This is a genomic window from Actinoplanes sp. NPDC019969, from assembly GCF_055562375.1.
On record NZ_JBVHFK010000008.1, the window covers coordinates 57,672 to 114,332 of the forward strand.

48 protein-coding genes (2 of these 48 running past the window's edge) are annotated in these 56,661 nt (G+C 72.2%); 19 read left to right on the plus strand and 29 right to left on the minus strand.

Translation table 11 applies throughout. The features are described from left to right. From ACZ3II_RS23895 to ACZ3II_RS23910, 4 genes are all read right to left on the minus strand, one after another. On the minus strand, positions 1-1,632 hold the 5' portion of the coding sequence (locus ACZ3II_RS23895; RefSeq protein WP_465519934.1) for a DUF5682 family protein. It extends 705 nt beyond the left edge of the window; only the first 1,632 of its 2,337 coding nucleotides appear in the window; it begins with the start codon at positions 1,630-1,632; the stop codon falls past the left edge of the window. After that, the gene (locus ACZ3II_RS23900) at positions 1,625-2,686 is read right to left on the minus strand and encodes an ATP-binding protein (RefSeq protein ID WP_465519935.1); all 1,062 of its coding nucleotides are present in this window, start codon (positions 2,684-2,686) and stop codon (positions 1,625-1,627) included. Before ACZ3II_RS23900 ends, ACZ3II_RS23895 begins: the two co-directional genes overlap by 8 nt. Further along, the gene (locus ACZ3II_RS23905) at positions 2,683-5,916 is read right to left on the minus strand and encodes an SWIM zinc finger family protein (protein WP_465519936.1); all 3,234 of its coding nucleotides are present in this window, start codon (positions 5,914-5,916) and stop codon (positions 2,683-2,685) included. Before ACZ3II_RS23905 ends, ACZ3II_RS23900 begins: the two co-directional genes overlap by 4 nt. A gap of 283 nt (positions 5,917-6,199) precedes the next feature. Continuing rightward, on the minus strand, positions 6,200-7,447 hold the full coding sequence (locus ACZ3II_RS23910; RefSeq protein ID WP_465519937.1) for an EamA family transporter: 1,248 nt from the start codon (positions 7,445-7,447) through the stop codon (positions 6,200-6,202). A 74-nt stretch (positions 7,448-7,521) separates the two neighbouring features. Between ACZ3II_RS23910 and ACZ3II_RS23915 the strand changes: the two genes are divergently transcribed. After that, positions 7,522-8,013 (plus strand): MarR family winged helix-turn-helix transcriptional regulator, encoded by a 492-nt coding sequence (locus ACZ3II_RS23915; RefSeq protein ID WP_465519938.1) that lies wholly within the window; start codon positions 7,522-7,524, stop codon positions 8,011-8,013. On the opposite strand, the gene ACZ3II_RS23920 is transcribed toward ACZ3II_RS23915, so the two are convergent. Beyond that, a complete protein-coding gene (locus ACZ3II_RS23920; protein WP_465519939.1) occupies positions 8,010-8,978 on the minus strand; it encodes a glutathione S-transferase family protein in 969 nt (322 codons plus the stop codon). The two genes, ACZ3II_RS23915 and ACZ3II_RS23920, sit on opposite strands and share 4 nt — an antisense overlap. Before the next feature lie 451 nt (positions 8,979-9,429). Here ACZ3II_RS23920 and ACZ3II_RS23925 point away from each other — a divergent pair, with 451 nt between their 5' ends. The 3 genes from ACZ3II_RS23925 to ACZ3II_RS23935 are packed head-to-tail and all read left to right on the plus strand — an operon-like array spanning position 9,430 to position 11,973. Further along, entirely contained in the window at positions 9,430-10,119 is a 690-nt protein-coding gene (locus tag ACZ3II_RS23925; protein ID WP_465519940.1) for a response regulator transcription factor, read from the plus strand. Further along, the gene (locus tag ACZ3II_RS23930; RefSeq protein WP_465519941.1) at positions 10,112-11,467 is read left to right on the plus strand and encodes a HAMP domain-containing sensor histidine kinase; all 1,356 of its coding nucleotides are present in this window, start codon (positions 10,112-10,114) and stop codon (positions 11,465-11,467) included. Before ACZ3II_RS23925 ends, ACZ3II_RS23930 begins: the two co-directional genes overlap by 8 nt. A 35-nt stretch (positions 11,468-11,502) precedes the next feature. Beyond that, entirely contained in the window at positions 11,503-11,973 is a 471-nt protein-coding gene (locus tag ACZ3II_RS23935) for a hypothetical protein (protein ID WP_465519942.1), read from the plus strand. 14 nt (positions 11,974-11,987) lie between these two features. Here ACZ3II_RS23935 and ACZ3II_RS23940 read toward each other — a convergent pair whose 3' ends face one another. Further along, positions 11,988-12,758, minus strand: coding sequence for a DUF5995 family protein (locus ACZ3II_RS23940; RefSeq protein WP_465519943.1), 771 nt, complete (start codon positions 12,756-12,758; stop codon positions 11,988-11,990). A 175-nt stretch (positions 12,759-12,933) separates the two neighbouring features. Continuing rightward, positions 12,934-15,741: a helix-turn-helix transcriptional regulator gene (locus ACZ3II_RS23945; RefSeq protein WP_465519944.1), complete on the minus strand. Its 2,808-nt coding sequence runs from the start codon at positions 15,739-15,741 to the stop codon at positions 12,934-12,936. Positions 15,742-15,916: 175 nt separating this feature from the next. Here ACZ3II_RS23945 and ACZ3II_RS23950 point away from each other — a divergent pair, with 175 nt between their 5' ends. From ACZ3II_RS23950 to ACZ3II_RS23960, 3 genes are all read left to right on the plus strand, one after another. After that, the gene (locus tag ACZ3II_RS23950; protein ID WP_465519945.1) at positions 15,917-16,525 is read left to right on the plus strand and encodes an adenylate/guanylate cyclase domain-containing protein; all 609 of its coding nucleotides are present in this window, start codon (positions 15,917-15,919) and stop codon (positions 16,523-16,525) included. A 113-nt stretch (positions 16,526-16,638) separates the two neighbouring features. Continuing rightward, a complete protein-coding gene (locus tag ACZ3II_RS23955) occupies positions 16,639-18,720 on the plus strand; it encodes a DNA gyrase/topoisomerase IV subunit B (RefSeq protein ID WP_465520260.1) in 2,082 nt (693 codons plus the stop codon). A gap of 14 nt (positions 18,721-18,734) precedes the next feature. Then, positions 18,735-21,254: a DNA gyrase/topoisomerase IV subunit A gene (locus ACZ3II_RS23960; protein ID WP_465519946.1), complete on the plus strand. Its 2,520-nt coding sequence runs from the start codon at positions 18,735-18,737 to the stop codon at positions 21,252-21,254. A 643-nt stretch (positions 21,255-21,897) separates the two neighbouring features. Here ACZ3II_RS23960 and ACZ3II_RS23965 read toward each other — a convergent pair. The 11 genes from ACZ3II_RS23965 to ACZ3II_RS24015 form a co-directional block, all read right to left on the minus strand. Beyond that, positions 21,898-22,842, minus strand: a complete 945-nt coding sequence (locus ACZ3II_RS23965; protein WP_465519947.1) for an aldo/keto reductase — start codon at positions 22,840-22,842, stop codon at positions 21,898-21,900. A gap of 142 nt (positions 22,843-22,984) precedes the next feature. Further along, on the minus strand, positions 22,985-23,185 hold the full coding sequence (locus ACZ3II_RS23970; protein WP_465519948.1) for a hypothetical protein: 201 nt from the start codon (positions 23,183-23,185) through the stop codon (positions 22,985-22,987). Positions 23,186-23,236: 51 nt separating this feature from the next. Further along, positions 23,237-24,061, minus strand: a complete 825-nt coding sequence (locus ACZ3II_RS23975; RefSeq protein WP_465519949.1) for a class I SAM-dependent methyltransferase — start codon at positions 24,059-24,061, stop codon at positions 23,237-23,239. Next, positions 24,058-25,374 (minus strand): GH1 family beta-glucosidase, encoded by a 1,317-nt coding sequence (locus ACZ3II_RS23980; RefSeq protein WP_465519950.1) that lies wholly within the window; start codon positions 25,372-25,374, stop codon positions 24,058-24,060. Before ACZ3II_RS23980 ends, ACZ3II_RS23975 begins: the two co-directional genes overlap by 4 nt. After that, a complete protein-coding gene (locus ACZ3II_RS23985) occupies positions 25,374-26,381 on the minus strand; it encodes an ABC transporter ATP-binding protein (protein ID WP_465519951.1) in 1,008 nt (335 codons plus the stop codon). The genes ACZ3II_RS23980 and ACZ3II_RS23985 overlap by 1 nt, the downstream gene beginning before the upstream one ends. Continuing rightward, positions 26,378-27,463 carry an ABC transporter permease gene (locus tag ACZ3II_RS23990; RefSeq protein ID WP_465519952.1) on the minus strand — a complete coding sequence of 362 codons (1,086 nt, stop codon included), beginning with the start codon at positions 27,461-27,463 and terminating at the stop codon, positions 26,378-26,380. The genes ACZ3II_RS23985 and ACZ3II_RS23990 overlap by 4 nt, the downstream gene beginning before the upstream one ends. 4 nt (positions 27,464-27,467) lie before the next feature. Further along, on the minus strand, positions 27,468-28,448 hold the full coding sequence (locus ACZ3II_RS23995; protein ID WP_465519953.1) for an ABC transporter permease: 981 nt from the start codon (positions 28,446-28,448) through the stop codon (positions 27,468-27,470). Next, complete coding sequence (locus ACZ3II_RS24000; RefSeq protein ID WP_465519954.1) at positions 28,445-29,515, minus strand: ABC transporter ATP-binding protein; 1,071 nt, start codon at positions 29,513-29,515, stop codon at positions 28,445-28,447. The genes ACZ3II_RS23995 and ACZ3II_RS24000 overlap by 4 nt, the downstream gene beginning before the upstream one ends. Before the next feature lie 61 nt (positions 29,516-29,576). Further along, a complete protein-coding gene (locus ACZ3II_RS24005) occupies positions 29,577-31,274 on the minus strand; it encodes an ABC transporter substrate-binding protein (RefSeq protein ID WP_465519955.1) in 1,698 nt (565 codons plus the stop codon). Between the two features lie 155 nt (positions 31,275-31,429). Beyond that, complete coding sequence (locus ACZ3II_RS24010; protein ID WP_465519956.1) at positions 31,430-32,440, minus strand: LacI family DNA-binding transcriptional regulator; 1,011 nt, start codon at positions 32,438-32,440, stop codon at positions 31,430-31,432. A 95-nt stretch (positions 32,441-32,535) separates the two neighbouring features. Beyond that, positions 32,536-33,390, minus strand: coding sequence for an NAD-dependent protein deacetylase (locus ACZ3II_RS24015; protein ID WP_465519957.1), 855 nt, complete (start codon positions 33,388-33,390; stop codon positions 32,536-32,538). A 105-nt stretch (positions 33,391-33,495) separates the two neighbouring features. Here ACZ3II_RS24015 and ACZ3II_RS24020 point away from each other — a divergent pair, with 105 nt between their 5' ends. The 3 genes from ACZ3II_RS24020 (at position 33,496) to ACZ3II_RS24030 (ending at position 35,703) form a co-directional block, all read left to right on the plus strand. Continuing rightward, the gene (locus ACZ3II_RS24020) at positions 33,496-33,798 is read left to right on the plus strand and encodes a hypothetical protein (RefSeq protein ID WP_465519958.1); all 303 of its coding nucleotides are present in this window, start codon (positions 33,496-33,498) and stop codon (positions 33,796-33,798) included. A gap of 46 nt (positions 33,799-33,844) precedes the next feature. Further along, positions 33,845-34,549, plus strand: coding sequence for a hypothetical protein (locus ACZ3II_RS24025; RefSeq protein ID WP_465519959.1), 705 nt, complete (start codon positions 33,845-33,847; stop codon positions 34,547-34,549). A 98-nt stretch (positions 34,550-34,647) separates the two neighbouring features. Beyond that, positions 34,648-35,703, plus strand: a complete 1,056-nt coding sequence (locus ACZ3II_RS24030; protein ID WP_465519960.1) for an App1 family protein — start codon at positions 34,648-34,650, stop codon at positions 35,701-35,703. Here the strand turns inward: ACZ3II_RS24030 and ACZ3II_RS24035 are convergent. Then, entirely contained in the window at positions 35,700-35,873 is a 174-nt protein-coding gene (locus tag ACZ3II_RS24035; protein ID WP_465519961.1) for a hypothetical protein, read from the minus strand. The genes ACZ3II_RS24030 and ACZ3II_RS24035 overlap by 4 nt on opposite strands. 17 nt (positions 35,874-35,890) lie before the next feature. Between ACZ3II_RS24035 and ACZ3II_RS24040 the strand changes: the two genes are divergently transcribed. The 3 genes from ACZ3II_RS24040 (at position 35,891) to ACZ3II_RS24050 (ending at position 39,927) form a co-directional block, all read left to right on the plus strand. Continuing rightward, positions 35,891-36,541, plus strand: coding sequence for a hypothetical protein (locus tag ACZ3II_RS24040; protein WP_465519962.1), 651 nt, complete (start codon positions 35,891-35,893; stop codon positions 36,539-36,541). Positions 36,542-36,616: 75 nt separating this feature from the next. After that, on the plus strand, positions 36,617-39,364 hold the full coding sequence (locus ACZ3II_RS24045; protein WP_465519963.1) for an ATP-binding protein: 2,748 nt from the start codon (positions 36,617-36,619) through the stop codon (positions 39,362-39,364). 35 nt (positions 39,365-39,399) lie between these two features. Continuing rightward, complete coding sequence (locus tag ACZ3II_RS24050) at positions 39,400-39,927, plus strand: YceI family protein (protein WP_465519964.1); 528 nt, start codon at positions 39,400-39,402, stop codon at positions 39,925-39,927. A gap of 67 nt (positions 39,928-39,994) precedes the next feature. Here ACZ3II_RS24050 and ACZ3II_RS24055 read toward each other — a convergent pair whose 3' ends face one another. Then, positions 39,995-41,563, minus strand: coding sequence for a DEAD/DEAH box helicase (locus ACZ3II_RS24055; RefSeq protein ID WP_465519965.1), 1,569 nt, complete (start codon positions 41,561-41,563; stop codon positions 39,995-39,997). A 195-nt stretch (positions 41,564-41,758) separates the two neighbouring features. On the opposite strand from ACZ3II_RS24055, the gene ACZ3II_RS24060 reads away from it, so the two are divergent. Next, positions 41,759-42,613 (plus strand): sigma-70 family RNA polymerase sigma factor, encoded by an 855-nt coding sequence (locus tag ACZ3II_RS24060; RefSeq protein WP_465519966.1) that lies wholly within the window; start codon positions 41,759-41,761, stop codon positions 42,611-42,613. Positions 42,614-42,665: 52 nt separating this feature from the next. Here the strand turns inward: ACZ3II_RS24060 and ACZ3II_RS24065 are convergent, their stop codons facing one another. Then, positions 42,666-43,178 (minus strand): hypothetical protein, encoded by a 513-nt coding sequence (locus ACZ3II_RS24065; protein WP_465519967.1) that lies wholly within the window; start codon positions 43,176-43,178, stop codon positions 42,666-42,668. A 173-nt stretch (positions 43,179-43,351) separates the two neighbouring features. Here ACZ3II_RS24065 and ACZ3II_RS24070 point away from each other — a divergent pair, with 173 nt between their 5' ends. After that, a complete protein-coding gene (locus ACZ3II_RS24070; protein WP_465519968.1) occupies positions 43,352-45,658 on the plus strand; it encodes a HelD family protein in 2,307 nt (768 codons plus the stop codon). A gap of 65 nt (positions 45,659-45,723) precedes the next feature. On the opposite strand, the gene ACZ3II_RS24075 is transcribed toward ACZ3II_RS24070, so the two are convergent. After that, complete coding sequence (locus ACZ3II_RS24075) at positions 45,724-46,647, minus strand: sigma-70 family RNA polymerase sigma factor (RefSeq protein WP_465519969.1); 924 nt, start codon at positions 46,645-46,647, stop codon at positions 45,724-45,726. A gap of 203 nt (positions 46,648-46,850) precedes the next feature. On the opposite strand from ACZ3II_RS24075, the gene ACZ3II_RS24080 reads away from it, so the two are divergent. Further along, complete coding sequence (locus ACZ3II_RS24080) at positions 46,851-47,348, plus strand: DUF456 family protein (protein WP_465519970.1); 498 nt, start codon at positions 46,851-46,853, stop codon at positions 47,346-47,348. A 140-nt stretch (positions 47,349-47,488) separates the two neighbouring features. Here ACZ3II_RS24080 and ACZ3II_RS24085 read toward each other — a convergent pair whose 3' ends face one another. Both ACZ3II_RS24085 and ACZ3II_RS24090 read right to left on the minus strand, forming a co-directional pair. After that, entirely contained in the window at positions 47,489-48,742 is a 1,254-nt protein-coding gene (locus ACZ3II_RS24085; RefSeq protein WP_465520261.1) for a D-alanyl-D-alanine carboxypeptidase family protein, read from the minus strand. Between the two features lie 17 nt (positions 48,743-48,759). Next, positions 48,760-49,191 (minus strand): hypothetical protein, encoded by a 432-nt coding sequence (locus tag ACZ3II_RS24090; protein ID WP_465519971.1) that lies wholly within the window; start codon positions 49,189-49,191, stop codon positions 48,760-48,762. 248 nt (positions 49,192-49,439) lie between these two features. Here ACZ3II_RS24090 and ACZ3II_RS24095 point away from each other — a divergent pair, with 248 nt between their 5' ends. Further along, positions 49,440-49,790 carry a histone-like nucleoid-structuring protein Lsr2 gene (locus ACZ3II_RS24095; protein ID WP_465519972.1) on the plus strand — a complete coding sequence of 117 codons (351 nt, stop codon included), beginning with the start codon at positions 49,440-49,442 and terminating at the stop codon, positions 49,788-49,790. 109 nt (positions 49,791-49,899) lie between these two features. Here the strand turns inward: ACZ3II_RS24095 and ACZ3II_RS24100 are convergent, their stop codons facing one another. The 4 genes from ACZ3II_RS24100 to ACZ3II_RS24115 form a co-directional block, all read right to left on the minus strand. Next, positions 49,900-50,772, minus strand: a complete 873-nt coding sequence (locus ACZ3II_RS24100; RefSeq protein WP_465519973.1) for an LLM class flavin-dependent oxidoreductase — start codon at positions 50,770-50,772, stop codon at positions 49,900-49,902. Between the two features lie 13 nt (positions 50,773-50,785). After that, positions 50,786-51,247 (minus strand): MarR family winged helix-turn-helix transcriptional regulator, encoded by a 462-nt coding sequence (locus tag ACZ3II_RS24105; protein ID WP_465519974.1) that lies wholly within the window; start codon positions 51,245-51,247, stop codon positions 50,786-50,788. A gap of 88 nt (positions 51,248-51,335) precedes the next feature. After that, complete coding sequence (locus tag ACZ3II_RS24110; RefSeq protein WP_465519975.1) at positions 51,336-52,478, minus strand: PP2C family protein-serine/threonine phosphatase; 1,143 nt, start codon at positions 52,476-52,478, stop codon at positions 51,336-51,338. A 103-nt stretch (positions 52,479-52,581) separates the two neighbouring features. Further along, on the minus strand, positions 52,582-52,974 hold the full coding sequence (locus ACZ3II_RS24115; protein WP_465519976.1) for an ATP-binding protein: 393 nt from the start codon (positions 52,972-52,974) through the stop codon (positions 52,582-52,584). A gap of 134 nt (positions 52,975-53,108) precedes the next feature. On the opposite strand from ACZ3II_RS24115, the gene ACZ3II_RS24120 reads away from it, so the two are divergent. Next, complete coding sequence (locus tag ACZ3II_RS24120; RefSeq protein ID WP_465519977.1) at positions 53,109-54,932, plus strand: sigma-70 family RNA polymerase sigma factor; 1,824 nt, start codon at positions 53,109-53,111, stop codon at positions 54,930-54,932. Between the two features lie 9 nt (positions 54,933-54,941). Then, positions 54,942-55,940, plus strand: coding sequence for a glucose-6-phosphate dehydrogenase (coenzyme-F420) (gene fgd / locus ACZ3II_RS24125; protein WP_465519978.1), 999 nt, complete (start codon positions 54,942-54,944; stop codon positions 55,938-55,940). A gap of 65 nt (positions 55,941-56,005) precedes the next feature. Here the strand turns inward: fgd and ACZ3II_RS24130 are convergent, their stop codons facing one another. Further along, positions 56,006-56,661, minus strand: partial view of a glycosyltransferase family 2 protein gene (locus ACZ3II_RS24130; protein ID WP_465519979.1) — the 3' portion only. It continues 361 nt past the right edge of the window; 656 of the gene's 1,017 nt are visible here — the last part of the coding sequence; its start codon lies beyond the right edge, outside the window; it ends in the stop codon at positions 56,006-56,008.

Genomic DNA, 56,661 nt, shown 5'->3' on the forward strand with positions numbered 1-56,661 from the left:
CAGGTGATGCACGTCGGCGTCGAGCGCCGCCCGGGCGTCCAGCGCGGCGAGAACCGGGGGATGCGCGTCCGCCAGATCCGCCAGCAGACAGATCTCCACCAGCTCGGTGACCTCGGCGAGAGTGCCCGCCTCCGCGGCCCGCCGGGTGACCCGGGCGGTCGCGGCGGACGCCACCGTCGTGCCCCACATGCCGCCCTCGACCAGCCGGATCGCGAACTCGGGCTGCCAGGCCAGCCGCCACTCCTCCCGGAACGTGCCGGTGCCGCGCCGGGCCAGCCGCTCGCCCCACGGCACGTCCAGCACCCGCAGCCGGTGCAGCAGCCGGCTGCGCCGCAGGTCGTTCTCCTGCCGCAGGTCCAGGTCGGCGGTCTTCTCCTCGGCCGACGGCCTGAGCCGCAGCGACCGCTGCTGGGCGGTCAGGTCCCGGACCAGCGGAACCGACGGCATCTCGTCCGGCACCGCCCCGAGCCGCTCCCCGACGACCAGCCGCCGGGCGATCAGCTCGGCCCGCAGCGGCTCGCCGTCGCACATCACCGCCTCGGCCGCCTCGGTGACCTCGGCCAGCCCGGCGAGCGGGCGGCCGCGCAGCGTGGCCAGGGCCTCCGCCAGGCGGGCGGCTTCGATCACATGAGCTGACGACGTGGGTACGCCCTCGGCGCGCAACACCCCCGCCGCGTCCACCAGCCAGCGCGCCACCACGTCGTCGCCGGTGGTGAACAGATGGTGGTACCAGCCGGGCGACCGGACCCCGGCGCCGTACCCGGACCAGGAGGCGAGCCGCCCGTACGTCCACGGCACCCAGGTGAACGCCACCTTTCCCTTACGCCTGCCCTTGAACAGCGCGGTGTCGTCCTTGAGCGACGTCTTCCGGGTCAACGCCGGCACGTGCCACGCCCCGCAGACGACCGCGATGTCCTCGTGCCGCCGCCGTTCCTCGCGGAGGACCGACCGCATGTACGCCTCGCGGAGCAGATCGTCCGGGTCCTCCGGCGCGCTCTCCCGGATCGCCGTCATCGCTTCCGCGATCGCCTCGAAGACGGGCGCCCCTCGGTGCTCGACGACGTCCTCCCACCAGCGCTCCGGATCGTCGTAGCCGGCCGCCGCCGCGAGCTCCCCGATCGGATCCACCGGCCGCACCGGCTCCGTGCCGTCCGGTTCCCCGTGGATCTTGTGCGGCTGGTCGTCAGGGCTGTCTCCGGGCGGTTGAGACAGCCCTGACGACCAGCCGAGGTTTCCCGACCGTCGAGCCGCCGGGGCGCTGACGGCCCGCGCCGACCCGGCAGGCGACGGGGATTCGGAGGGCGCGGGAGAGCCGGGGGCGACGCGGAACGCGTACGGGAGGTCGAAGAAACGGACGCGGACGCCGTGCCGGACCGCCCACCGGATGGCCTGCCATTCCGGTGAGAACACCGCGAACGGCCAGAACGCCGCCCGCCCCGGGTCGTCCACCGCGTATCCCAGCAGCGCCACCGGTGGTTCCAGCCCACCATCGGCCACCCAGCGGACGAGGTCGTCGGCCTCCGGTGGCCCTTCGACGAGCAGCACCTCCGGTGGGTGCGCGGTGAGTTCGCGCAGCAGCGCCCGGGCCGAACCCGGCCCGTGATGCCGAACCCCGTAGATCCGCTCAGGCATCGCGGGCGGCCCGGTAGAAGTCGAGCCACCCGGACCGCTCCCGGACGACAGTCTCCAGGTATTCCCGCCAGACGACGCCGTCGGACACCGGGTCCTTGATCACCGCGCCGACGATGCCGGCGGCCACGTCACCGGGATGCAGGGTGCCGTCCCCGAAGTGGGCGGCGAGCGCCATCCCGTTCGTCACCACCGAGATGGCCTCGGCCGGCGAGAGGGTTCCGGTGGGCGATTTCAATTTGGTACGCCCGTCCTCGGTCATGCCGGACCGCAGCTCCCGGAAGACCGTCACCACCCGGCGGATCTCCTCCAGCGCCGCCGGCACCTCCGGCAGCTCCAGCGCCCGGCCCAGCTGCGCCACCCGGCGGGCGACGATCTCGACCTCGTCGTCGGCGCTGGCCGGCACCGGCAGCACCACCGTGTTGAACCGGCGGCGCAACGCGCTGGACAGCTCGTTGACCCCGCGGTCCCGGTCGTTGGCGGTGGCGATCAGGTTGAACCCGCGTTCCGCCTGCACCTCCGTGTTCAGCTCCGGCACCGGCAGCGTCTTCTCGGACAGAATGGTGATCAGCGCGTCCTGCACGTCCGACGGGACCCGGGTCAGCTCCTCCAGGCGGGCGATCGAGCCGGTCCGCATGGCCCGCATGATCGGGCTCGGGACCAGGGCGGCGTCGGTCGGGCCCTCGGCGAGCAGGCGGGCGTAGTTCCACCCGTACCGGATGGACTCCTCCGCCGTGCCCGCGGTGCCCTGCACCAGCAGCGTCGAGTCACCGGAGACGGCGGCCGCGAGATGCTCCGACACCCAGGTCTTGGCGGTGCCGGGAACACCGAGCAGCAGCAGCGCCCGGTCGGTGGCCAGGGTCGAGACGGCCACCTCCATGAGACGGCGGGGACCCACGTACTTCGGGGTGATCTTCGCTCCGTCGCCGAGCAGGTAGGTGACCACGGCCTGTGGCGACAGCCGCCACCCGGGCGGCCGGGGCCGGTCGTCGGAGGCGGCGAGCAGGGCGAGTTCCTCGGCGTACTGGTCCTCGGCGTGCGGTCGCAGAGCGGTCACAGAAACTCCTGAAACATCTCGTGTCGGAAGGTGAGAGTGCGGGCCAGCTCGGTCACCGGCCGCACCCGGGTCGGATCGACGGTCTGGTCCAGCCGGACGGCGAGACGCCCGGCCAGGTCGGCGTAACCCGGTGGCATGGCCAGGCCGGCCGCCCGGCACAGTTCGCCCAGCTGCCAGGTGTGCCGGTCGGTGTGGGCCCGCTGCTCGACCGTCTCCAGAACGGCGACCGACAACTCGTCCGGCCACGGGCCCGGATGCAGCGACAGCAGCCGTTGCGCCGAACCGTCCTCGGAACGCAGCGCGGCGGCGGCGAGCCGGGCCAGCCGGTCCGGTGGCATGACCAGGTGCAGGTCCCAGCGCACCGACTCCCGCAGCATCCCGGAATCGGCGGCGAGCAGCGCCGTCGCCCACGCCGCGTCGCGCTGGACGACCGCCGCTTTCGCCCAGCCGTGCAGCAGCGGGACCGCCCAGTCGTGACCGCGGGCGGCGGCGATCCAGCCCTCCGGCGTCGGCGTCGGCGCGGTCCACGAGTCCAGGGGAGTGCCGGCCACGACCTCCTCCAGCAGCCACGCTCCGGCGCCGACCCCGCGGACCGGCGCCGCGCCGACCCCGTCCCGCCGCAGGTCCGGATCCAGCTCGGCGGGTGGCTGGACGACGAGTTCACCGCCCTCCAAGCGCACCGCGGCATGGGCGCGGGCCGCCATCCGGGTCGCCAGCGCCGTGCCGGGAAGGTGGCGCAACAGGTCCAGCGCCGCCTCCCGGACCTCTTTCCGGCGGTCGTCGAGCGCCCGCTCCAGCAACGGCTCGTCCCGCAGCGACAGACCGGGGCCGAAAGCGGCCAGGAAACGGGCCCGATTATCTGAGGACTCCTCGGACCAGGTGCTCTCCAGCAGCTCACGGGCCCGATCCGGGTCGCTGGCGCGGAGCGCGGACAGGTGACCGAGACGCTCGGCGGTGGTCGCTGTCGCCCAGTCGGCGGTGACGGTGGGCGCGGCCTCGGCGAGCAGCCAGCGCCAGTCGGCCCGCTTCCCGGCGAGCCAGGCGCCGCGCCGTCCGGTGACCCGGGCCAGCTCGGCGCGGACCGCGATGTTCCGCCTGCCGGCCTCCAGCAGGCTCGGCAGGATCGCCGGCGGGACGATGCCACCCCGGGCCGCCGCAGCGGACAGCCATTGGGCGAGAAGCTCCTGCTCGTAGTGGCTGCCGCCGGGCGCCCCACCACCGAGGATCCGGGCCAGCCGCGCCGCCGCTGCGGCAGGCAGGGGTGCGTCGGTCTCGGCTGGTGCGGGCGTCATCGGGGTATGTCCGGTCTCCGGTTCCACCCCGGCCCGTCGGCAGGTGAGCGCCACCGCCGCCGCCTCCAGCAGCGCCTTGGCCGGCGACTCCAGCACCTCCTCGGGAACGCTTACCGATTCCTCCACCCCGCCGACCGCGAATCCTTGCGTTTGCGACGGGCCGTTCCCGCTGACCGACGCGGCGTCGGAGGAGGCGCCGGGTGTGGGAGGAGGAGTGGGCGGCATGGCGTCCGAGGGGTCGCCGGGTGTGGGAGGAGGGGTGGGCGACGCGTCGTCGGAAGGGCCGCCGGGCGTGGGTGGAGGGGCGGCCGACGCGGCGCCGGGCGTGGGTGGAGGGGTGGGCTGCTCGGCGTCCGAGGGGCCGGGAACGGTGGTGGAGCCGAGGTCGATCCGCAGCGCGCCGACCTGGAGGGAACGGCCGGGCCAGGGGCGCCGGCCGGTCCCGACCAGGGCGGCCGTCAGCAGTTCGGGGGGCAGCTCGGCTCCCCGTGTCGATGGATCCGGCACGGGAGGCGCGGCCGGCACGAAATCGCCGCCGAACCAGGCGGCCAGGGGGCGCAACCCGGCCGGTGACCATTCCGCCGCGACCGTCGCGGGGGCGGCCCCGGCGGCGGCCAGCAGCCACCACGGCTCCCGGTGGCCCGGGGCCAGTGGCAGCGCCGAACCTTCGGCGTCCAGCAGGAAATCGCCGTCGGCGGGGGTGACGGAGGAGAGGATCATGGGGGCGTCGTACCGCCAGGGCTCGGCGGACAGAAGCCGGGACCAGCCGGACAGGCCCGCCCGGATCGTGCCCGCGCCGGCCGGTGAGCCGAACGGCTCGGCAGCGGAGGCACGCTCGGCGACGAGCGCCCGCAGCGGCGCCGCGCCCGGGTAGAAGCAGAGATCGCCGCGGAACTCGGTGCCCGCCACCAGATCGGCCGCCAGCGGCTGGCCGGGCGCCGCGAACGACAGCACCAGCGCGAACCGCCCGCTGGAGCAGCCGCGCAGCCAGGTGCGCCGGCTGGTCAGCGTGCCGTCGTCGGCCTCCACCTGGCCGAGGACCTGCCACCGGTCGGTCACCCGGGGGCCGGCCAGCACCTCCTCGGTCGGCATGGGGAAGCCGATCCGGGACCGGACGGTGGCGGCGAGCGCCGGGTCGAGGCTGTCGAGGCGGGTGTGCCCGGCGACCAGCAGCCGGAGCAGCGCCAGCTCGCCGAGGAGCCGGTCGGCCCAGTGCGGGCCCACGCCGGCGATGCCGCCGAGCCGCCGTACCGCCCCGGCGACCGCGGGCGCCTGCGCGTCGACCAGCCGGGCCGCCATCGTCTCGAACGTCTGCGGCCCGGACCGGCCCACCGCGGCCAGCCCCTGCTCGACCTGGTCGTCGAGCCATCGGCGCAGCTCGGCCATGCCGCCGGCGACCCGCTCGGCGCGGCCCTGCGCACGTTTCGCCGCGGCCACCGGATCGGGCGGCGCCGTCTTCGCCTTGGCCCGCGCGGCCCGGCTCGTCTGCCACTCCACGACATAGGCCGGCACAGGCGAGGCGGCTTGGGCCGGCTCGGGCGAGGCGGTCTGGGTGGGCTCGGGGAAGGTGGCTGGAGTGGGCACAGGCGAGGTGGTCCGGGTAGGCGTAGATGAGGTGGCTCGGGCGGGTTCGGGCGAAGTGGCCTGAGTGAGCGCGGACGACGTGGCCCGAGCACGCGCGGCAAAGCCGCCGGCGGACCAGCTCAGCAGCAGGCCGAGAGCGTGCTTACACGGGATCTTGCGGCTCGGGCAGGAGCACTTGAACGCCGGCCCCGCCAGATCGACGGCCACCTGATAGCCGCGGCAGAGTCCCCACAGGACGTCGCCGGCGACGCCGGTCTCGGAGAACAGGCCGGTGACCCCACGCGCGGCGCGCAGCGAGGCGGGATCGGGCGCGAGCGCCTCGACCTGGGCGGTGGACCATCTCTCAACGGGCACGCACCGACCCTAGGCCCGGGGTACGACGTTTTTCCGCCCCCACGGACGGCACACTGGAGACATGCGGGTGATCGTTTTCGGGGCGACCGGGATGGTCGGGCAGGGTGTGCTGCGGGAGTGCCTGATCGCGCCCGACGTGACGGGTGTCCTGGTGGTGACGCGGACGCCGACCGGCGTGCAGCACCCGAAACTGCGTGAGGTCACCCTCGCCGATTTCGCCGACCTCACGCCGATCGAGGGGGAGCTGACCGGGTACGGCGCCTGTTTCTACTGCCTGGGCGTCTCATCGGTGGGGATGGGCGAGGCCGCCTACACGCGGGTCTCCTACGACTACCCGATGGCTGCCGCCCGGGTGCTGGCCCGGATCGACCCGGACATGACGTTCGGCTACGTCTCCGGGGAGGGGACCGACGCGAACAGCCGGCTGATGTGGTCGCGGGTCAAGGCCCGTACCGAGCGTGAGGTGATGGCGCTGTTCCGCAACGGGTTCGCCTTCCGGCCGGGGTTCATCCAGCCGATGCACGGGGTCCGCTCCCGGACCGGGTGGTACAACGCCGTGTACACGCTGATCGCCCCGCTGGTCCCGGTGGTCCGCCGGGTCGCGCCGCGGTACGTCACCACCACCGACGCGGTCGGCCGGGCCATGCTGCGGGCGGCCCGCGGCGGGTTCGAGGGCCGGGTGGTGACGACGGCGGACATGCGCTGACTGGCCCCAGACGACCGCGCCGAAGGCCAGCGTCATGCCGGCCACCTGCACCGGCGTCAGCGACTGGCCCAGCGCGGCCCAGCCGATCACGGTCGCGGTCAGCGGGGCCAGCAGGTTGAGCAGGGAGACCCGGGTCGCCGGCAGCATCGCCAGCCCGCGGAACCAGAGGGTGTAGGCGAGCGCCGTGCCGATCAGGGACAGGTAGGCGTACCCCGCGAGGTTCGCCGTGGACAGCGCGGGAGGCGCGCCCTCCGCCAGGAGGGTGACCGGGACCAGCAGCGATCCGCCTGCCGTGAGCTGCCAGCCGGTGACGGTGAGCAGGGAGACACCGGGGCGGCCCCACCGTTTGGTGAGGACCAGGCCGAGCGCCATGGACGCGGCGGCGGCGAGGCCGGCGAGGATGCCGGCGGGGTCGAGGCGGGCGGCGGCGGTCAGCACGGCGAGGGCGACGCCGAGAGCGCCGATCAAACCCGCCTTGACGGTACGCGAGGAGACGCGCTCATTCAGCCAGAGCACGCTGAGCCCGGCCACCAGCAGGGGCTGCACCGCCCCGAGCACGGCCGCCATCCCGCCCGGCAGCCGGTAGGCGGTGACGAAGAGCAGCGCGAAGAAGATCCCGATGTTGAGCGCGCCGAGCACCACCGACCGCCACCACCACGAGCCGCGCGGCAGCTCGCGGGTGATCGCGAGCAGCGCCAGCCCGGCGGGCAGCGCCCGCAGCATGCCGCTGAGCAGGGGCCGCCCGGGTGGCAGGAGCTCGGTGGTGACCGCATAGGTCGTCCCCCACAGCACGGGCGTCATCGCCGTGACCAGCAGCACCCGCATCGCAGCCTCAATCTCTCGGCATCAAGTATCTCGACGTAAAGATAAACTTTGTCGAGAAGCTCGTCATCAAGAAAATGGGGAATGTGACCGACGCTATCGACCGGATCCTCGGCCAGTGGGCCCGCGAGCGCCCCGATCTCGACACCGAGGCGATGGGTGTCTTCGGCCGGATCTTCCGGCTCGCCAAGCTGGCGGGCGACGCCACCGAGCGCGCCTACGCCGTCCACGGCATCGGGCGCGCCGAGTTCGACGTGCTCGCCGCGCTGCGCCGGGCCGGGGAGCCGTTCCAGCTCTCGCCCGGCGCCCTGGCCGCGTCCATGATGCTCAGCACCGGCGGCACCACCGCCCGCCTGGACCGCCTGGAGAAGGCCGGTCTCGTCGCGCGCTCACCGGACCCGGACGACCGCCGCGGCGTCCTGGTCCGGCTCACCCGGAAAGGGCACACCATCGCCGACGAGGCCGTGGCCGCGGGACTCGCCGAGCAGCAGCGGCTCCTGGCCCCGCTCGGCCCGGAGCAGGCCGCCCAGTTGAGCGCCCTGCTCCGCACCCTGCTGAACGGCCTCTAGGAGAGCGGGAGCGGAGGCGTGCCGTCGCCGAAGGGCCGGCCGCCCAGCTCCTCGCGACCGTGCGGCGTGAGCCACCCGCCGAGGTCCGGGCCGGCCGGCACGATACCGGTCGGGTTGATGTCGCGGTGCACCTCGTAGTAGTGCCGTTTGATGTGGTCGAAGTCGATCGTGTCGCCGAACCCCGGGGTCTGGAAGAGGTCCCGCGCGTACGCCCACAGCACCGGCATCTCGGTCAGCTTGCTCCGGTTGCACTTGAAGTGGCCGTGGTAGACGGCGTCGAACCGGGCCAGCGTCGTGAACAGCCGGACGTCCGCCTCGGTGATCGAGTCGCCGACCAGGTAGCGCTGCCGTTCCAGGCGGGCCGACAGCCGGTCCAGCCGGTCGAACAGCCGGGCGTACGCCTTCTCGTACGCCTCCTGGGTCCCCGCGAAGCCGGCCCGGTAGACCCCGTTGTTCACATCCTTGAACACGACCTCGTTCACCTCGTCGATCTCCTCCCGCAGATGGGCGGGATAGAGCCGCGGCGCCCCCGGCCGGTGCAGGGCCGTCCACTCCAGCGACAGGTCGAGGGTGATCTGCGCGAAGTCGTTGGTCACCACCTTCCCGGTCGGCACGTCCACGATCGCGGGAACGGTGATCCCCTTGTCGTAGCCGGGGAACCGGGCGAAGAACGCCTCCTGGAGCCGCTCGATCCCGAGAACCGGATCCCGTCCGCCCGGATCCAGGTCGAACGTCCAGCTCCGCTCGTCGTGCGTCGGCCCGGCCACGCCCATGGAGAGGGCGTCCTCCAGCCCGAGCAGCCGCCGCACGATGATCGCCCGGTTCGCCCAGGGGCAGGCCCGGCTCACCACGAGGCGGTACCGGCCGGCCTCCACCGGGAAACCGTCCCGCCCGTCCGCGGTGATCCGGGTGGAGATGTAGCGCTGATCACGGGTGAACTCGCCCGTCGGATTCACATAGGCCATGGGTTACTGCTTCCCCGGCCCACGCGTGTTGATTCCGGGCGGACCGGTCCGCCCGAAATCGACACGCGTGGTCTGGTGGGCGAGGCATCCCCCCGTGTGCGATGCCTCGCCCGGCTCATGGGCTGCGCGGACCGCGAGGGCGCCGTCCGGACGAACCCGGCCGGGCAGACGGCAACCATGTCCGGCCGCTGGGCGCTGTCGCCTTTTATAGCACGCTGGGAAAGCGCTTCCCGACCGTTTTTGGGAGCGTGCCCAGGAATGCCCGGTTGCTGGTCAGCCGCGTATATCAGACCGTGTCCCGGCGGGCCGCGCGAGAGCCGCGTGTCACCCGGTCGGGTCTCCGGGGACTCCTGGACGCCTTACCTTTCCCGAACATTCCGTGGCCCCGTGCGGCGGCATGATGGGGCGGGGCCGCCAGGGGCGCCGGCGGCGGACGGAGGGTGACGGGGTGATGCCGGATCCGGGTGGGAAAGGGCTGGTCCTCGTGGTCGAGGACGAGCGGCCGATCGCTGATCTGGTCCGGCTCTATCTGAGCCGGGAGGGCTTCGGGGTGCAGGTCGAGCAGGACGGGACGGCCGGGCTGGCCGCGGCGCGGCGGCTGCGGCCGGTGGTGTGCGTGCTGGACATCGCGCTGCCCGGTCTGGACGGCACCGAGATCTGCCGGCGGCTGCGCGCCGACGGCGACTGGACGCCGGTGATCTTCCTGACCGCCCGTGACGACGAGGTCGACCGGATCCTCGGGCTCGAACTCGGCGGCGACGACTACGTGACGAAACCGTTCAGCCCACGGGAGCTGGTGACCCGGGTCAAGGCGTTGCTGCGCCGCGCGGCGGTCGCCCGGGACACCGATCGGGTACGGGCACTCGGCCCCCTCACCCTCGACCCCGGGCGCCGGGCCGCGGCCGTGGACGGACAGCCGCTGACCCTGACGGCCACCGAGTTCGACCTGCTCGCGCACCTGGCCGGGCGCCCCGGCCGGGTCTTCACCCGGGAGGAGCTGCTCGCCGCCGTCTGGGGGTACGCCTCGCACGCCGGCACCCGTACCGTCGACGTGCACGTGGCGCAGGTCCGGGCCAAGCTCGGCCCGGCCGCCGGCCTGATCCGTACCGTCCGGGGGGTGGGGTACACCGCCGATGCGTGACTTCCTGCGTACGCTGACCGGCCGCACCGTCCTGGTGACCACCGCGACCGCCGTCGTCGCCGTGATCGTGACCGCTCTGGTCGCGATGCCGATCGCGGTCCGCTCGGTGAACGCCCAGATCCGTGCCGAGCTGGGGGAGAAGGCCGTCCTCGCGGTGGAGTTGCTCACCGACGAGCGGCCCGCGGCACGCCGGCGCATCGCCGACCGGCTGCGTGCCGAGAACATCGAGATCTACGTGATCCGCAACGGCCGTGCCGACCGTGCCGGGCTCCCGTCGCGGGTGATCCGCCGGGTGGCGGCGGGGGAGGCCGTCGACGTGCGGATTCCGATCGGCGGGCGGGCGTCGTTCGTCGCCGGCCGGTCGCTGCCCGGCGCCGCCAACGGTGTCGTCCTCACCCGCGGCGCCGCCACCGGCACCGCGCTGCGGGTCTTCCAGGGCGTGTGGGTCGCGCTGCTCGCCGGTCTCGCCGGCGGCATCCTGGCCGGTGTCCTGCTGGCCCGTTTCGTGGCCCGCCCGATCCGGCTCGCCGCGGCTGCCGCCGGCCGGCTGTCCGCCGGGGACCGCTCGGTGCGCCTGGACGCCCGCGGGCCGGCCGAGGCGGCCGGGCTCGCCGACGCGTTCAACCACCTGGCGGCCGCCCTGGCGACCAGCGAGGGCCGGGAACGGGACTTCCTGCTGTCGGTGTCGCACGAGCTGCGCACCCCACTCGCCACGATCCGTGGTTACGCCGAGGCCCTCGCCGACCGGGTGATCACCGAGGACGACGTGGTGCCGGCCGCGTCCACGATGCTCGCCGAGGCGCAGCGCCTGGACCGGCTGATCGCCGACCTGCTGGTGCTCTCCCGCCTGGAGGCCGCCGATTTGCCGCTCGACGTCACCGAGGTGGATCTCGTGGAGCTGGTCCGGGCGGCCGGGACGGCCTGGGCGGCCCGCTGCGACGCGGACGGGCCGGTGCTGCGCGTCCGGACGGCGGACGAGCCGGTCGTCGTGGACACCGACCCGGGCCGGATCCGGCAGGTCCTCGACGGCCTCTGCGAGAACGCGTTCCGGGTGGTCCCGGCCGGCGCGCCGCTGGTGCTGGCGGTGCGGGCCGGCACGGACGCCGGGATCCTGGAGGTACGCGACGGCGGCCCCGGGTTCACCGACGACGACCTGGCGGTCGCCTTCGAGCGGGGTGAGCTGAACCGGCGGTACCGCGGGGTGCGCAAGGTCGGCAGCGGTCTCGGGCTGGCTCTGGCCGCGCGCCTGGTGACCCGCCTCGGCGGGCGGATCAGCGCCGGTCACGCCCCCGAGGGCGGCGCGATGTTCACCGTCGAGCTTCCTTACCGAACCCGAACAATGCGCTGACGCGGTTCGATCGCCGCGAGCCCAGGATCATCGCCATGACTCGTACAGCCAAGAAGGTTCTGATCGCGGGGGTGGCCGCACTCGCACTGACCGGATGCGGCGCGCGGACACCGGCCACCGCTCCCGCCACCGACCTCGTCGCGGCCGAGATGGTGGCCCTGGAACAGGAATTCGACGGTGGGAAGGAGGCGGACACGGCGCGGCCCGGCGCGGTCCGGAAGCTGCTGCGCAAGAACACGTTGCACGGCGAGGTGACGGTGCAGGCGAAGGAGGGGCAGCGCACGATCGTCGTGCAGCGCGGCGAGGTGACGTCCGTCGACGGCGAGCGTTTCACCGTCAAGTCGGCGGACGGATTCTCCGTGACGTGGACGTTCGGTGATCCGCTGCGTGTCCGGCAGAACCGGGAGAAGGCCGAGCGCGGCGCGGTGCAGACCGGTGTGAAGGTCGGTGTCGGCGGGGTCCGTGACGGCTCGGCCACCACGGCCCGCCTGATCATCGTCGGCTGAGCCGCCTCACTGCCTCACTGCAGAAAGCCGCCGAACGGCGACAGCAGCAGTTTGCCGAGGCCGGTGGCGGTGTTGTCGAGACGCCGTCGCTCCTTGTCGAGCGCGATCATGTCGTGCCGCAGCGCCCAGATCCGCTGCGCGTTGCGCCAGGCGACGTTGCGGGTGTACTCCACCATCTCGCCCTGCCACCAGTCGTCCAGGTCGCCGTTCATCGTGTCGATGAGCAGCTGCCAGCGGTCCAGGTAACCGCGCCGCAGCCCCGGGATCTCATCGGCGAAGATGTCGTTGACCTGCAGGTAGTCGTGGTGCTGGTCGCTGCCGTCGACCGGGTCGCTGCCCAGGTGATCGAACGTGGTGACCAGGGCGAACGGCAGGTCGAAGTTGATGTGGGCGTTGACCCCGGCGACGGCCGACGGCAGTGGGCGCGCGTCCGGTCCGGGAATCCGGCTGAACAGGCCGGCCCACACTCCCGGGCAGGCGGGACTCGCCTCGGTCCAGTAGCGCAGCGCGTCGAAGTAGCGGGCGGCGAACTCGACGTCGAGCCGGGCCAGGAACGCCGGATCCTTGAACTTGCCGGCGTAGAGACGGTCCAGCACGTTCTCGGTGATGGCCAGGTAGAGCTTGTTGAAGTCGGCCAGCGGATTGCTGTGCAGCAGCGGTGGGACGCAGCACAGGACTTCCTGGAGTCTGGTCAGCTGGTCGACGACTCCGGGCACGTCGTCGGGGTGCCGTTGCAGGATATCGGACATCTCCTGCTGAACGGGGCCCCAGATGGCTTGGGTCATCGGATCCTCCGTGGGTGATGCAAAGGCAACGGAGGGCCCCCAGCACCGCCCGGCGAAGCTGGTCGCCGGGCGGTGCTCCCCCGTGGCGACCACATTTCCACGAAGGCCAGGCGAGGGGATCGGTAGAACGACGTATTCCGCATACGTATGTCACGGGCGGATAACGATCACCTGGTCAGGCGGCTGTCAGATATACCCGGCTGGCCTGGACGCGGCTGCGTACCTGCAGCTTGTCGAAGATGTGCCCGAGATGTACGCCCACCGTGCGCTCGCTGATGAACAGCAACTCGCCGATCTCCCGGTTCGTCAGGCCCTCGGCCACCGCGGCGAGCACCTCCCGCTCCCGCCCGGTCAGGGTGGACAGCTCGTCCGCGGCCCGCTCCGGCCCGGCCGGCAGGCTCTGCACGTCGTCGCCGAGCGTGACCCGGTACCGCTGGGCCACCGCGAGGATCTCGCCGGCCAGCGGACGGGCCCCCATCGCGGTCGCTGTCTCGTACGCCTCCCGCAAGCCTTTGATCGCCGCCGTCCGGCGCACCTTGCGATGCAGGGACGCCTCGGCGTGCCGGAGCCGCGAATAGGCCGCGGGGTACGGCTGCTGCCGCCGGTCCCAGATCGAGGCCGCCCGCGCCCACGGCTCCGGATCGTGCCGGTCCTCGACCCGGCTGATCTCGGCGGCACACAGATCGAGATAGCCGTCGACCACCGCACGGACCGCCGGCGGCGCGTCCACCGTGCCCTTGACCAGGCGATCCATCACCGACCGGAGGCGGCGGATGGCGCCCGCGTCGGCCGGCTGCCCGGCCACGTGCGCGTACGCCTCGGCCCGCAGCCCGTGCCAGGCCAGCACCCCGAGCAGCACCAGATCGTCGGACCGGGTCTCGGTGACCGCCCGCTGCACCGCCGCCCGCGCGTCGGCGTGCTCGCCCTGCCAGATCGCCAGGCCGGCCCGCAGCGTCAGCATCGGCAGCACGTGCCGCGCGCCGCCGCCGGCCAGCAGGGTCGCCACGCCGTCCAGGTCGCGGCGGGCGTTCTCGAACTCGCCGAAGTTCACCAGTAGCTGCAGGCGGCCGAGCAGCAGCTCCACCGCGTCGGCGCCGGACGGGTGATGGCTCATCGCGGTCTCGATGACCGTGTACGCCTCGGTCCACTGACCGATCCGGAACAGCCCCTTCGCGGCGATCGCCAGCAGCCGGGTCTGATAGGTCCGGCCCGCGCCCCGGTCGGCGAGCCGCGCGGCGCCCCGCCGGGCCACCAGGATGCCCTCCTCGATGCTGTTCAGCGGGCCGGTCAGCAACTCGGCCAAGTGCAGGTAGGCCACCCCGAGGTCGTCCGGGTGCCCGGACCGCTCGGCGATCTCCACGGCGTGCCGGATGACGGCGAGACCGGCGTCCGGGTCCTCCCGGAAGGCGGCGCTGAAGCCCAGCGCGGCGCTGGCCCGGACCAGGTCGGTGGTCGCCCCGTTGACCGCCGCCAGCTCCAGGGCCTCCCGCGCGTGCTGGTTGGCGTCGGCGTAACGGCCCAGGTGCAGGAGAAGCTCGGCGAGGTACGCCGCCGCCGAGGCCCGCCGCCGCGGGGTGCAGTCCGGCGCCTCCAGGGCGCGCTGGTACTCCACCTCGGCGGTCGCCGACCGGCCCGCCGCCGCGAGGTACCGGGCGCGGCGCAGGTGCAGGTCGGAGCGGCCCGGGGCGTCCGGGCGGCCGGCCAGTTCCTCGAGCCGGGCCAGCGCCAGCAGATGCTCGCCGCAGAGGTGCGCCGACTCGGCGGCGTTGCCCAGCAGCTCGGTGCGCCGCGGGTCGGTGTCGGCGGACAGGTGCAGCGCGATGGTCCAGTAGCGGTGGGCCTCGGCGAACCCGTACATCCGCTCGGCGGCGTGCGCCGCGGCCACCACCGGCTCCAGCGCCCGCTCCGGCTCGCCGGCCCGCTGCCAGTGGTGCGCCAGCCGGGCGTTGTCCGGCTCGCCCTCGAACGCCTCCAGCGCCTCCGCGTACCGCCGGTGCAGGTGGGCGGCCTCGGCCGGCAGCACCTCCTGTTCCAGCACCTCGGCCACCAGCCGGTGCCGCAGCTTGTAACCGTCGCCGTCGCTGGCCACGAACCGGTGCGTGACGGCCGCCCGGATCGCCTCGATCAGCTGGTCCTCCGGCAGCGGCACGACCCGGGCCAGCACCGAGTGGTGGATCGGCTCCACCCCGGCCGCTATCGCGTGCACCACCGTGTGCGCGTTCGGCGGCAGCTCGTCCACCCGGGACAGGAAGATCTCGCGCAGCGTGTCGGACAGCTCGACCCGGCCGTCCCGCAGGTCACGGGCCAGCTCCTCGGCGATGAACGGGTTGCCGCCACTGCGCTTGTAGACCCGGTCGGCGTCCTCGGCCGCCACCGTGCCGCCGACGATCGCGGCCACCAGCTCGTGCGTCTGCTCCTGGCTGAGCGGCGACAGGTCGACCACCCGGACCGACCGCAGGCGGCGCAGCTCGGCCAGCACCCGGCGCAGCGGGTGGGTGCCGTGCAGCGCCTCCGCCCGGATCGCGGCGAGCACCGACACCCGCACGTCACCGAGGCCGGCGAGCAGATAGAGCAGCAGCTGCCGGGTGCTCCGGTCGGCCCACTGCAGATCGTCCAGCACGAGCAGCAGCTGCTGGCCGCCGGCGATCGCGCGCAGGTCCCGGGAGACCCGCTCGAGCAGGGCGCCGGCGTCGTCGGCGGGCGCGGACGGGCCGCCGCCGTCGCGCCGGCGCAGCGCCTGCAGCACCGGGTGCAACGGCGACGCGTCACCGATGTCCAGACAGGTGCCGAAGAGCACGGCGAACCCGTGCTCGCGCATCCCGGCGGCGGTCTCGCGCAGCAGCCGGCTCTTGCCGACGCCGCTCTCCCCGGTCACGAACACGGCGGCGGTCCCACCGGGCCCGACGTCACGCAGGTAGGACTGAACATCGGCCAGCGTGCCGGTGCGCCCGACAAGCGGCCCTTCGCCCCCCAGGCTGGCCATGTCCGGCAGCCTAATCCGTATCCGACTATCACCTGGTCGTCGGTTCGGACTGTTCTGCGTCACAAAAACGACGGAATTCGATGCTGTCAGAGATACGTCGTTCTGCGGATCCGCCGGTTGTCGCGGGCTGGCACCGTACTCCCGGTCAACGCAGAGATCTGGGGGAGCGTGAGACATGACCACCGTCACCAGCGCCGTTCAGGAGCGGCGCCAGACCGTAACCGTGCTGTTCATCGACATCGTCGGCTTCACCTCGCTGGTGGACCGGCTGGACTGCGCGGACGTGCGTGCGCTGCAGCGGGACTACTTCTCGGCCGTCGCCGGGGTGGTCCGTGAGTGCGGCGGCATCGTCGAGAAGTACGTCGGCGACGCGGTGATGGCGGTCTTCGGGGCCGCGGAGGGCGGATTCGGGCCGGGGGCGGCCGCATCCGCGGTGTGGGCGGGCCTGTCGGTCCAGGAGACGTTGAGGGGGCGACTCCTGGCCGGCAGGTTCCCCGTCCGGACCCGTGTCGGACTCGCCACCGGCGAGGTGATCGTCGACCCGATGGCGGCGTTCGACGGTGGATACGGGATGATCAGTGGCAGCGTGGTGAGCACGGCGGCACGTCTCCAGGCGTACGCGCCGCACGACACCGTGGTGGTCTGCTCGGCCACCCGGGACGTGACCGACGAGCTCATCGCCTACCAGGAGCTGCCACCGGTGTCCGTTCCGGGTAAGCCGTACCCGCTGGACCTCTTCCGCGCCCTTGCGCCGCAGGCAGCACCGTTGGCTATCGTGTCGTAGGCCACTTTTTACGGTGGTTCATCCCGATTTTGGCCACGGTGTGGTCTAGACCTGCCTCGCCTGGGGCAGAAGTGTCGGAGGGGCCGGGTAGGCTCGCGCCGTCCTTGACCACCATGGCCGATCGGGAGTGCCGCCTCGTGACCGCGCAACCAGAGACCTTGTACGGGGCCGACGACCTCACGCACCTCGAAGGGCTGGACGCTGTCCGGAAACGCCCGGGCATGTACATCGGCTCCACCGACAGCCGGGGCATCAACCACCTGGCCAACGAGATCATCGACAACTGCACCGACGAGGGCGTCGCCGGGCACGCCACCCGGATCGCGGTGACCCTGCACAGCGACGGCTCTGTCCAGGTCGACGACGACGGCCGGGGCATCCCGGTCGACGTGCACGCCAAGTCCGGCCTCAGCGGCGTCGAGCTGGTGCTGACCCGGCTGCACGCCGGCGGCAAGTTCGGCGGCTCCGGCTACAAGACCTCCGGCGGCCTGCACGGCGTCGGCGCCTCCGCCGTCAACGCCCTGTCGCACCGCTTCGACGTCACCGTCAAACGGGACGGCAAGGTCCACGAGATCTCCTTCCAGCGCGGCGTCCCCGGCGTCTTCGACGGCCCCGGCCCCGACGCCGCGTTCACCCGCCAGCCCGGCCTGCGGGTGGCCCGCCGGATGAAACGCGGCGAGCCCAGCGGCACCTCGATCCGCTACTGGTACGACGCCCGGTATTTCGAGACCGGCGCCCGGCTCGACGCCGACAACGTCCGCACCAAGCTGCGCAACACCGCGTTCCTCGTGCCGGGCGTGCAATACACGCTGTTCGACGCGACCGCCGAAGAGCCCGCGACCGAGACCTTCCACTACCCCAACGGCCTGGCCGACATGGTGGAGTTCCTGACCCCGGCCGCCGACAAGCCGGTGTCCGGCATGCTGCTGGTCACCGGCGAGGGCACCTACAAGGAGAACGCCGCCGACGCCAACGGCGTCATGCAGTCCAACGTCGTGCGGACCGCCCAGGTCGAGGTCGCCTTCCGCTGGGGCACCGGCTACGAGCGCACCGTCGAGTGCTTCACCAACACCATCCGCAACATGCACGGCGGCACCCACCGCAAGGGCTTCGAGCGGGCCCTCGTGCGGGCCCTCACCGAGGCCATCCGCAACGCCCGCGGCCTGCTCAAGCCCAAGGAGGAGCCGCCCGTCCTGGACGACTTCCTGGAGGGCATGACCGCCGTCATCCACGTCCGGGTGCCGGAGCCGCAGTTCACCTCGCAGACCAAGGACGAGCTGTCCACCGCCGGCGTCGCCCGGGTGATGCAGGGTCTCGTCGAGGCGTACCTGAAAGAGTGGATCGACGGCCGCCGCACCAAGACCGAGGCCCGCACCGTCCTGCAGAAGGTGGTCGACGCCGCCCGCGTCCGCCTCACCCAGAAGCAGCAGAAGGACGCCGCCCGCCGCAAGACCGCCCTGGAGGGCGCGTCGATGCCGGCGAAACTGGTCGACTGCCGGGCCATCGGCATCGACCGCTCCGAGCTGTTCATCGTCGAGGGCGACTCGGCGCTCGGCACCGCCCGGATGGCCCGCTCCTCGGAATACCAGGCGCTGCTCCCGATCCGCGGCAAGATCCTCAACGTGCAGAAGGCGAGCCTGCAGCAGGTCCTCGACAACGCCGAGTGCTCGGCGATCGTCCAGGTCCTCGGCGCCGGCTCCGGCCGCACCTTCGACATCGGCGCGATGCGCTACGGCCGGGTCATGATCATGGCGGACGCCGACGTCGACGGCTCGCACATCCGGACCCTGCTGATCACCCTCTTCGCCAAGTACATGCGGCCGGTCATCGAGAACGGGCGGCTCTTCGCCGCCATGCCGCCGCTGCACAAGGTGGTCACCAAGGGCCGCAACGCCGAGACCCTCTACACCTACACCCAGCAGGAGATGGAGAGCACCGTCTCCCGTCTCGAGCGCTCCGGCCGGCAGGTGCAGAAACCGGTGCCCCGGTTCAAGGGCCTCGGCGAGATGGACGCGGACGAGCTGTGGGACACCACGATGAACCCGGCCGAGCGCACCGTCCGGCGGATCACCATCGAGGACGCCGAGCGCGCCGAAGCCACCCTCGAACTGCTGATGGGTGAACGGGTCGAGCCCCGGAAGAACTGGTTGATCGAGGCCGCCGGCCGGATCGACCAAGAGACGATCGACGCCTGAGAGGGTCGCTGACAATGGCACGCCGCAAAACCGAGAAACGCGTCGACCTTTCCGCGTTCGACCAGGCCGGTGCCCGGGTCATCGACAACCCGCTGATCACCGAGGTGGAGGACTCCTACCTGGAGTACGCCTACTCGGTCATCCACTCGCGGGCTCTCCCGGACGCCCGGGACGGCCTGAAACCGGTGCACCGCCGGATCCTCTGGTCGATGTCCGAGCAGGGGCAGCGCCCCGACCGGCCGTACGTGAAGTCCGCCCGCGTCGTCGGCGACGTCATGGGTAAGTACCACCCGCACGGCGACGTCGCGATCTACGACGCCCTGGTCCGGCTCGCCCAGGACTTCTCGCTCAACACCCCGCTCATCGACGGGCACGGCAACTTCGGCTCCCCCGACGACGGCCCGGCCGCCGCGCGGTACACCGAGGCCCGCATGTCCCGCGAGGCGATGCTGCTCGTCGGTGAGCTCGGCGAGGGCACCGTCGACTTCAAGCCCACCTACGACGGCTCCGAGCAGGAGCCCAAGGTGCTCCCGGCCGCCTTCCCGAACCTGCTGGTCAACGGCACGTCCGGGATCGCCGTCGGAATGGCGACCAACATGATCCCGCACAACCTCGGCGAGGTCGTGGCCGCCGCCCGGCACCTGATCAAGAAACCGCAGGCGAGCCTCGACGAGCTGATGCGCTTCGTCCCCGGCCCCGACCTGCCCACCGGCGGCCAGCTGCTCGGCCTCGACGAGGTGCGCCGGGCGTACGAGACCGGCCGTGGCGTCGTCCGCCTCCGGGCCCGCGCGCAGACCGGCCCGCTCGAGGGCGGCCGTGGCCGGCAGGCCATCACCGTCACCGAACTGCCCTACGGCATCGGCACCGAGAAGATCATCGAGGCGATCACCGACGAGGTGAAGGGCAAGATGATCACCTCCGGCCCGCGGCGCGGCCAGCGCCAGGCCGCCCGCCTGGTCGGGATCGCCGACGTCAAGGACCTCACCGACCGCGAACACGGCACCCGCCTCGTCATCGAGTGCAAGGTCGGCGTCAACCCGCAGGCGCTGCTCGCCGACCTCTACCGGCTCACCCCGCTGGAGAGCTCGTTCGGCATCAACAACCTGGTGCTCGTCGACGGGCAGCCCCGCACGCTCGGGCTCAAGGAACTCCTCGAGGTCTTCGTCCAGCACCGGTACGAGGTCGTCACCCGCCGCACGACGTACCGGCGCACCAAGCGCGAGGACCGCCTGCACCTGGTCGACGGCCTGCTCATCGCCCTGATCGACATCGACCGGGTGGTCGCGCTGATCCGCGCCAGCGACGACGCGGCCGCCGCCAAGGCCGGGCTGATGGGCGAGTTCGGGCTGTCCGACATCCAGGCCACGTACATCCTCGACACCCCGCTGCGGCGGCTCACCCGCTTCGACCGGATCGAGCTGGAAGCCGAACAGGACCGGCTCCGCAGCGAGATCGCCGAGCTGTCCCGCATCCTCGACGACGAGAACGTGCTGAAGAAGGTCGTCTCCGACGAACTCGCCGCCGTCGCCAAGGAGTTCGGCGCCGCCCGGCGGACCACCCTGATCGACGGCGACCTCAAGGAGGTGCTGGCGGCGTCGGTGCCGGCCGGCCCGCTCGAGGTCGCCGACGACCCCTGCCAGGTGATCCTCTCCGCCACCGGGCTGATCGCCCGGACCGCCGCCGAGAGCGAGGAGTCCACCGAGGCCCGCAGCCGCAGCGGCCGGGTCAAACACGACGCCGTCCGCGCGGTCATCCACTCCACCGCCCGTGGCCGCATCCTGCTGATCACCAACCGCGGGCGGGCGTTCAAGACCGACGTGCTGCCGCTCCCGGTCCTGCCCGAGCAAGCCGGCACGGTCTCGCTGCGCGGCGGCATGTCCGCGTCCGAGCTGGTCCCGCTGCAGGCGGGAGAGAAGGTCGTCGGGCTGGCGCCGCTCGTCCCGGGCGACTCGCCGGGCATCGCCATCGGCACGAAGTTCGGCATCGTCAAGGTGTGCGCCCCGGAGTGGCCGGTCCGTTCCGACGAGTTCGAGGTGATCACCCTCAAGGAGGGTGACGAGGTCCTCCAGGCCACCTGGCTCACCGACGGCGCGGAAGCACTGGTGTTCGTCACCTCCGACGCCAACCTGCTGCGCTTCCCGGCGAAACTCGTGCGACCACAGGGCCTCAAGGGCGGCGGCATGGCAGGCGTCAACCTCGGCGCGGACGCGGAGGCGATCTCGTTCAACGCGGTCGCGACATCGGACCACGAGCACGGGGAACCGATGGTGGTGACGTCGACCGGGACGCAGGTCAAGATGTCGCCGTTCGCGTCGTACCCGGCCAAGGGGCGGGCGACGGGCGGTGTCCGGGTGCAGCGGTTCCTCAAGGGGGAGACGCGGCTCGTGGTCGCCTGGGTCGGGCCACGGCCGGTGGGCGCCTCCAACACGGGTGAACCGGTGGAGTTGCCGGAGCCGGACGCTCGGCGGGACGGGTCGGGCAACGCGGTGATCATGGGGCCGCAGCTCATCGGGCATCTGATCGAAAGGGACTGAATTCTCGTCCCGCGGTAGGACGGTACGGGCCACGTCGATCATCGCCAAGGTGCGGCAGTTTCCGGGAGTCCGGGTGAAGCGATGGTTACGGTGGCCGGTTGCCGTGATGCGCGGAGAAAACGTTGTTCCGGAGTCGGAAAAAGTCGGAATCCCTGTCGCTGTTGTGGACGACCATCAGCGTTCAAGGTGACCGGGCCGAACTCGGACCGACCGCGGCGACTCCTCACGTGGCCACCACGCCCGGCCTGTGAGGAGTGCACGCCGACGGGCGGATGGCTTCGGCCCGGTCCCGCCGGATCGGCTTCGCCGATCGGCGAGCCGTCGCTCAGGCCGCTTGTCAGTGTCTCGTGGGCGGTCTGAGCGACGGCCGGGACGATGGGCCGTTGTTCAGGTGGGCTATCGGTGTCCGGTAGGGGGTCTGGGCGACGGCCGGGTCGGTGGGCCGTCGCTCAGGTGGGCTATCGGTGTCCGGTAGGGGGTCTGGGCGACGGCCGGGTCGGTGGGCCGTCGCTCAGGTGGGCTATCGATGTCCGGTTGGAGGGCTGGGCGACGGCTGAGTTCCGGGGGCCGTCGTTCAGGCGGGCTATTCGTGTCTGGTGGGCGGTCTCAGCGACGGCTGGAGGGCTTCGCGCCCGGCGGGCTGTCAGAGGGTGGAGATGGCCTGGAGTTCGGTGAGGGAGAGCGGGCCGCGGGCCTCGGCGGTCAGGCATTCGGCCAGCTCGGTGCGGTTCTTGACGCCCAGGATGACGGTGGAGACGCCGGGGGTGGAGAGGGCGTAGCGGTGCGCCAGGGAAGCGGGGGTCTCGCCGAGTTCGGCGGCGAGTTTGCGGAACGGCTCGGCGCGGGCGAAGTCGACGGCCGCGGGATGTGTGGGCGGGACGTCGCGGTCGAGAGAGCTGGTCAGGGAGCCGGCGGCGACGACGCGGATGGCGCTGACCGGGACGTTCGCGGTGACGGCGGCGCGCAGGACCGCGGCGTTGCCGGGGGTCTCGTCGTCGAGGGTCCACAGGTCGCCGGTCTGGTCCAGGGCGTTCACGACGACCTGGGCGGCGTCGGGGCGTGGCGCGTCCCGGAAGGCGTCCAGCAGCGGGGCGGTCGCACCGACGGCGGTGATCCCCCAGGCGCGGATCAGGCCCTCGGCGCGGAGGGCCTCGAAGGTGGGGACGATCTCGTCGCGGTAGCCGTCGGGGGAGACGCTGTCACGCTGGGCCGACCCGGCCCGGCGGATCTGCGTGTGCAGGACGAACAGGTCCAGGTGGGCGCGGTTCAAGCGGGTCAGGCTGGCCTGCAGGCTGCGGCGGATGCGGGCGGCGAAGTCACGTACGCCGTCCTCCGGGAGCTGGACCTTGCTCGTGATCATGACGTCGCTGCGGGTGCCGCGGAAGGCGTCGGCCACGGCGACCTCCGACTCGAAGCCGGTGCCGTAGCTGGGCGCCAGGTCCAGCATCGTGATGCCGGCGTCGAGTGCGGCGTGGACGGTCGCGATCGCCTCCCGGCGGTCGGTGCTGCCCCACACGCCGCCGATCCCGCCGCCACCGAGAGTCAGCGCGCTGATCTGTCCGAGCCGGCCGAAGTCACGCAGTTCCATGATGGTCCTCCCTCGTCGCGTGCCGTTCACCGCCGACGGTAGGACCTGGAGCGCGCTCCAGATCAAGCGCGGAAAAGGCGTCCGGCTGGTGCTGAGGGCTGTCTCGAGTGGGCTGAGACAGCCCTCAGCACCAGCCGGATCTTTACTTGCTGGGCTCCGGGATGTCGCACTTGACCTTCGGGTTGACGCCCATCCAGTTCAGCGGTCCGGCGACGGTCGTGACGAGGACCGTGCCGGCTTCCGCGCAGCTGGCGTCGCCGGAGTCCTTGAAGTAGCCGCGCTCGTAAGCGGCGATGACGCCGAGCACGAGCCAGAGGACGATGATGACCGCACCGATACGCATGAGAGCCTCCAAACCGGGGATAGGCGGCAGGTACCCCGGCGGAGGCGATCACTAAACAGGCTTGCGGGCCTGGAGCGTGTACGTGTGCGGCAGCCGCTCCGGCCGTTCGGCGAGCTGCCACTCCCCGTTGCCGAGGTCGCGCATCCGGCCGGGCAGCGCGTCCCACGGCACGCTCTGATGTTCCTCGAGCCCCACCAGAACGAGCCCGGCGCCGAGGACCGCGGTGACGATCTCGCCGATGCCGTGGTTCCATTCGTGGGTGACGGTGTGCCGGAACTCGTGGTCGGTGTCCACGTAGGTGCCCGGCTCGTCGTAGATCTGCGGTTCGGTCTGCTCGAAGTACGGCTCGGCGAGGGCGATCACCCCGTCGGTCCGGTCGTAGTCGAGCGCCCACAGCACCGGATGCCCTTCCCGGATGAACAGGCGCCCGCCGGGCGCGAGCAGCGACGCCACGGTCCGCGCCCACCGGTCGACGTCGGGCAGCCAGCAGAGCGCCCCGATCCCGGTGTAGACCAGGTCGAACTCCCCGTCCAGGGCGTCCCGGGCCGAGTAGACGTCGCTCTGCACGAAGTCGATCCCGGCGCCGGCGGCTGAGGCGATCTTGCGGGCCTCGGCCAGGGAGGCGCCGGAGAAGTCCAGGCCGGTCATGGTCGCGCCGAGCCGGGCGAGGGAGACGGTGTCGGTGCCGATGTGGCATTGCAGGTGCACGCCGCGCAGCCCGGCGATGTCGCCGAGCCGCGGGCGGTCGAAGCTGACGACGTGGCTTAGATGGGCCGGGTCGTCGGCGAACAGGGCAGCCCGGTAACCGGGCGACTCGGCGTGCGGCTTGGCCCGCTCGTCCCAGCTCGCCCGGTTCACATCGAGATAGTCGGTCATGGAGCGGACGTTATGCGATCGGCGAACCACAGCGCACTGCGTTTAGGCGTACGCCGCAAGGTTTGATAATCGACGCGGACCAGGCCGAAGCGCTTCCCGTAACCCTCCGCCCACTCGAAGTTGTCCATCAGGGACCAGGCGAAATAGCCGCGGACGTCGGCGCCCTGGGCCCGCGCGGCACCGACGGCGTCGATGTGGGCGGCCAGGTACGCCGTCCGCTCGGTGTCCTCCACGAAACCGCCGGCGTCCGGACGGTCCTCGAAGACCGCCCCGTTCTCGGTGACGACCAGCGGGAACCCGTAGTCCCGGTGCAGGCGCAGCAGCAGCGTGGTGAACCGGTCCGGGGTGATCGGCCAGCCGAGGTCGGTCTGCGGCACGTCCGGTTTGATCTCCCGGACCACCGGGCGGCCGGACGCGTCCACGGTGTTGCCGTCGAGGTCGCGGCCGGCGAAGTCCTGCCCGAAGTAGAAGTTCACCCCGAGCATGTCGATCGGCGCCGAGATGATCTCCATGTCGCCGGGGACCACCGGCAGCTCGTACCCGCGGGCCGCGAGATCCTCGACCACGTCGGCCGGGTAGCGACCGTGCTTGATCGGGTCCAGGAAGATCCGGGCCACGTTGCCGTCGGCCCGCCACGCCGCCGCGACGTCGAGCGGGTCGTCCGAGGCAGGGGTGGCGGTGCCGATGTTGAGCGGGACGCACACGTTGTTGTCCGGCGTCTTGACCAGCCGGGCGGCCAGGCCGTGCGCCAGCAGCAGGTGGTGGGTGGCGGCGACGGCGGCGCCGGTGTCCCGCCGGCCGGGCGCGAAGACGCCGTACTCGTAGCCGAGGTAGGCCACGCACCACGGCTCGTTGACGGTGCCCCAGTTGCGGACCCGGTCCCGCAGGCGGTCGAAGACGATCGCGGAGTAGTCGGCGAACCGGTACGCGGTGTCCCGTACGGTCCACCCGCCGGCGTCCTCCAGCTCCTGCGGCAGATCCCAGTGGTAGAGCGTCAGCCACGGCTCGATCCCGGCGCCGAGCAGCTCGTCCACCAGCCGGTCGTAGAAGGCGAGCCCGGCCGGGTTCCCCTTGCCGCGCCCGTTCGGCTGCACCCGCGTCCACGAGGTCGAGAACCGGTACGCGTTCACGCCCAGCTCCTTGATCAGCCGGACGTCCTCGGGCATCCGGTGGTAGTGGTCGCAGGCCACGTCCCCGGTCTCGCCGACGACCTCCCGGCTGAAGGTGTCCCAGATCGACGGGGTCCGCCCGTCCTCGCCGGCCGCGCCCTCGATCTGATAGGCCGAGGTGGCCACGCCCCAGGTGAAGTCCATCAGCCCACCGGCTCCTCGGCCGGGTGCAGCCAGCACGCCACCGAGCGGGTCGCGCCGTCCGGGCGCCCGGGCCGGCCCAGCACCGGGATGTTGCCGCCGCACGGGTCGAACGCCTTCGGGCACCGCGGGTGGAACGAGCACCCGGCCGGCATGCCTTTCAGGTCGGGCGGTGAGCCGGGGATGCCGGCCAGCTCACGGCGCGGCCCGCGCAGGGCGGGGAAGGACCCCAGCAACCCTTTGGAGTACGGGTGGAGCGCGTCCCGGTAGATCGAGGCGGCGGGCGCCTCCTCCACGATCCGGCCCCCGTACATGATGGCGATCCGGTTGGAGAACTCCACCAGCAGCGACAGGTCGTGGGTGATGAAGATGACCGAGAAGCCGAGCCGTTCCCGCAGCTCGATGAGCTGGCCGAGGATCTGCCGCTGCATCACCACGTCGAGTGCGGTGGTCGGCTCGTCCATGATGACCACCTGCGGCTGCAGGATCAGCGCCATGCCGATCATGACGCGCTGGCGCATGCCGCCGGAGAGCTGGTGCGGGTACGCGTCCATCCGGTCCGGGGAGATGCCGACCAGTTTCAGCATCTCCCGGGCCCGGGCAAGCCGGCTGCTCTCGCTCATCGCCGGCTCGTGGGCCTCGAGGACGTCGGTGAGCTGGGTGGAGATCTTGTGCACCGGGTTGAGCGAGTTCATCGCGCCCTGGAAGACGATCGCGGTCTCCGCCCACCGGAACTTGCGGAGCCGATCGTCGGACAGTTCCAGCACGTCGTACGCGGGGCCCTGCTCGGGGTGGTAGATCACCCGGCCGCCGGTGATCACGCCGGGCGGGGCGAGCAGGCGGGTCATCCCGTACGCCAGGGTGGATTTGCCGGAGCCGCTCTCCCCGGCCAGGCCGAGCACCTCACCCCGGTGCAGGGTCAGGTTGACGTCGCGGACCGCGCGGACCGACTGGTCGCCGAGCCCGTACGCGACGTTGAGATTGCGGAGCTCCAGGACCGGTGCGGTCATGAGTGGGCTTCCTTCCGGATGACCGGGGTGGCGCCGTTCGGGTCGACGAGCGGGATCGGCGACGCGTGGGTGTGCGGCTCGGGGGAGTTGCTGAGCACCGGGGTGAAACCGATGCGCATCCGGACCGTACGCCCCGACGTGGTCTTGATCTTGGTCTTGCCGGCGCTGCGCAGGCGGGGGCTGACGAACTCGTCGATCGCGAAGTTGATCAGTGAGAGGGCGGTGCCGAGGATCGCGATGGCCAGGCCCGCCGGGACGAACCACCACCAGGCCGACCGGGCCAGCGCCTGCTGTCCCTGCGCCCAGAACAGGATGGTGCCCCAGTTCCAGGTGTTGCTGGAGGTGATGCCGATGAACGCCAGGGTGATCTCGGAGAGCACCGCGAAGATGACGGTGCCGACGAAGCCGGAGGCGATCACCGCGGTCAGGTTCGGCAGCAGTTCGAAGAGCACGATCCGGCCGCTGCGCTCGCCGCTGGCCTTGGCGGCCTCGACGTAGTCGCGCCGGCGCAGCGACAGGGTCTGCGCGCGCAGCACCCGCGCGTTCCACGACCACGAGGTGAAGCCGATGACCAGGGCGACCACCCATTCGCCGGCGTTCTCCAGGATCGAGGTGACGATGATGATCAGCGGGAGGGCCGGGATCACCAGGAAGACGTTGGTGAGCACCGACAGCGCCTCGTCGGTCTTGCCTCCGGCGTAGCCCGAGGTCACGCCGATGAGCACCGACAGCGTGGTGGCCACGATGCCGGCCATGAACCCGACCAGGATCACGCTGCGGGTGCCGACCAGCAGCTGGCTCCACACGTCCTGGCCCAGGTGGGTGGTGCCCATCCAGTGCTCGGCGGACGGCGGCTGCATCAGGTCGTCGCCACGGGCGCCCGGGTCGAACGGCGCTATCCACGGGCCGATCACGGCCAGCAGCAGATACACGGCGAGGATGATCAGGCCGGCCGCCGCCTTGCGGTTGCTCAGGAACCGGAACCGCTGCCGCCTCGCCTTGGCTCGCTTGCCGCTCTCCGGCTGCGCCATCGAACCCTGGACCGGGATGACCTGCTCGATGCTCGAGGTGGGAATCGTCATGAGCTCAGCCCTCCTTGCGGGTGCGCGGGTCGAGGATCAGGTACGCCACGTCCGCCAGCAGGTTCGCCACCAGCACCGAGACGGTGATGATCAGGAAGATGCCCTGCATCAGCGGATAGTCGTTGGCGCCGAGCGCCTGGAAGAGCTGGAAACCGATGCCCGGGTACGAGAAGACGATCTCCACGAGGAAGGTGCCGCCGACGATGAACCCGAGCGACAGCGCGAACCCGGAGACGTTGGGCAGCAGCGCATTGCGGGCCGCGTAACTCACCGCCACCCGGCGCTCCGGCAGGCCCTTGGCGTGCGCGACGGTGATGTAGTCCTCGCTGGCGACGGTCACCATCATGTTGCGCATGCTCAGGATCCAGCCGCTGACCGAGGAGATCAGGATGGTCAGCGCGGGCAGCAGGCTGTGCTGGAGGGCGCTCGGGATGAAGTACATGTCCCAGGCCGGGACCAGGCCCACCTCGGCGCCGCCGCCCGACGGGAAGAAGCTGTCCGGGCCGGTGAACAGATAGATCGCGATGATGCCGAGCCAGAAGTACGGCACCGACGACAGGAACGTGGTGACCGGCAGCAGCCCGTCGGTCCACGAGCCGCGCCGCCAGCCGGCCAGCACACCCAGGCCGGTGCCGATCGCGAAGCTGAGGATGGTGGTGACGCCGACCAGCACCAGCGTCCACCCGATGCTGTCGGCCAGCACCTCGGACACCGGAGTCGGGAAGAACGCGAAGGACAGGCCGAGGTCACCGCTGAACAGCTGTTTCCAGTAGTCGACGTAGTCCGACCACAGGCTGCCGTCCTTGTCCAGGCCGAACAGCACGTACAGCGACTCGATCGCTTGCGAGCTGAGCTGACCCTGGTATTTGGTGATCAGCGCCTGCACCGGGTCGCCCGGGATCATGCGGGGGATGAAGAAGTTCAGGGTGATCGCGGCCCAGGCGGTGAACACGTAGAACCCTAGGCGCTGAAGGAAGAACTTCACGACGCCACCTTCTTCACCCCGGTGTCGCTGGTGTCGTAGAGCCAGCAGGCCGCCCAGTGACCCGGCCGGTCACCGATCTCCAGGGGGACCGGGAGGTCGGTGCTGCAGCGGGGCATCGCCACCGGGCAGCGCGGGTGGAACCGGCAGCCGGACGGCGGGTGGATCAGGCTCGGCGGCTCGCCGTCGCCACGGTCCTCCTCCAGCGCGTCCGCGCCGGCGGCCAGGCGGTCCGGGTCGGGCGCCGAATCGATCAGGAGCCGGGTGTACGGGTGTGCCGGCGACTGGGTGACGGTCTCGCTGTCGCCGCCCTCGACCATCCGCCCGGCGTACATCACCAGGGTCTGATCGGCGAAGTAGCGGGCCGAGGCGATGTCATGGGTGATGTAGAGGATCGCCAGGTCCAGGCGTTCCTTCAGGTCGCGCAGCAGGTTCAGGATGCCCAGACGGATCGACACGTCGAGCATGGACACCGGCTCGTCGGCGAGCAGGGCCTCGGGCTGGGCGCCGAGCGCGCGGGCGATCGCCACCCGCTGCCGCTGCCCGCCGGACAGCTCGTGCGGGAACTTGTCCAGGTAGCGCTCCGCCGGGGTGAGATGCACCCGGCCGAGTAGTTCGTGCAGGGCGTTCTCGAGGTCCTCGGCGGTCTTCCCGGCATGGCCGTGGATCTTCAGGGACCGGGTCAGGTGATACCGGATGGTGTGCACCGGGTTCAGCGACGCGAACGGGTCCTGGAAGATCATCTGTACGCGGGCGCAATACCGGCGGAAGGCCGCGCCGGACTTCACCGCGCTGGACTCGCCGTGCAGGCGGATGTCCCCGCCGGTGCGGGGATAGAGCTGGGCGAGCAGGCGGGCGACCGTGGACTTGCCGGAGCCGGACTCGCCGACCAGGGCGGTCACCTGGCCGCGGCGCAGCGTCAGGTGCACGTCGTCCACGGCGTGGACCGCGTCGTGCCGTTTCGAGAACAGGTCGCGCAGGCGCCGGCGGACCGGGAAGTGCTTGGTCAGGCCGATCGCCTCAAGCACCACCTCGCCGGCCGGCGCCTTCGCGTCGGGTGTCGACGTCATGGAAGTTCCTTCGTGCGGGGAGGGGGTGGGCGCCCCGGGACGGCCGGGGCGCCCACCACGGTCAGGAACCGGCGGGCTTGAGGTTCAGGACCACCATCAGGGCGCCGGCCTGGGTGGGCTGGCCGGGAGCGTACGAGTCCTCGGCGGTGGGCCAGCCGACCCACTTCTTGGTGCTGTACGCGGCGCCCACGTTGTCCGCGCCGATCGGCAGCATCGGGGCCTGCTCCACGAAGGTCTTCTGCAGCGTGGCCAGCGCGGTCTTGCGGGCCGCGTCGTCGGTCGCGTTCGAGTACGCCTTCAGCGCGGCGGTCGCCTCCGGGCTCTGGAAGCGCCCGAAGTTGCCCTGCTGGGCGGCGGTGCCGATCGGCTTGTAGAGGTCGCCGTCCATCGCCGTCTGGTAGATGTCGAACGGCGTCGAGCCACCGTTGGTCCACCGCATCGTGGCGTCGAAGTCGCCCTTCTGCACGTTGGTGTCCCAGACGTTCTGGTTCGGCTTCTCCACCGTCGCCGCGATGCCGATCTTGGCGAAGTTGTCCTTGATGATCTCCAGCGTGGTCTGGTAGTCCGACCACGGCGCCGGGGCGGTCAGCTTGATGGTGACCGGCTTGCCGGCCTTGTCCTTCAGGACGTCGCCCTCGAGCTTGTAACCCGCCCCGGTCAGCAGGGTCTTCGCGCCCTCGACGTCGACCGAGAACGTCTTGCCCTTGTACTCGTCGGCGATGTACGGGTCACCCGCGCCGTCCGGCAGACCGGTGACGCTCTTGATCTCCGGGTGGAAGTAGCCCGCCTCGGCCTGCTTGAAGATGTCGGTGCGGTTGATGACCATGTTCATGGCCTGCCGCAGCTTCGGGTCGTCGAACGGCTTCCGGGTGGTGTTGATGTACAGGCCGTGGATGCCCAGCACGCCCGGCGCCGTGACCTTGTGGTTGGCCGGGTCCTTGGCGATGAAGGTCTGCTCGTAGTCCGGGATGAAGACGAAGCTCCACTCGGCCTGGCCGCTGGCCAGCGCGGTCAGCGTGGTGTCGTTGCCGGAGTACGAGGTGTACCGCAGCTCCTTGACCTTCGGCAGCTCCTGCCAGTACCCGCTGTCCCGGGCCTCCAGCACGATGCCGGTCTGCGCCCACGTCTTGAGCTTGTACGGGCCACTGCCGACCGGCGTCTTGATGGTGTCGGTCGCCGGGTCGGCGATCGTCGACCAGATGTGCTTCGGCACGATCGGGGTCTGCCCGATCAGCTTGTGGTGCGTGGTGAACTGGGACGACTTGAAGGTCATCTTGACCTTGTTGCCCTCCGCGGTGATCTGGTCGTACGGGATGGCGTAGATGTTGAGCGCGCCGTCCTTGCTGTCCCGGATCAGGGTGTGCGTGAACACCACGTCCTCGGCGGTCAGCGGCTTGCCGTCGGACCAGGTCGCGCCGTCGCGGATGGTCAGGTCCACGGTCTTCCAGTCGGCCGACCACTTGATCTCGCTGGCCAGCCACGGCTTCAGCGGCTGGTCCGGCTTGGTGTTGTTCCACTGGCCGAGCGTCTCGTAGATCATCCAGCGGTAACCGAGGTTCGTCGCCGAGGACGAGCCGATGAACGGGTTGTTGTTCTCGGTCTGGGTGCTGTTCGGCATGCCGATCGACAGGAAGCCGGAGGCCGCGCCGTTCGCCGCGTTCTGCTTGTTCGCCGCGTTGGGCGATTCGCTGCACGCGGCCAGGCTGCCGCCGGCGAGCACGCCCGCCACGGCGAGCGCGAGAAGATTTCGTCGCTGCATCGGAAAGAACTCCTAAGGAAGTGATCACTGAGAGGGCGTGCGGCATCGCGCGGCCGGATGCCATCCGGTCGCGGGCGCCATGGATCCCCGGCCGTCGCGGCCGGTCTGGGGTGCTGCTAGAGCTCAGCGTGTTGAGTTCGGCCGCCTATGGCGCCCTAACTCCACACGCCGGTGGAATCGCGGACGGTGAAGGTCGCCGGGATGATCGTCGGCCGGTTGGGCAGCGGGGTGCCCTCGAAGTGCGCGAGGAGGGTACGGGCCGCGGCCTCGCCCATCTCCCGCATGGGCTGATGGACCGTGGTCAGCGGCGGCTGGGTGTGTGCCGCCATCGGTATGTCGTCGAACCCGACGACCGCGACGTCCTCCGGGATACGCCGGCCGGACGCCTGCAGCGCCTGCATCGCGCCCGCCGCGGAGATGTCGTTGTGGCAGAAGACCGCGTCGAACTCGATGCCGTCGCTGATCGCCCGCGCGACCGCCTCCGCGCCGCACCCGAAGGTGAAGTCGCCGAGCAGGACCCGCTCGTCGGCCACCGGGTGGCCGGCCTCGGCGTAGACCGCGGCGAACCCGTCCCGGCGCTGCTGGGTGCAGCCGAACTGGGCCGGGCCGGTGATCATGAGCGGCTGGTGGCGCCCGATCCCCAGCAGGTGCCGGGCGGCCGCGCCGGCGCCGGTGTGATTGGTGGTGCCCACGCTCGGGATCTGCTGGCCGGACATCTGGTCCCGGTCGTCGATCAGGACCATCGGCAGGCCCCGCGCGTGCAGAGCGGCGATGTAGTCGAGGGTGCCCTCCGGCTCGATCACCAGCAGGCCGTCGAACGACTTCGCCGCCACCTGCGCGGCGAACTGGCGCATCGAGTCCTGGCCGCGGTTGCAGGTGAACAGCAGGAGCCCGTACTCCTCGGCCTCCAGCACGTCGACCGCGCCCTGCACCACCTCGCCCATCCACGGCCAGGTGAGCGAGGGGACCAGCATGGCGACCACCCGCGTCCGCCCACGGGCCAGGTTGACCGCCCGGGCACTGGGCACGTAGCCGAGCTCGTCGATGACCGCGCGGACCCGCGCGGCGGTCGACTCGTCCAGCTCACCCTTGCCGTTGAGAACCCGGGACACGGTGGTCTTGCTGACTTTCGCCCGGGCCGCCACGTCGGCGATGGTGATGGGCACGGGTACTCCTCGTTGTTACCAAAGGTGTTGCCTCGGCGTTTCGGAACCGGTTTCGGTACCGGTTCCGGCAGTCAACCCCAGTGAGGGTCATCACGTCAATGCGTGCCCGGTTCCGGAACCGGAACCGGCCTGGCGAGGTGCGGCAGGACGACACCGAGCGGGGCGTCGACGACCAGGCCGGCGTACGGTTCGCCACGGGTCACGCCCCGGTTCACGATGGCCACCCGGATCCCGTCCCGCGCCGCCCGCAACACGAACCGGCGGCCCGACATGACGGTCAGCGACGACCCCAGGACCAGAAGCGTCCGGGCGGCCGCCACCAGCGCGAACGCGCGCGACACCCGGTCCGGCGGCACGGTCTCGCCGAAATAGACCACGTCCGGCTTCAGCATCCCGCCGCAGGACGGGCAGTCCACCACGGTGAACCCGGCCACCTCGGCATCGTCCAGCTCCACGTCCCCGTCCGGGTTGACCAGCGTCGCCACCGCCGCGAACCCCGGGTTGGCCGCCGTCAGCCGCTCCTCCAGCTCCGCGCGCCCGGAGAGCGCCCCACAGCCGAGACAGGCCACCCGGGCCAGGCTGCCGTGCAGCTCGATCACGTCCCGCGCGCCTGCCGCCTGGTGCAGGCCGTCCACGTTCTGCGTGATCACCCCGGCCAGCAGGCCCTGCTCCTGCAGCCGGGCCACCGCCCGGTGACCGTCGTTGGGGCGGGCCGCGCCGATCGTGCGCCAGCCGAGATGACTGCGCGCCCAGTACCGCTGCCGGGCCACCGGGTCGCCGGTGAAGGTCTGATAGGTCATCGGCTGGGTGCGGCGGGCCGAACCCGACGGGCCCCGGTAATCCGGGATCCCGGAGTCGGTCGACAGGCCCGCGCCGCTGAGCACGGCGACGCCACCCTCGGCGACCCACTCGTCCAGCCGCGCGACCTGCTCCACCACCTGAAGGTCCATGAACACATCGTCCCTCGCCCGGGTGACCGGCGGAGAACCACGTACGGGTGGCGCGGCCGCGTTCGTCCGGTGCGAGGCGTGGGGCGTACGAGTACGTTGAGAAACGTGATCGCGGTCGCGCAGCCGGTAACCCGCCCCTGGGACGGGCAGCGGTTTCGGCGTTTCCTGACCGTGCTGGCGCTCCTCGCGCTGGCCTTCACCCTGCGCCTGCCCACCCCGGCCGAACCCGTTACGGTGTCGCCCGTCACAGCGGTGGCCGCTGTCGTCCTTGTTGAGACGCCCGCAGCCGACTCCGTGCCGGCGGAACCCGAGCGGTTGTCGTCGGTCCCCGCTTTCATCCAGGCGGAGAACCTTCCCACCGGCGAGACCCCGCGCACCGACGGCTCCCGGGCGCCCCCGGTCCGCTGAGGTTCCACCTCGGCCGACCGTAGATCCACTTTTTTGGGGGTGCTCCATGGAATCCGCTCTTCAGACCTTCCTCGGCGCGGTGCCGCAGGCCACCGCGATCTGGCTGACCATCCTGCTGATCTTCGCCGTCGCGGTGGCCGCCGCCGCCGTGCCCAAGGGCATCACGACGGCGCCCGCCGGGCCCGCCGAGGAGAACCGGTTCGCGGCCGAGCTGGAAGCCGCCGCGGACGAGGCCGCCGACGCCGCCGAACGGCGCCGTGCCGAGTGGGTCACCGCGCAGGAGGCGGTCGACATCGCCTGGGCCGCGTACGAGGAGGCCTCCGAGACCGCCCGCCGAATCTCCGCGGCCACCGCGTTCCCGCTGATGAGCCGCCGCCGCAAATTGGGCGAGAACGCCGACCGGCAGCGCTACCTGCACCGCGTCGCCTCCGAGCTGTGCCGCTCGCAGAACCTGTCGATCGCCCAGCTCAACGACGTGTTCGCACACCGCGGCTGGAACCCGCGGCTGCACCCGGTCCAGCAGGAGGCGGTGCTGCACAGCGCGGTCCGCGAGCACCGGTTCGCGGCGTACCGGACGGCGTTCGAGCGTGAGCAGGCCGCCTGGCGGGGCGCCGAGGCGGCCGCCGAGACCCTGCGGGCACTGCGTGCCGAGGCCGCCGCCGCCCGGCTCCGCGGCCCGGCCGCCGAACCCGCCGATCAGCAGTGGTGGGCCGACCAGTGGGCGCCGGCCGAACTGCCCGCCGCCGCGTGACGTCCACCTCGGAGCCGCCCACCGTTCTCAGCGAACCCTGACGACCGCCCGGTAACCTGGCTCCCGGGCCACGGCGGTTCTCTTGTGCCAGGGAGGCGATGGTGACGGTTTCTCCAGCTGGATCAGCACCGGTGGTCCGGGTCCACCGGGCCGCCCTGATCGAGGACGCCGTGCACGAGATCGTCGAGCGGCGTCTGCGCGGTCGCGGCTGGAAGCCGTACATCACCGCCTACACCGGTTACGGCGCTCCCGGCTGGGCCCGGGTGATGGGCCGGGTGCTGCTCGCGCCGCCCCGCCCGATCCGCCGGAAACGGGAGAAGATCCGCGGCTGGCGCAGCTTCACCACCACCCCGGTGAGCAGCGCCCTGGTCCGCGTCGAGCTCGGCGGCACCGTCACCGAGGCCCGCACCGACCGCAGCGGCTACCTCGACGTCCTGGTCAAGGGCGATCTCGACCCCGGCTGGGGCTGCGCCCGGCTCTCCACCGAGGGCACCACCCCGGTCGAGGCCCCGATCCGGGTGATCGACCCGTCGGTGAAGTTCGGGGTGATCTCCGACATCGACGACACGGTGATGGTCACCACTCTGCCCCGGCCGCTGCTCGCCGCGTGGAACACGTTCGTCCTCGACGAGCACGCCCGCGCCGCCGTCCCCGGCATGGCGGTCCTCTACGAGCGGCTGGTCCACGCCAACCCCGGCACCCCGGTGGTCTACCTCTCCACCGGCGCGTGGAACGTCGCGCCCGCCCTGACCCGGTTCCTCAGCCGGCACCTCTACCCGGCCGGCCCGATCCTGCTCACCGACTGGGGTCCCACCCCGGACCGCTGGTTCCGCAGTGGCCAGGAACACAAGCGCAAATCGCTGCGCCGCCTCGCCGCCGAGTTCCCGGACGTGAAATGGCTGCTCATCGGCGACGACGGCCAGCACGACCAGGAGATCTACTCCGAGTTCGCCCGGGAGCACCCGGACAACGTGGCAGCCGTGGCGATCCGCCGGCTCTCCCCGGCCCAGGCCGTCCTGGCCGGCGCCATCCCCGGCCCGTCGGAGACCGCCGAGGTCGTGCCGTCCGGCGGCAAGACCTGGTTCTCGGCCCCCGACGGCGCCGGTCTCTGGTCGCTTCTGCGCGACACCGACCTGGTGACCAAAAAGGACTAGGCTTTGTCCGGCTCCGGGCGGGTGGCCGACTCGGCCGCCCGCTCGTGCAACCGGCTCCGGATCTCCTCCGGAGTGTAGGCACGCCGCTTACGCTCCGCCCGGGCTACCACCGCCCCGGTCGCCGCCACGCCCGCCAGCCCCGCCAGTCCCGCTATCTTCCACCACCGCATGAGCTGAGAATAGACACGTGGGAGCAGAACTCAGCCTCGACGAGGCCATCGACCTGACCCGAACCGGTGACATCTGGATCTTCCGGGGCCGCTCCGGCCCGGACCGTGCCATCCAGACCCTCACCAACAGCCCCGTGAACCACGTCGGCATGTCGCTCGTCATCGAGGACATGCCCCCGCTGATGTGGCACGCCGAGCTCGGGAAATCACTTCCGGACATGTGGTCCGGCAGTTTCCAGCGCGGCGTCCAGTTGCACGACCTGCGCGACGCGGTCACCGTCTGGGCCCGGCGCTACGGCCAGCGCGGCTGGCTGCGGCAGCTCGACCCCGGCGTCACCCGCGCCATGGAGGACAAGGCGCTCAAGACGGTGGCCCGCCTGGACGGCACCCCGTTCCCCTCGACGTCCCAGCTGGCCTTCCGGTGGGCCCGGGGCCGGGTCCCGCAGATCCGGCTGCCGTGGAGCAAGGGCGAGGTCAGCGACGCGACGCTGGAGAAGGCGTACTGCGCCGAGGTCGTCGCGGTGACGTACGAGGACATGGGCCTGCTGCCGCGCGGCCGCAAGGCCCACTGGTACGACCCGGGCCGCTTCTGGAGCGGCGACGAGCTGGAGCTCTGCCCGGGCTACCGCCTCGGCGAGGAGATCGCGGTCAACGTCCCGGAAGCCTGACGGTCTCCCTTCCGACTGCGGAAAGACCCTCCCGGGTACGTCCGCCGGGCACCCCGGTGACGGCAGGATGAGGTGATGAGCGCTCGGCTGGTCGGCAGGGTGACCGAGGTGGTCGCCCTGGACCGGCTGCGCGCCGCCGCGACCGCCGGCACCGGGGCGGTGGCGCTGATCACCGGCGAGGCGGGCATCGGCAAGACGTCGGTCGTCGAGGAGTTCGCGAGCCGGGCGGCCGGCACCGGCGCGACGGTGCTGACCGGCCGGGCCGACCCGGACGAGGGCGCGCCCGCCTTCTGGCCCTGGCTCGGCCCGCTCGACGGAACCGTCCCCGGCCTCACCGCGGACCTGCTGGCCACCACCGGCGACGACCCGGCCTCCGCACGGTTCCGGGCGGTGCACGCTGCCGTACGGGCGCTGCGGGCGGCCGCCACCGCCGTCCCCGGTGGGCTGATCCTGATCCTCGAGGACCTGCACTGGGCCGACCCGGCCTCGCTCACCCTGCTCACCACCCTGTCCCGGGTGGTGACCGGGATGCCGCTGCTGGTCGTCGCCACCGCCCGCGAACTCGACACCGACCTGCCGGGCGCCGAGATACTCGCGCTGCGCCCCTGGGACCAGGCGACCGTCGCCACCTACCTGGAACAGCGGTCCGGCGGGCCGGTGCACTCCTCGTGGCCGCCGCTGGTGCACCGGCTCGGTGGGGGCAACCCGCTCTACACCCGGGAACTCACGCGGCTGGTGGCCGTACCCGGAAAGCTCCGCCGGCCCGCCACCGGCCTGGACCTGCCGGACGGCCTGCTGCGTCTCGCGGGCCGCCGCACCGCGGCGCTCACCCCCGCCTGCCGCGACCTGCTCGGCCTCGCCGCCGCCCTCGGCCCCGACGTCGACGTCGTCCTCCTCACCCACCTGACCACCGGATCCCCCGCTGCCGGCGGTGTGGAGCCGCTGCTCGGTGAGGCGATCGCGGCCGGTGTGCTCGCCGAGGACCCGTGGGCGCCGGCCCGGCTGCGCTTCGCCCACGAGCTGCTGCGGGAAGCCTGTTACGCCCGCCTGACCCGGGCCGAGCGGATCACCGCCCACCGCCGCATCGCGGGCGCCCTGGAGGAGCCGGCGGCCGGGGCACACGCCGCCGAGATCGCCCGGCACCGGGTACGGGCCGTGGTCGACGGTGAATCCCGGCATGCCGCCCGGTCCGCCTGCGAAGCGGCCGCCCGCGAGGCCGTCCGGCGGCACGACCACCACGCCGCGGCCACCTGGCTCGGCCAGGCCCTCGACCTCTTCCCGGCCGATCCGTGGCTGCGGCTGGCCCGCGCCGGAGCCGCCTGCCGCGACGGCCGGCTCACCCTCGCCGTGGCCGACTGTGCCACCGTCCTGGACGTCGCCGAGGCCGAGCACCGCCCCGGCCTGGCCCGCGCGGCGGCCCTGGTGGTCCGGGGCTACGGCGGCCAGGCCGCCCACGCCGCCCTCCCGCTCTGCGAGCGCGCCCTGAAGTTCGGCGACGAGCCGGACGGAGACGCGGAAGCGGCGGCGGTCGAGCACGCCGAACTGCTGGCGCACTGCGCGTTCCTGCTGGTGGAGACCGGGGACCAGGCGCGTGCCGAACCGCTCAGCCGGCAGGCGATGACACTGGCTGAACGCACCGGCAGCCCGGTCGCGATGGCCGCCGCCGTCCACGCCCGGCACGAGACCCTCGACCCGTTCCTGGCCACCGAGGAGGTCCTCGACCTGGCCCGGCGCAGCCGTGACCTGGCCGTCGTCTCCGGCCGGGCGGACGCCGAGCTGTGGGGCCGGCTCTGGCGGCTCGACGGGCTGCTCATCGTCGGGGACCTGCACCGGTACGACGCCGAGATCACCGGCCTGGCCGCGCTCACCGACCGGATCGGCTGGCCGGTCGCCCGCTGGCACCTGCTCCGGGCCAAGGCGGTCCGCCTGCTGCTGGCCGGCCGGCTCCCGGCGGCCGGGACGACCGCCGGTGAGGCGCTCGCGGTGGCCGGGACGTTCGAGGAACAACCGGCCCGGGAGCTGCACTCGGCCTTCATGGGCTGCCTCACGTACTTCACCGGCGAACTCCCGCCCTGGCCCGAGGACCTGAACGAGGCGATCGCCCGGTTCGGTCACGAGCCGATCGCCGCCGCCAACATCGGCCGGATCGCGATGCTCGCCGGGGACCGCGCGGCCGCCGCCGAGTGCGCCCGGAACCTGCGCGGCATGCTGCCCGGTCTGCGGCCCGACAGCCGCTACCTGTTCGTGGTGCTGAGCACCGCCGAGGTCGCGGCCTGGCTCGGCGACCTGGACCTGGCCGCGGCCGCCTATCCGCTCGCCCGCCCGCACGCCGGCCGGTACCTCAACACCATGACGGCCTGCTGGGGCGCGATCGCCCGTGGGCTCGGCGAGGTCGCCGCGGCCCTCGGCGACCGCGATGCCGCGGACCGCCACTTCACCGACGCGATCACCATGGAGGAACGGCTGGGCGCCGCGCCTTTCGCTTCGCTCGCTTTCCTGGCGTACGCCCGGAGCCTGCGCACCTCCGACGCCCGCCGGTCCCGTGTCCTGGCCGGGCAGGCGCTGGACATCGCCCGGCGTCTCGACCTGCCCGCGATCGCCGCCGAGGCGGCCGCGCTGGCCCGCGACGACCTGACCGCCCGGGAACGGGAGATCGCCACCCTGGCCGCCGAGGGCCTCGCCAACCGGGTGATCGCCGCACGGCTGCACATCTCGGAACGGACTGTGGAGACCCACGTCCGCAACACCCTCGCCAAGCTCGGCGTGCTGAACCGCACCCAGCTGGCGGCACATCTGCGTGGCGGATCCCAGTACCGGCACTGAGGCCCATCGGCCCGCACCGGCCCAGCCTGAGAACCATGACGACGACGAACCTGAGCACCGGCCTCGCCACCGGCACCTACCACCTCGACCCGCACCGATCGATCTGCCGGCTCACCGTGGCACACCTCTTCGGGTGGAGACCGGTGACCGCCACGATGGCGCTGATCGGCGGCACGATCACGATCGCCGGGTCGCCGGACCGCTCGATCGCCTCCGCCGAACTCGACGCGACCACCTTCACCAGCGACGACCCGCGCCGGGACCGGGACATCCGCGGCCCCCGGTTCCTGGACACCGCCGCCCACCCGGAGATCGGCTTCCGCAGCACCGGCCTGCGGCTCACCCCGGAAGGCTGGCGCCTGTCCGGCGTGCTCGCCGTGCGCGGCGGATCGTGCGAGGTCACCCTGGACCTGGTGACGGCCCGGCCGGAGAACGACGGCTGCCGTTTCGTCGCGACCTGCACCGTCGACCGCTTCGCGGCCGGCGTCACGGCGGGCCGCCTGGTGATCGCCCGCCCCGCCCGCATCGAACTCGACCTGCACGCGGTCCCCGCCCGCCACTGACCAACCCCCGGCTGGTCGTCAGTGCTGTCTCAAGCCCCGCGAGACAGCACTGACGACCAGCTGGGGTTCAGCGGGTGGAGCGGCGGCCGCCGGACCGGGCCGAGAACGCCGCCGCGCCGCCGCCCGTCGACGTGCTGGTGCCGGTCGCGGTGTTGCGCTGCTGCGGCGTACCGGAGCGGGGGTTGGAAGAAGCCGCGCCCCGGGACTGCCCGGAGGCGCCGCGGCCCGAACCGCCACCGGACTGCCCCGCGCCGTCCGTCCCGCGGCCGCCCCGGCGCGCCCCGGTGCCGGCAGCGGCAGAGCCGGCGGCAGCGGTGGAGCCGGCCGCGGAGGCGGCGCCGGTGCCGCGGCCACGACCGCGGCGGGAGCGACGGGACCGGCCGCCGGTGCCGCCGTCGGCCGGGGACTCCGGGGAGGCCGGCCGGGAGGACGCCGCCGGGCGGGTGGCGGGCGCCGGGGGAGCGGGCGCCACGAACGTGCGCTCGCCGGGAGCGAGCTGGCTGAGCAGCGCGTCGCCGGGCCGGGTGCGGGTGGTGACCGGGCGGATGCCGGCCTTGCGGGCCAGATCGCGTACGTCGGCCTGCTGCTCGTCGGTCATCAGGGTGATGACCGTGCCGCGGGCGCCGGCCCGGGCGGTGCGGCCGGACCGGTGCAGGTACGCCTTGTGCTCCACCGGTGGGTCGGCGTGGATGACCAGCGTCACGTCGTCGACGTGGATGCCGCGGGCGGCGATGTCGGTGGCGACGAGAGTGCCCGCGGTGCCGTCGGAGAACGCCGACAGGTTGCGGTTGCGGGCGTTCTGCGCGAGGTTGCCGTGCAGTTCGACGGCGGGCACCCCGGCCGTGTTGAGCTGCCGGGTCAGCACCTTGGCGCGCCGCTTCGTCCGGGTGAACACCACCGACCGGCCGGGCGCCGACAGCAGCTCGACGAGGATGCCGAGCCGATCGTCCTCGCGGACGTGCAGCACGTGGTGGTCCATCTCGACCGGCGCCTGCGCGGCCGAGTCGACGTGGTGGGTGACCGGCTTGCGCATGAACTTCTGCACCAGCACGTCGACCCCGTTGTCCAGGGTGGCCGAGAACAGCAGCCGCTGCCCGCCGACCGGGGTCTGCGACATCAGCCGCCGCACCACCGGCAGGAAGCCGAGGTCGGCCATGTGGTCGGCCTCGTCGAGCACGGTGATCTCGACGGCGTCCAGCGAGGCGTGCCCGCTGCGGATGTGGTCGTCGAGCCGGCCGGGGCAGGCCACCAGCACGTCGACGCCCGCTTTCAGGGCCTTGATCTGCGGGTTCGGCCCGACGCCGCCGAACACCACGAGGGTGCGCAGCCCGGCCGCGTCGGCCAGCGGCCGCAGGGTCGCCTCGATCTGCGTGGCCAGCTCGCGGGTCGGCGCCAGGATCAGCGCGCGCGGGCGGCTGGGCTGGGCCTTGCGCTTCGACGCGAGGAGGCGCGCCACTAGCGGGATCACGAACGCGTACGTCTTGCCGGAACCGGTTCGCCCCCGTCCCAGGACGTCGCGCCCGGCGAGCGAGTCGGGCAGCGTGGCCGCCTGGATGGGGAACGGGGCGGTGATCCCGAGCCCGGTGAGTGCCGTGGTGAGGACGGCGGGCACGCCGAGCTCGGTGAAGGTCGTCATGAAGGTGGGAACTCCCGATTGATTGAGGTCGGCCGGCCCGGCGGTGACGCGCGGCGGCCGATTCGATCATTTTAGCCGGGAACACTCCGCTACCGGCCTGCACCCGAAGGTGAACCGCACCGCACTCAGCGCCCCGGATCTTTCTCCTCAGCGCCGGGACACCCCACCCGGCCCGGTACCTGAGGAGACCCCCTGATGAGCGGTGAAGCACCTTTCACCGAGCGGCGTGGCGAGGACATCGTCCGGGCGAACATGCCGCTCGTCGGGCACCTGGTCCGCGAGATGCTGGCCCGGGTTCCCTCACACGTGAACCGCGACGACCTGCTGTCCGCCGGGTACGCCGCGCTGGTGGCGGCGGCCCGCGGCTTCGACCCGGAGCGCGGTGTGCCGTTCCCCCGGTTCGCCGCGGCCCGGGTGCGTGGCGCCCTGCTGGACGAGCTGCGCGGCCTGGACTGGGCGAGCCGGTCGGTACGGCAGCGGGCGCGGCGTACCGATTCGGCCCGTGAGGAGCTGATGGCCGAGCTGGGCCGCACGCCGACCGTGCAGGAGGTGGCGGAGAAGCTCGGCTGTTCGGTCGAGGACATCGAGAACAGCGCCGACGACGTGCACCGCGCGACCGTCTTCAGCCTGCAGGGCTTCGCGACGGCGACGGCCGACGACATCGTCACCGAGCCGGGCGCCGGCCCGGAGGAGATGTTGCTGCTCCGGGAGCGGTTCGGTTACCTGCGGCACGCCGTGGACGCGCTGCCGGAGCGGCTGCGCGCGGTGGTGCAGGGTTACTTCTTCGACGAGCGGCCGATGGTGCAGATCGCCGCCGACCTGGGCGTCAGTGAGTCGCGGGTGTCCCAGTTGCGGGCCGAGGCGCTGGTCCTGCTCCGGGACGGGCTGAACACCCACCTGGACCCGTCCATGGCGGCGCAGAACCCGCCGAAGGAGGGCTGTGTGGCCCGGCGCCGGGCCGCGTACTACGACAAGATCGCCAGCCGCGGCACCCTGCGGACCCGGCTGGAGATGACCGGCCCGGACGGCATGCCGGTGGTGGCCGCCTAGACATCCGCAGGTGGTGAAGGGCCCGCCGCGGTTCGCGGCGGGCCCTTCAAAATCACGCATTCGCGCAGGTGCCGGCCTTCTTCTGGGCGGCGATCGCCTTGGCGGCGCCCATCTTGTAGAGGGCGAGGCCCTCCTTGGCCGGCTCCAGCTTCCAGGCGTCGCCTTCATAGACCATGGTGTACGACTGGGCCGCGACCAGCTGCTTCGCGATCACCACGGCCCTGTCGGTGCCTTCCATCCGGGCGCTGGTGAGCTGGATCGCCAGGCCCTTGCGGGAGCAGGCGGTGTTCAGCTTGACGTAGTCGTCCTTGCTGATCGCCTGCTTGCCGGCCGAGGTGTACATCTCCCACGCGCCGGCGAAGTCCCCGCCGCTGAACCTGTCGAACACCGTCTGGGCGGCCTGCTTGGCGCCGTCCAGGGTCTTCTGCTCGGGGCCTCCGGCGGCCGCGGCGGCGTTGCCGGCCGGGTCCGCGCTCTCCTCGGAGCAGGCGCCCGCGAAGGCGAGGGTGGCGGCAGCGGCAAGGGTCAGTGCGGTCAGACGGCGAATCGGGTGGCGTGTGTCCATGTCCCGGTTAATGAGCCGCGGCGGCCGGGCGTAACGGCCCCGGCGTGTCGAGACGGCTTCCGGACACTTGTGCCCGCGGCCGTAACCCGTCGCCGCTGGGCTATTCTGGTCGTTTGCCGAATGCTTTCGGGCAAACAAAAAAGCAGCCATATAAATGGCTGCAGAACGCCGGAATGATAGCACGAAAAGGGGCGACTTTGTCAAGCTCGAGCGCCGAGATCGATTCCGAGCAGGCGTACTTGACCACGCTCTACCAGCGACTGGATCAATTGCGTGAGCAGGCCGACAGCCGGCTGCGCGCCATCCTCCTCGAGGCCGGCGGCACCCCGCAGGGCCGCACCCAGCGGGAGGCGACCCGCGCGCACTATGCCGAGCAACTGGCCCAGTTCAATTCCGTGGAGAACGGGCTCTGCTTCGGCCGGCTGGACTTCTCCGCACAGAACCCCCGCTACATCGGCCGGATCGGCCTGTTCGCCGAGGACCGCGACGAGGACCCTCTTCTGGTGGACTGGCGGGCCCCCGCCGCCCGGCCCTTCTATCTGGCGACCGCGGTCAGCCCGGAGGGGGTGACCCGGCGCCGGCACCTGCGCACCCGGGGCCGGATGCTGACCGGCATCGACGACGAGACCCTCGACATCGAGGCCGGTGACGGCACCGGCCGGGAGGACGTGACCGGCGAGGCGGCGCTGCTGTCGGCGCTGACCGCGAACCGGACCGGCCGGATGCGCGACATCGTCGAGACCATCCAGGCCGAGCAGGACGAGGTGATCCGGTCCGGGCTGCCCGGCGTGCTGGTGGTCCAGGGCGGTCCGGGCACCGGCAAGACCGCGGTGGCGCTGCACCGGGCGGCGTACCTGCTCTACACCTACCGCGAGCAGCTGACCCGGACCGGTGTGCTGATCCTCGGCCCGAACACGACGTTCCTGCGCTACATCTCCCAGGTGCTGCCGTCGCTGGCGGAGACCGGGGTGCTGCTGGCCACCCTCGGCGACATGTTCCCCGGGGTGCGCGCGCACGCCGCCGAGCCGCCGGCGGTCGCCGCGTTCAAGGGCGGCCTGGGCATGCTCGACGCGCTGGAGAACGCGGTCGCCGACCGGCAGACGCTGCCGGACGACTTCGTCGAGGTCGACCACGACGGCTACCCGCTGCGCATCGAGCGGGAGGTGCTGCTCGCGGCGCGGACCGCGGCCCGCCGGTCGGAGCGACCGCACAACGTGGCCCGGCAGATCTTCGTGACCGAGGCCATCCACCAGCTGTCGCAACAGATCGCCGAGCGGATCGGCGCGGACCCGCTGGGCGGGGAGAACCTGCTCTCCGAGGCCGATCTCGCCGAGACCCGCCGGGAGCTGCGCGAGGACATCGACGTACAACAGGCGCTCTTCGATTTCTGGCCGGTGCTCACCCCGCGCCAGGTGCTGCGGGACCTGCTCAGCGACGCCGACCGGCTGGAGTCCGCGGGCCTGCCCCGGACGCTGCTGCGGGACCGGTCGGCCGGCTGGACCCCGGCCGACGTCCCGCTCCTGGACGAGCTGGCCGAGCTGCTCGGCGTCGACGACACGCTCGCGGTCCGCGAGAAGCAGAAGCAGAGAAGGGCCGCGATCGAGTACGCGGAAGGTGTTCTCGAGATCGTCGAGGGCTCCCGTTCCCTGGACTTCGAGGACGAGGGCGCCGAACGCGACGAGGTGCTGTCCGCGCTGGACGTGGTGGACGCCGGCGCCTTCGTCGAGCGGCACGAGGTGATCGACACCCGGACCGCCGCCGAGCGGGCCGCCGCCGACCGGACCTGGGTGTTCGGCCACGTGATCGTGGACGAGGCGCAGGAGTTGTCGCCGATGGCCTGGCGGCTGCTGATGCGGCGCTGCCCGAGCCGGTCGGTGACCGCCGTCGGTGACGTCGCGCAGACCTCCGAGCTGGCCGGCACCACCACCTGGGAGCAGGTCTTCGAGCCGTGGGTGGCGCAGCGCTGGCGGCTGGTCGAGCTGAGCGTCAACTACCGCACCCCGGCCGAGGTGATGGCGGTGGCGGCCGACGTGCTGGCCGCCGTCGATCCGGCGCTGCGGCCGCCGCGGTCGGTGCGGTCGTCCGGCGTCACCCCGTGGGCGCGGCGGGTGGATCCGCCGGCTCTCGCCGAGGAGCTGATCGCTGAGGTACGCAAGGAGGCCGCTCTGATCGAGGAGGGCCGTCTCGGTGTCCTCGTGCCGGAGAGCCTGGAGCGGTCCCTCGGCGCCGAGCTGGTCGCCGCGGTGCCCGGCGCGGCCGTGGGGGAGCAGCCCGACCTGCTGAACCACGTGGTCCTGATGACCGTCCGGCAGGCGAAGGGGCTGGAGTTCGACTCGGTCCTGGTGATCGCCCCGGACGAGATCATCGCCGAGTCGCCGCGTGGCCTGTCCGACCTCTACGTGGCGGTCACCCGGGCGACCCGGCGGCTGGGTGTCCTGCACACCGCCGATCTGCCGAAGGTGCTGTCCGCCCTCGGTTAGCCGGCTGGCTCCCAGGGCTGTCTCGACCCGCCCGAGACAGCCCTGACGGCCAGCCGAGGGGTGGATCAGGCGGCCACGAACGGCATGTTGCCGCGGCCGATCGAGGTGTGACCGTGCGCGTTGGTCAGCGAGAGACGGCTGCGCACCGAGGTGTTGCTGGCGATGTTGGCGTAGTAGCTGGCCCGGCGGCGGGCGGTGATGCTCTCCGGGTTGTCCGGAACCGGGGCCATCTCCGGGCTGAGGTGCGTGTTGAGACCGTCCTTGAGCAGCGACAGCGCCTCGGCGCGCAGCTGGGACACCCGCGACTCGGTGACGCCGAGGTCCGCGGCGATCTCCGCCATCGGGCGCTCGTGCAGGAAGTACTCGGTGACGACGGTCTGCAGCCGCTCCGGCAGCGAGCCGATCGCGTGGTGCAGGTAACCGATCTGCTCGCGGCGCAGCAGCATCTCCTCCGGGCCGGGCTCCCGCTCGGTCACCATGTCGTCGGCGCTGCTGGTGGTGAAGCCCTGCAGCGACAGGACGGTGGCGCGCTGCACGTCGGTGTCGGTCTGCTGCAGGTCGGTGGTGGTGGTGCCGAGGGCCTGGGCCAGCTCCTCCGCGGTGGGCGTACGGCCCAGCGAGGTGGTGAGCGCCTGACGGGTGCTGTCGGTGTTGCGGGCCTTGGACCGCACCGAGCGGGTCGCCCAGTCCAGCGCGCGCAGCTCGTCGAGGAGCGCGCCGCGGATCCGGGTGCCGGCGAAGCGGTTGAACGGGACGCCGCGCTGCGGGTCCCAGCCGCGCGCCGCGGTGACCAGGGCGTGCAGGCCGGCGCTGGTCAGGTCGTCGCGGTGGATGTGGTTGGGGATGCGGCTCAGCATGTCGCGCACCAGGTGGCCGACGAGCGGCATGTGGGTGCGGATCAGTTCCTCCTGCTCCGCGGCGGAGAGCACGGCAGTGGCGGAAGCGGTGTCGAAAAGGTTGTCGGCAGCGGTCGTCACGGTGCTCGTCATGTGTTCTCCCCGGTTGCTCGTCGGTGCCCCTGGCTGGTGGGGCACCGGCTGACAGGAAGAACTTTCCGGCGCGCAGGGTGCAGGCTCCGGTCACAGACGGTTGCGTACGGGTTGCTCTGACCCGCCGCTCTCCGCGATGGCCTTCCATCGGCGGGGGGATGCTTCGGTTGAGGGTTCTCGGCAGGTGCGGCAAGGTGTGCCGCATGGATCTGAGCGACACCGGTACGGCAGTCACCCTCATCTCCGGTCTGATGATCCTGACCGGGGTGGTCGGGGTGCTGCTGCCGGTGCTTCCCGGACTACTGCTGACCTGGGCGGGCGCGCTGCTCTGGGCGATCCTCGGGGAGGGCTCCGGCGGGGCGCGGACGCTGGTCGCCGTGCTGGCCACGCTGCTGGCCGGCGCCGGGCTGATCATCAAGTTCCTGTGGCCGGGCAAGAAGCTGAAGAACACCGTGCCCACGTCGGCGCTGCTGCTCGGCGGGGTGCTCGGCCTGATCGGGTTCTTCGTGGTGCCGGTCGTCGGCCTGGTGCTCGGTTTCGTGCTGGGCGTGTGGCTGGTCGAGCTGAAGCGCCTGGGCATGGAACGCGCCTGGCCGTCGACCCGCTCGGCGATCGGCGCGGTCGGCCTGTCCCTGCTGGTGGAGCTGGCCGCCGCCCTGATGATCGCGGTGACCTGGCTGTTCGGCCTGGCCTTCGCCTAGCCCTCTGGTGTGTTGAGGTGTGGCGCTATGCGCGCCGCAACTTCACACACTCTGTGGTGTGTTGAGGTGTGGCGCTATGCGCGCCGCAACTTCACACACTCTGTGGTGTGTTGAGGTGCGGCGCTATGCGCGCCGCAACTTCACACGCCGGATTTGAGGCGCTTCCGGCGGCGCTGGGTGAGGAGCAGGAGCAGCGGTACGGCGGTGAGGACCGCCGCGATCGCCACCGCGGCCACGACGGTGAAACCGGTCGGTCCGCCCGGGTGCGCGGGTTCCGCCTTCGCCGCTGCCGCCGACGCTTCCGTCGCCGCGGCGGCTGCTTCGGTGGAGGCGGCGGTCGCGACCTCCTCCGGGGTGACCAGCTTGCCGACCGACGAGCCGGCCGGCAGCGCGAAACCCCAGTCGAGCAGCGCTGCGCCCTGCTGCCAGCCGCGCAGCGGGCGGGCCTCGGCGCCGAGCAGGGTGGCCACCAGGGTGCGCCCGTTGCGGGTGGCCGCGCCCACGTAGCTGTGCCGGGCCACCGTGGTGAAACCGGTCTTGCCGCCCAGCGCGCCGGGGTAGTTGTAGATCAGCTTGTTCTCGTTCTGGAACTGGAAGCCGGCGACCTTCTTAGGTTTCGTCTGGGCCGGCATCCAGGCGACCTTGGTCAGGGCGTACTTGCGGAAGTCGTCGCTGGCGAAGCACACCCGGGCGACGAGCGCCAGATCGTACGCGCTGGTGAACTGTCCTTTGCCGTCCAGCCCGGACGGGGTGACCGCGTGTGTCTGCCGGGCGCCGAGCGAGGCGGCCAGGTCGTTCATCGCCGCCACCGTCTTGGCCTGACCGTCGGGCCCGCCGCCACCGGCGGTGCGGGCCAGCGCGTTCGCCGCGTCGTTGCCCGAGTTCAGCAGCAGGCCCAGCCAGAGGGTGGACACCGGATAGGTGCCGCCGACCACGATGCCGACCGCCGAGCTGTTCGGCTCGATCCTCAGGTCGCCCTCGGTGATCGTCACCCGCTGGTTCGGATCGAGCTGCTCGACGGCGGTCGCGGCCAGCAGCATCTTCTGCACGCTGGCCGGGGTCTGGTGCACGTGCGGGCCGCAGGCGCCGAGGACCTCGCCGGTGTTCAGGTCGGAGACCATCCAGGTGGTCGCGGTGAGGGCCGGCGGCGCGGGACTGCCGTCCGGCACGGCCAGGCCGTGGGTGGCGAGTTTCGCGCCGCCGAGCGCCATGTCCTCGGCGACGTCGGCGGGCGGCACCGGCCGGGGCGGCATGCTGGGCTTGGCGATCGGCGGTCTCGGGCAGGGGATCTCGGCGGCGGCGGCCGAGGCCGGCGCGGCGGCGGCTGAGGCCGGTGTGGCGACGGCGGGGACCGGTGTGGCGACGGCGGGGACGGAAGCGACGAAGAGAGCCAGGGCGGCTACGAGCGCTTTCACGGCCAGCGGTCTCCGGCGGTCAGGCGGCGTTCGAGGAGGGTCGGCAGCGGGATCGGGTCGCCGTCGCCGCCGCCCGCGCCCACGATCATCCGGGCCGTGCTCGGCGACAGGTCGGCGCCGGCGAACCGGGCGCGCAGCGACGGGGCGACGGTGAGCACGTAATACTCCCCGTCCTCGCCGACGGCGACCGAACGGTCGGACTTCAGGTACCACCCGCGGACGTTGGTGCGGTAGGTGGAGCAGCCGTCGAGGCTGCGCGCGGCGAGGGTGTGCGGGGCCAGCCCGGACGCGGCGGCGCGGCGCACGAAGTCGTCGAGCAGCGCCTCGGCCCGGCGTGCCTCCGCCGCCCGGTCCGCCTCCAGCGCGGCGGCGCGTGCGGCCGCGGCGTGCTGTTGTTGCTCGCGCCAGGCGGCCTGATCGTCCCGCATGGCGCCGACCCTAACGTGAGAAGCCCGGCCGGGGCCAACCGGGCTTTCCGGGATTGGGCTGCAATTCCCCTGGTTCCATTCCGATAACAAGGAGCGAAAGAATTGCCGGATCGCGGGCGGGAGTTGCGCCGCGGACCGGTTGCGCGCGAGACTGAGGCTTATTCGCGACCTCGTCGGTCGACCACGGCCTCCGCCGTCGTGAATAGGCATCACTGGGCGCGGCGGAATCATTCTTCTCGGGAGTCGTTATGGCGCGGCAGGTAATCACCACCCTGATCGACGATCTGGACGGCCAGAAGGCGGATCGGACGGTCGAGTTCAGCCTCGACGGTGTCAGCTACACGATCGACCTCTCCGAGTCCAACGCCGGAAAGCTGCGCAAGGCTCTGGACCCGTTCATCAGCGCCGGGACCCGGCTCGGCCGCACCACGTCGGGACGCATCCCGTCGCGTGCCGCGGCGCCGGCCCGGACCGCCGGCTCGCGCGACGAGAACCGGCTGATCCGTGAGTGGGCGACCCGTAACGGGCACAAAATCTCCGAGCGCGGCCGCATTCCGCAGGAGGTCAGCAACGCCTACCGGGCGGCGCACGGCCGCTGATTCTGCGGTTCGGCCGCTCGGCAGTGCGTTGATCTCGCTCTGTCGAGCGGCCGATAACCGTCGGTAAACCCCGGCTCCGAATGGGACGGTAAGGGTCTTTACCGAGAACTCATCGAAGTCGCGGCAGTTCCGCCGCGACCTCCGTCAGCACTTTCTCGTCACCGGCGTACCAGCTCGACTCGCGCGGCCAGTGCGTGATCACATCGGTGAAGCCCAGTTCCCGGGCCCGGCCGACGGCGTCGGTGAAGGCGCCGGCGCTGCTCATCGAGAACACCGGCGCCGAGTCCAGATTCAGGTACCGGTCGATCGAGTCGAGCGGCCGCCCGGCCTCCGCCAGGGTCGCCTCGAACCGCTCCCGGATCTCCGCCACGGCGCGCCACCACTCGTCCGCCGTCTCCACCTGCGGGCCGGTGGTCACCCAGCCGTCGCCGTACCGGACGGCCAGCCGCAGGGCCCGTGGACCGTTCGCGGCGACCACGAACGGCGGCCGCGGCTGCTGGACCGGGCCGGGGATGCTGCGGGCGTCGACGGCCGAGAACCACTCACCGGACCAGGTCGTCGCCGGCTGCCGCAGGATCGTGTCGAACAGCTCCAGGAACTCGGCGAACCGGTCCACCCTCCGGCGCGGGGTCAGCTCCGGCTGCCCGAGCACCGCCGAGTCGAAACCGATGCCGCCGGCGCCCAGCCCGAGGATCAGCCGGCCGCCGGAGATGTCGTCCAGGGCGGTGGCCTCGCGGGCGAAGTGCACCGGGTGCCGGAAGTTCGGTGAGGCGACGTAGGTGCCCAGCCGGATCCGGGAGGTGACGGTCGCGGCCGCGGTCAGGGTCGGCACCGCGTCGAACCACGGGCCGCTGATCAGGTCGCGCCAGCCGAGGTGGTCGTACGTCCAGGCGTGGTCGAAGCCCCACTCGTCGGCGAGCCGCCAGCGCCGGCTCGCGTCGGCCCAGCGCTGGTCAGGAAGGATCACGATGCCGATGCGCACAGGCGAAGCCTACTCACGCGCTCTGGCGCTTCGACTCCTCGGGGCGAGCGCCCGTAACGGCGGTCTCGAAGGCCTGCAGGGCGCGCAGCAGATCCTGCCGGGCGGCGGCCGGCATCCGCTCCAGGACCTCCGACAGCGCGGCCTGCCGCCGCTCCCGCAGGTCCGACAGCAGCCGCCGGGACGCCGGGGTGAGCAGCAGCCGCACCTCGCGCCGGTCCCGCGGGTCGGCGACCCGGCGCAGCAGGCCGGTCGCCTCCAGACGGTCGCAGAGGCGGCTCGCCGAGGACGGGACCACGTCGAGCGCCTCGGCCAGGCGGCTCATGTTGGTGTGCCGGTTGCCCGCGACGATCGTCAGCACCCGTAGCTGGGCGGGCGGGACGGCGGGCTCCTGGGCGAGACGGGCCCGTTCGAGGACGGCCACCAGCGACTCCACCGACGACTCGACAGCCGCGGCGACTTCGGTGGCGCGATCCATCCCGTTTCCCCGTCGTCATCACCAGAGGCGGACCCGTTGAACCCGAACGCATTCCCCGGCGGCGGCGGTTCAAACCTCCCGTACGAAGTCAGCGCCGCCAATCCAAGCAGACCATGACCGCGTCGTCCTCCGGCTCGGCTCCGGCGTGATATTCGCGAAGGCCTCGCATCACGGTACCGACCGCCTCGGTGGCGGGCTGCAGCCGCGTCCGGCGCAACGCCGTGAACAGGGCGGACTCGCCGTAGACGGGGCGCCCGCCGGGGGCGGCGGTGTGCACGCCGTCACTGACCACCAGCATCCGGTCGCCGGGTTCGAGCTGGAACCGCTGGATCTCGTAGTGCGCCTCGCCGAACATGCCGAGCGGCAGCTGCTGTTCCAGCGGCACCCGGTCGACGTCGCCGCCGCGGGCCAGCAGGCAGTGCGGGGAACCGGCGTCGACGGCGGCCACCGCACCACCGACCAGGTCGACCTCGAGGAGCAGCGTGGCGGCGTGGGCGGCGCCACCGTACCGGGAGTGGACCGCGTCGGAGGCGAGTTCGGCCTGCTCGACGATGTCGGCGCCGTAGCGGCGGGCGTTGCGCATGGCGTTGACGGCCAGCGAGGTCAGCACGGCCGCCTCCAGGCCGTCGCCGTGCCCGTTGAGCACGGTGATGGTCAGCCGGTCGCCGTCCAGGGCCCAGTCGAAGTGGTCGCCGTGCACGGCGTACGCCGGCTCCAGCTGCCCCGCGATCAGGAACCGGTCGTCACCGAGGGAGCGGCCGGGCAGCAGCTCCCACTGCAACTCGGCGGCCATGGTGAGCCGGGCCCGCCGCTGGGCCCGCCGGTACCGGTCGGTGGTGCTGGTGGCCGCCCGCAGCGCGGTGGCCAGGTCGTCGACGTCGGCGGCGAGCCGCTCGGCCTGGTCGCCCTCGGGTTCGGCGGGCAGTGCCAGGTGGAGCACGCCGAGCCGTTCGCCCCAGCAGCTCAGCGGCAGGGTGAGATGGACCGGGCCGGCCGGATGGCGGGAGGCGTCGGGCCGCTGGCTGGCGAAGCACCGCATCACCGGCGGTTCGGGGATGTCCTGCCCGGGGCCGAGCAGCGGGCGCAGCCGGGTGCCGGTCAGGTCGGGCACCAGGACCTCGACCGCCTCGGCGGCGTAGTGGCGGCGCAGGTGCTCTGCGGCGGCCTCGGGCAGCCGGTCGGGTGGCGTGGCTCGCAGCAGGGAGCCGAGGGGCGCCGGTTGATCGGACATGACGGACTCCTCTCGTGAGTGACGACCTCCGCAGATATTTGTTATACGGCAAGCAATTCGCGCCGGTGCGGGCCCCCTGGGGCCAGCACCGGCGCGAACCGCCTCAGGCGAACGACTTCTCGAAGTGGATCAGGCTTCCGCTGCGAGGGCTGGATTGCATGCGCACGTTCTCGCCCAGCGCTCTGATCAGGAAGAGACCCCGCCCCCGCTCACTGGTGGCCTCGGGGGAGACCCCGTCGCCGGGGTCGAAACCGGCCCCGTCGTCCACCACGTCGATGGAGCAGCGGTCCTCGGCGACGTCGAGGCGGACCTCGAACTTCTCCGCGCCCGCGGCGTGCTTCACCACGTTCGCGCACGCCTCGGTGAGGGCGATCTCCAGATCAGCGCCGGCCTGGCGGTCCACTCGCAGGACCGACAGGGCACAACGCAACAGCCGTCGCACGGCGGGCACGCTGTCCACCTCCAGGGGCAGATTCAGCCGGACCGACATGCGCATGCCGGATCTGTGCCCGATCCGCCGCCCGGTTAACCGCGACCGGGTGATCGCCTCCCCGTTTCGTGTTATCCATGTCCCCGCGGCCCGTCTCCCTTCAAGCGCGGACACCCGCGTGCGAAGGAGGCTCGGCGACCATGACGGAACAACCCGGAACCGCGACCGTGGCGGCGGCCCGCGCCGGCGACCCGGCGGCGGTCGACCGGCTCGTCGCCGGCTACCTGCCGCTGGTCTACACGATCGTCGGCCGGGCTCTGGAAGGGCACGCCGACGTCGACGACGTGGTCCAGGAGGTCATGCTCCGGGTCCTGCGCAACCTCGGTGAGCTGCGCGACCCGGCCGCGTTCCGGTCCTGGCTGGTGGCGATCACGGTGCGCCAGGTGCGGGAGCGGTTCCGCGGCCGGCCCCCGGCGGCGCCCCTCGACGACGACCTGCGCGACCCCGGCGCCGACTTCACCGACCTGGCCATCACCCGGCTGGAGCTGTCCGGCCAGCGCCGGGAGACCGCCGAGGCGACCCGCTGGCTGGACGCGGAGAACCGGGAGCTGCTCGCGCTCTGGTGGCTGGAGGCGTCCGGCGAACTCACCCGCGACGAGATCGTCGACGCCACCGGCCTCGGCCGCCAGCACGCCGCGGTCCGCGTCCAGCGGATGAAGGCGCAGCTGGAGACGGCCCGCGCGGTGGTCCGGGCGCTGAGGGGACCGCGCTGCCCGGAGCTGACCGCGCTGCTCACCGGCTGGGACGGGCAGCCCGGGGCGCTCTGGCGCAAGCGGATCGCCCGGCACACCCGCGACTGCCGCCACTGCGCCCCGGTCTGGCAGGACATGGTCGAGGCGGAACGGCTGCTGGCCGGGATGGCGCTGATCCCGCTGCCGCCGGGGCTGGCCCTCTGGCAGATCAACGGCCTTTCCGGTACGGCCACCGGCGCGGTTCCGGCCGCCGGTGCGAAGGCCGCGGCGACCGTGGGCTGGAAGGTGCTCGCCGCCGCGGTCGCCACGGCCGCGGTGGCCGGCGCGGGAGCGGTCGTCGTGGCGTACCGCGCACCGGCGGAGCCGCGGACCAGCGCCGCAGCCGTCGTCTCACCGCAAGCCTCGCCTGCCGCGGTGATCCCCTCCCGGGTGCCCGCCCGGTCCGTGCCGCCCTCCGCCGTGCCCTCACGCCCGGTCCCGGCCACGCCGTCGGCGACCCGCGCCGGTTCCCCGCCCGCCGCCCCGCCCGCCGCCGCCCGGTCGGCGAAGAAGGGCGCCGCCGTCTGGAGGTTCGCCGGGACGAAGGCGGCCCTCAAGGACGTCGGCGCGGCCTGGTACTACGGCTGGTCGCCGAACGACGACGAGGTCCCGGGGCCGGCCGGGGTCGAGTTCGTGCCGATGATCTGGGGTCCCGCCAACCTCACCGATGCCACGTTGCGGCAGGTCAAGGCCGAGGGGAAGGTGCTGCTCGGCTTCAACGAGCCGGACCTCGCCGAACAGTCGAACATGAGCGTCGAGGCCGCCCTGGCCGCTTGGCCGAAACTGGAGGCCACCGGGATGCGGCTGGTCAGCCCGGCCGTCGCGTTCGGCGGGGACACCCCGGGCGGCTGGCTCGACCGGTTCATGGCCGGGGCCTCCGCGCAGGGGGCACGGGTCGACGCGATAGCCCTGCACTGGTACGGCTCGGACTTCAGCGCCGCCGCCGTGAATCAGTTCCTCGGCTACGTCGACGCGGTCCACCAGCGGTACCGCAAACCGATCTGGATCACCGAGTTCGGCCTGATGAACTTCGGGGGCGCACCGAAGTATCCGAGCGACGCCGAGAAGGTCCGGTTCATCAAGGGCGCCACCGCCGGCCTGGAGAAGCGGTCCTACGTCGAGCGTTACGCCTGGTTCGGCCTGCCGGCGGTCGGCGACAGCGTGGATTTCGGGCTCTACCGTGACGGAGACAGCCCCACCGAGGCGGGCAAGGCCTACCGGGAAGCGGGCTAGGCTCACGTCATGATTCGGTTCGGGTACAAGGCGTCGGCCGAGCAGTTCGCGCCGGCTGAGCTGCTCAAATACGGCATTCTGGCGGAGGAGCTGGGCTTCGACTCGGTCTTCGTCAGTGATCACCTGCAACCGTGGCGGCATGACGGCGGGCATGCGCCGGCGGCGCTGCCGTGGCTGGGGGCGCTCGCCGCGCGTACCGAGAAGGTGTTGATCGGCACCAGCGTCCTCACGCCGACCTTCCGTTACCACCCCGCCGTCGTCGCGCAGGCCTTCGCAACCCTCGGCTGCCTCGCGCCGGGCCGCGCCATCCTCGGTGTCGGCTCCGGCGAGTCGCTCAACGAGGTGCCGCTCGGCACGCGGTGGCCGGACGGCAAGGAGCGGTTCGCCCGGCTCAAGGAGGCGGTGCTGCTGATCAAGCAGCTCTGGGCCGAGGACCGGGTGACCCACGAGGGGCAGTTCTACTCCACCGAGAACGCCACCATCTACGACAAGCCCGATCAGCCCGTCCCGATCTACATCGGCGCGTCCGGGCCGGCAGCGACCCGGCTGGCCGGGCGGATCGCCGACGGGTTCATCACCACCAGCGGCAAGGGCCACGGGCTCTACACCGACACGCTGCTGCCGGCCGTCAACGAGGGCGCGGAGAAGGCCGGCCGCAAGATCGACGACCTGGATCTGCTGATCGAGGTCAAGGTGTCGTTCGACGACGACATCGAGCGGGCTCGCAACGACACCCACTACTGGGGCGCGCTGGCACTGTCGCCGGAGGAGAAGACCGGCGTCGAGGACCCGATCGAGATGCAGCGGCTCGCCGACGCCCTCTCGGTCGAGCGGACCGCCACCCGGTGGATCGTCTCGTCCGACCCGGCCGAGCACGCCGCCAAGGTCGCGGAGTACCTCGACATGGGCTTCAAGCACCTGGTCTTCCACGCGCCGGGGCCGGACCAGGAGCGTTTCCTGCGCCTCTACGCCGAGCAGATCCTGCCCCAGCTCCGTTCCCGCTCCTGACCCTCAGCTGGTCGTCAGGGCTGTCTCGCGCGGCTGGAGACAGCCCTGAGCGCCAGCCGGAGGAGTCACAGGGAGCGGAGGTGGCCCCGGGTCCCGCCGGAGCTGCCGCCCTCGCCGTTGATCACCCGGAGGTTGGGGCGGCCCTGCGTACGAGGCCGGCCGTTGTCCGGCAGGCCCCGGTTGTCCCGCCAGCGCCGCCGGTTCAGGGAGTCGCCGCTCTGCAGACCGGAGCCGCGGCGATCGAACGCGGTGTCGGCCCGGCGGCGGTCGAGCGCGGTGTCGGGGCGGTGGCGGTCGAACATGGTGTCGGGGCGGTGGCGGTCCGGGCCGCGGCGGTCGTTGCGCCGCCGGTCGGGGAAGCCCAGGCCCGCGCTGTTCGGCGGCTCGGCCCGGACGGTGACCGTCGGATTGACCGCCGGCCAGTGGCCCGCGGCGGGGTGCCGGTCCGGCAACGCGGCAGCGCCGGTCATCACGACGATGCTCTCCGGCTCGGGCGTGACCCGGCCGGCCCGGTGCCGCGCGAGGTGTTCGCCGAGCACCGCCCTCAGGCCGGTGAGCAGCGGTGTCCCGCCCCGGACGGGGATGATGACCGGGACCTCGGCGACGGTCAGGCCGGCGGCCCGGGCTCGTACGGTCACCAGGGTCTCCCCGTCCCGCCCGTCACCGCGGGCGGGGTCGGTGCCGGCGACGCGGGGCAGGCCGAGCCGTCCCGAGCCGTCCC

What these genes read in the sequence shown, in the direction of transcription:
- ACZ3II_RS23910 (WP_465519937.1), bottom strand. Translation starts at nt 7,447, where the DNA reads ATGCGGGTGCTGCTGGTCACGGCGATGACGCCCGTGCTGTGGGGGACG.
- ACZ3II_RS23915 (WP_465519938.1), top strand. Translation starts at nt 7,522, where the DNA reads ATGGGGAATGTGACCGACGCTATCGACCGGATCCTCGGCCAGTGGGCC.
- ACZ3II_RS23920 (WP_465519939.1), bottom strand. Translation starts at nt 8,978, where the DNA reads ATGGCCTATGTGAATCCGACGGGCGAGTTCACCCGTGATCAGCGCTAC.
- ACZ3II_RS23925 (WP_465519940.1), top strand. Translation starts at nt 9,430, where the DNA reads ATGCCGGATCCGGGTGGGAAAGGGCTGGTCCTCGTGGTCGAGGACGAG.
- ACZ3II_RS23930 (WP_465519941.1), top strand. Translation starts at nt 10,112, where the DNA reads ATGCGTGACTTCCTGCGTACGCTGACCGGCCGCACCGTCCTGGTGACC.
- ACZ3II_RS23935 (WP_465519942.1), top strand. Translation starts at nt 11,503, where the DNA reads ATGACTCGTACAGCCAAGAAGGTTCTGATCGCGGGGGTGGCCGCACTC.
- ACZ3II_RS23940 (WP_465519943.1), bottom strand. Translation starts at nt 12,758, where the DNA reads ATGACCCAAGCCATCTGGGGCCCCGTTCAGCAGGAGATGTCCGATATC.
- ACZ3II_RS23945 (WP_465519944.1), bottom strand. Translation starts at nt 15,741, where the DNA reads ATGGCCAGCCTGGGGGGCGAAGGGCCGCTTGTCGGGCGCACCGGCACG.
- ACZ3II_RS23950 (WP_465519945.1), top strand. Translation starts at nt 15,917, where the DNA reads ATGACCACCGTCACCAGCGCCGTTCAGGAGCGGCGCCAGACCGTAACC.
- ACZ3II_RS23955 (WP_465520260.1), top strand. Translation starts at nt 16,639, where the DNA reads ATGGCCGATCGGGAGTGCCGCCTCGTGACCGCGCAACCAGAGACCTTG.
- ACZ3II_RS23960 (WP_465519946.1), top strand. Translation starts at nt 18,735, where the DNA reads ATGGCACGCCGCAAAACCGAGAAACGCGTCGACCTTTCCGCGTTCGAC.
- ACZ3II_RS23965 (WP_465519947.1), bottom strand. Translation starts at nt 22,842, where the DNA reads ATGGAACTGCGTGACTTCGGCCGGCTCGGACAGATCAGCGCGCTGACT.
- ACZ3II_RS23970 (WP_465519948.1), bottom strand. Translation starts at nt 23,185, where the DNA reads ATGCGTATCGGTGCGGTCATCATCGTCCTCTGGCTCGTGCTCGGCGTC.
- ACZ3II_RS23975 (WP_465519949.1), bottom strand. Translation starts at nt 24,061, where the DNA reads ATGACCGACTATCTCGATGTGAACCGGGCGAGCTGGGACGAGCGGGCC.
- ACZ3II_RS23980 (WP_465519950.1), bottom strand. Translation starts at nt 25,374, where the DNA reads ATGGACTTCACCTGGGGCGTGGCCACCTCGGCCTATCAGATCGAGGGC.
- ACZ3II_RS23985 (WP_465519951.1), bottom strand. Translation starts at nt 26,381, where the DNA reads ATGACCGCACCGGTCCTGGAGCTCCGCAATCTCAACGTCGCGTACGGG.
- ACZ3II_RS23990 (WP_465519952.1), bottom strand. Translation starts at nt 27,463, where the DNA reads ATGACGATTCCCACCTCGAGCATCGAGCAGGTCATCCCGGTCCAGGGT.
- ACZ3II_RS24000 (WP_465519954.1), bottom strand. Translation starts at nt 29,515, where the DNA reads ATGACGTCGACACCCGACGCGAAGGCGCCGGCCGGCGAGGTGGTGCTT.
- ACZ3II_RS24005 (WP_465519955.1), bottom strand. Translation starts at nt 31,274, where the DNA reads ATGCAGCGACGAAATCTTCTCGCGCTCGCCGTGGCGGGCGTGCTCGCC.
- ACZ3II_RS24015 (WP_465519957.1), bottom strand. Translation starts at nt 33,390, where the DNA reads ATGGACCTTCAGGTGGTGGAGCAGGTCGCGCGGCTGGACGAGTGGGTC.
- ACZ3II_RS24025 (WP_465519959.1), top strand. Translation starts at nt 33,845, where the DNA reads ATGGAATCCGCTCTTCAGACCTTCCTCGGCGCGGTGCCGCAGGCCACC.
- ACZ3II_RS24030 (WP_465519960.1), top strand. Translation starts at nt 34,648, where the DNA reads ATGGTGACGGTTTCTCCAGCTGGATCAGCACCGGTGGTCCGGGTCCAC.
- ACZ3II_RS24035 (WP_465519961.1), bottom strand. Translation starts at nt 35,873, where the DNA reads ATGCGGTGGTGGAAGATAGCGGGACTGGCGGGGCTGGCGGGCGTGGCG.
- ACZ3II_RS24045 (WP_465519963.1), top strand. Translation starts at nt 36,617, where the DNA reads ATGAGCGCTCGGCTGGTCGGCAGGGTGACCGAGGTGGTCGCCCTGGAC.
- ACZ3II_RS24050 (WP_465519964.1), top strand. Translation starts at nt 39,400, where the DNA reads ATGACGACGACGAACCTGAGCACCGGCCTCGCCACCGGCACCTACCAC.
- ACZ3II_RS24055 (WP_465519965.1), bottom strand. Translation starts at nt 41,563, where the DNA reads ATGACGACCTTCACCGAGCTCGGCGTGCCCGCCGTCCTCACCACGGCA.
- ACZ3II_RS24060 (WP_465519966.1), top strand. Translation starts at nt 41,759, where the DNA reads ATGAGCGGTGAAGCACCTTTCACCGAGCGGCGTGGCGAGGACATCGTC.
- ACZ3II_RS24065 (WP_465519967.1), bottom strand. Translation starts at nt 43,178, where the DNA reads ATGGACACACGCCACCCGATTCGCCGTCTGACCGCACTGACCCTTGCC.
- ACZ3II_RS24070 (WP_465519968.1), top strand. Translation starts at nt 43,352, where the DNA reads ATGATAGCACGAAAAGGGGCGACTTTGTCAAGCTCGAGCGCCGAGATC.
- ACZ3II_RS24075 (WP_465519969.1), bottom strand. Translation starts at nt 46,647, where the DNA reads ATGACGAGCACCGTGACGACCGCTGCCGACAACCTTTTCGACACCGCT.
- ACZ3II_RS24080 (WP_465519970.1), top strand. Translation starts at nt 46,851, where the DNA reads ATGGATCTGAGCGACACCGGTACGGCAGTCACCCTCATCTCCGGTCTG.
- ACZ3II_RS24090 (WP_465519971.1), bottom strand. Translation starts at nt 49,191, where the DNA reads ATGCGGGACGATCAGGCCGCCTGGCGCGAGCAACAACAGCACGCCGCG.
- ACZ3II_RS24095 (WP_465519972.1), top strand. Translation starts at nt 49,440, where the DNA reads ATGGCGCGGCAGGTAATCACCACCCTGATCGACGATCTGGACGGCCAG.
- ACZ3II_RS24105 (WP_465519974.1), bottom strand. Translation starts at nt 51,247, where the DNA reads ATGGATCGCGCCACCGAAGTCGCCGCGGCTGTCGAGTCGTCGGTGGAG.
- ACZ3II_RS24110 (WP_465519975.1), bottom strand. Translation starts at nt 52,478, where the DNA reads ATGTCCGATCAACCGGCGCCCCTCGGCTCCCTGCTGCGAGCCACGCCA.
- ACZ3II_RS24115 (WP_465519976.1), bottom strand. Translation starts at nt 52,974, where the DNA reads ATGCGCATGTCGGTCCGGCTGAATCTGCCCCTGGAGGTGGACAGCGTG.
- ACZ3II_RS24120 (WP_465519977.1), top strand. Translation starts at nt 53,109, where the DNA reads ATGACGGAACAACCCGGAACCGCGACCGTGGCGGCGGCCCGCGCCGGC.
- fgd (WP_465519978.1), top strand. Translation starts at nt 54,942, where the DNA reads ATGATTCGGTTCGGGTACAAGGCGTCGGCCGAGCAGTTCGCGCCGGCT.